At 72.9% G+C, this 56,269-nt stretch carries 52 protein-coding genes, 1 tRNA gene and 2 pseudogenes (1 of these 55 cut by a window edge); 21 read left to right on the top strand and 34 right to left on the bottom strand.

Features of this window, described 5'->3' with window-relative positions; genetic code table 11:
* The first annotated feature begins 127 nt into the window (after positions 1–127).
* Positions 128–1,372 carry a WxL protein peptidoglycan domain-containing protein gene (locus ACTYVM_RS17100; RefSeq protein WP_445526709.1) on the top strand — a complete coding sequence of 415 codons (1,245 nt, stop codon included), beginning with the start codon at positions 128–130 and terminating at the stop codon, positions 1,370–1,372.
* A gap of 55 nt (positions 1,373–1,427) precedes the next feature.
* Here the strand turns inward: ACTYVM_RS17100 and ACTYVM_RS17105 are convergent, their stop codons facing one another.
* The 3 genes from ACTYVM_RS17105 to ACTYVM_RS17115 all read right to left on the bottom strand — a co-directional run bounded on the left by ACTYVM_RS17105 (position 1,428) and on the right by ACTYVM_RS17115 (position 3,353).
* The gene (locus ACTYVM_RS17105; RefSeq protein WP_445526710.1) at positions 1,428–2,381 is read right to left on the bottom strand and encodes a BN159_2729 family protein; all 954 of its coding nucleotides are present in this window, start codon (positions 2,379–2,381) and stop codon (positions 1,428–1,430) included.
* Positions 2,378–2,974, bottom strand: coding sequence for a sigma-70 family RNA polymerase sigma factor (locus ACTYVM_RS17110; RefSeq protein ID WP_445526711.1), 597 nt, complete (start codon positions 2,972–2,974; stop codon positions 2,378–2,380). Before ACTYVM_RS17110 ends, ACTYVM_RS17105 begins: the two co-directional genes overlap by 4 nt.
* Before the next feature lie 94 nt (positions 2,975–3,068).
* Positions 3,069–3,353, bottom strand: a complete 285-nt coding sequence (locus ACTYVM_RS17115; protein WP_445526712.1) for a helix-turn-helix domain-containing protein — start codon at positions 3,351–3,353, stop codon at positions 3,069–3,071.
* Positions 3,354–3,573: 220 nt separating this feature from the next.
* Here ACTYVM_RS17115 and ACTYVM_RS17120 point away from each other — a divergent pair, with 220 nt between their 5' ends.
* Together ACTYVM_RS17120 and ACTYVM_RS17125 are read left to right on the top strand one after the other, a co-directional pair.
* Positions 3,574–4,050: a transcriptional regulator gene (locus ACTYVM_RS17120; RefSeq protein WP_445526713.1), complete on the top strand. Its 477-nt coding sequence runs from the start codon at positions 3,574–3,576 to the stop codon at positions 4,048–4,050.
* Positions 4,051–4,141: 91 nt separating this feature from the next.
* Entirely contained in the window at positions 4,142–4,381 is a 240-nt protein-coding gene (locus ACTYVM_RS17125) for a hypothetical protein (RefSeq protein WP_400032602.1), read from the top strand.
* 116 nt (positions 4,382–4,497) lie between these two features.
* Here the strand turns inward: ACTYVM_RS17125 and ACTYVM_RS17130 are convergent, their stop codons facing one another.
* Positions 4,498–4,812: a hypothetical protein gene (locus tag ACTYVM_RS17130; RefSeq protein WP_445526714.1), complete on the bottom strand. Its 315-nt coding sequence runs from the start codon at positions 4,810–4,812 to the stop codon at positions 4,498–4,500.
* A gap of 724 nt (positions 4,813–5,536) precedes the next feature.
* On the opposite strand from ACTYVM_RS17130, the gene ACTYVM_RS17135 reads away from it, so the two are divergent.
* The 5 genes from ACTYVM_RS17135 to ACTYVM_RS17155 all read left to right on the top strand — a co-directional run bounded on the left by ACTYVM_RS17135 (position 5,537) and on the right by ACTYVM_RS17155 (position 9,676).
* Positions 5,537–5,749: a hypothetical protein gene (locus ACTYVM_RS17135; protein WP_400032604.1), complete on the top strand. Its 213-nt coding sequence runs from the start codon at positions 5,537–5,539 to the stop codon at positions 5,747–5,749.
* A gap of 140 nt (positions 5,750–5,889) precedes the next feature.
* Entirely contained in the window at positions 5,890–7,770 is a 1,881-nt protein-coding gene (locus ACTYVM_RS17140) for a zinc metalloprotease (protein WP_445526715.1), read from the top strand.
* A gap of 33 nt (positions 7,771–7,803) precedes the next feature.
* Positions 7,804–8,490: a hypothetical protein gene (locus ACTYVM_RS17145; RefSeq protein WP_445526716.1), complete on the top strand. Its 687-nt coding sequence runs from the start codon at positions 7,804–7,806 to the stop codon at positions 8,488–8,490.
* Positions 8,491–8,711: 221 nt separating this feature from the next.
* Positions 8,712–9,464, top strand: a complete 753-nt coding sequence (locus tag ACTYVM_RS17150) for an IS3 family transposase (RefSeq protein ID WP_445526717.1) — start codon at positions 8,712–8,714, stop codon at positions 9,462–9,464.
* Entirely contained in the window at positions 9,425–9,676 is a 252-nt protein-coding gene (locus ACTYVM_RS17155; RefSeq protein ID WP_445526718.1) for a hypothetical protein, read from the top strand. The genes ACTYVM_RS17150 and ACTYVM_RS17155 overlap by 40 nt, the downstream gene beginning before the upstream one ends.
* A gap of 1 nt (position 9,677) precedes the next feature.
* On the opposite strand, the gene ACTYVM_RS17160 is transcribed toward ACTYVM_RS17155, so the two are convergent.
* Positions 9,678–10,055 carry a helix-turn-helix domain-containing protein gene (locus tag ACTYVM_RS17160; RefSeq protein WP_445526719.1) on the bottom strand — a complete coding sequence of 126 codons (378 nt, stop codon included), beginning with the start codon at positions 10,053–10,055 and terminating at the stop codon, positions 9,678–9,680.
* 174 nt (positions 10,056–10,229) lie between these two features.
* Between ACTYVM_RS17160 and ACTYVM_RS17165 the strand changes: the two genes are divergently transcribed.
* Complete coding sequence (locus ACTYVM_RS17165; RefSeq protein ID WP_445526720.1) at positions 10,230–10,895, top strand: pyridoxine/pyridoxamine 5'-phosphate oxidase; 666 nt, start codon at positions 10,230–10,232, stop codon at positions 10,893–10,895.
* A 19-nt stretch (positions 10,896–10,914) separates the two neighbouring features.
* Here ACTYVM_RS17165 and ACTYVM_RS17170 read toward each other — a convergent pair whose 3' ends face one another.
* Together ACTYVM_RS17170 and ACTYVM_RS17175 are read right to left on the bottom strand one after the other, a co-directional pair.
* On the bottom strand, positions 10,915–11,802 hold the full coding sequence (locus tag ACTYVM_RS17170; RefSeq protein WP_445526721.1) for a GNAT family N-acetyltransferase: 888 nt from the start codon (positions 11,800–11,802) through the stop codon (positions 10,915–10,917).
* Between the two features lie 40 nt (positions 11,803–11,842).
* On the bottom strand, positions 11,843–12,445 hold the full coding sequence (locus ACTYVM_RS17175; protein WP_445526722.1) for a GNAT family N-acetyltransferase: 603 nt from the start codon (positions 12,443–12,445) through the stop codon (positions 11,843–11,845).
* A gap of 121 nt (positions 12,446–12,566) precedes the next feature.
* Between ACTYVM_RS17175 and ACTYVM_RS17180 the strand changes: the two genes are divergently transcribed.
* Entirely contained in the window at positions 12,567–13,781 is a 1,215-nt protein-coding gene (locus tag ACTYVM_RS17180) for a flavin-containing monooxygenase (protein WP_445526723.1), read from the top strand.
* Positions 13,782–13,830: 49 nt separating this feature from the next.
* Here ACTYVM_RS17180 and ACTYVM_RS17185 read toward each other — a convergent pair whose 3' ends face one another.
* A complete protein-coding gene (locus tag ACTYVM_RS17185; protein WP_445526724.1) occupies positions 13,831–15,144 on the bottom strand; it encodes an MFS transporter in 1,314 nt (437 codons plus the stop codon).
* 72 nt (positions 15,145–15,216) lie between these two features.
* Here ACTYVM_RS17185 and ACTYVM_RS17190 point away from each other — a divergent pair, with 72 nt between their 5' ends.
* On the top strand, positions 15,217–16,311 hold the full coding sequence (locus tag ACTYVM_RS17190) for a GlxA family transcriptional regulator (RefSeq protein WP_445526725.1): 1,095 nt from the start codon (positions 15,217–15,219) through the stop codon (positions 16,309–16,311).
* 350 nt (positions 16,312–16,661) lie between these two features.
* Here the strand turns inward: ACTYVM_RS17190 and ACTYVM_RS17195 are convergent, their stop codons facing one another.
* Both ACTYVM_RS17195 and ACTYVM_RS17200 read right to left on the bottom strand, forming a co-directional pair.
* Positions 16,662–17,189 carry an ATP-binding protein gene (locus tag ACTYVM_RS17195; protein WP_445526726.1) on the bottom strand — a complete coding sequence of 176 codons (528 nt, stop codon included), beginning with the start codon at positions 17,187–17,189 and terminating at the stop codon, positions 16,662–16,664.
* A 557-nt stretch (positions 17,190–17,746) separates the two neighbouring features.
* A complete protein-coding gene (locus tag ACTYVM_RS17200; protein WP_400032627.1) occupies positions 17,747–18,115 on the bottom strand; it encodes an STAS domain-containing protein in 369 nt (122 codons plus the stop codon).
* 380 nt (positions 18,116–18,495) lie between these two features.
* Here ACTYVM_RS17200 and ACTYVM_RS17205 point away from each other — a divergent pair, with 380 nt between their 5' ends.
* Together ACTYVM_RS17205 and ACTYVM_RS17210 are read left to right on the top strand one after the other, a co-directional pair.
* A complete protein-coding gene (locus ACTYVM_RS17205) occupies positions 18,496–19,077 on the top strand; it encodes an RNA polymerase sigma factor (RefSeq protein WP_400032629.1) in 582 nt (193 codons plus the stop codon).
* On the top strand, positions 19,074–20,300 hold the full coding sequence (locus ACTYVM_RS17210) for a zf-HC2 domain-containing protein (RefSeq protein WP_445526727.1): 1,227 nt from the start codon (positions 19,074–19,076) through the stop codon (positions 20,298–20,300). The genes ACTYVM_RS17205 and ACTYVM_RS17210 overlap by 4 nt, the downstream gene beginning before the upstream one ends.
* A 48-nt stretch (positions 20,301–20,348) precedes the next feature.
* On the opposite strand, the gene purU is transcribed toward ACTYVM_RS17210, so the two are convergent.
* Entirely contained in the window at positions 20,349–21,233 is an 885-nt protein-coding gene (gene purU / locus ACTYVM_RS17215; RefSeq protein WP_445526728.1) for a formyltetrahydrofolate deformylase, read from the bottom strand.
* Positions 21,234–21,279: 46 nt separating this feature from the next.
* A complete protein-coding gene (locus ACTYVM_RS17220; protein WP_445526729.1) occupies positions 21,280–21,780 on the bottom strand; it encodes an SCO4402 family protein in 501 nt (166 codons plus the stop codon).
* Positions 21,781–21,897: 117 nt separating this feature from the next.
* Here ACTYVM_RS17220 and ACTYVM_RS17225 point away from each other — a divergent pair, with 117 nt between their 5' ends.
* Complete coding sequence (locus ACTYVM_RS17225; protein ID WP_445526730.1) at positions 21,898–23,208, top strand: ABC transporter substrate-binding protein; 1,311 nt, start codon at positions 21,898–21,900, stop codon at positions 23,206–23,208.
* Between the two features lie 43 nt (positions 23,209–23,251).
* Here the strand turns inward: ACTYVM_RS17225 and ACTYVM_RS17230 are convergent, their stop codons facing one another.
* Together ACTYVM_RS17230 and ACTYVM_RS17235 are read right to left on the bottom strand one after the other, a co-directional pair.
* Positions 23,252–24,871: a hypothetical protein gene (locus tag ACTYVM_RS17230; protein ID WP_445526731.1), complete on the bottom strand. Its 1,620-nt coding sequence runs from the start codon at positions 24,869–24,871 to the stop codon at positions 23,252–23,254.
* A gap of 192 nt (positions 24,872–25,063) precedes the next feature.
* Positions 25,064–26,449 (bottom strand): NsdA family TPR-like regulatory protein, encoded by a 1,386-nt coding sequence (locus ACTYVM_RS17235; RefSeq protein WP_445526732.1) that lies wholly within the window; start codon positions 26,447–26,449, stop codon positions 25,064–25,066.
* Positions 26,450–26,776: 327 nt separating this feature from the next.
* Between ACTYVM_RS17235 and ACTYVM_RS17240 the strand changes: the two genes are divergently transcribed.
* The 3 genes from ACTYVM_RS17240 to ACTYVM_RS17250 all read left to right on the top strand — a co-directional run bounded on the left by ACTYVM_RS17240 (position 26,777) and on the right by ACTYVM_RS17250 (position 29,928).
* Positions 26,777–27,451 (top strand): bifunctional DNA primase/polymerase, encoded by a 675-nt coding sequence (locus ACTYVM_RS17240; protein WP_445526733.1) that lies wholly within the window; start codon positions 26,777–26,779, stop codon positions 27,449–27,451.
* A 72-nt stretch (positions 27,452–27,523) separates the two neighbouring features.
* The gene (locus ACTYVM_RS17245; protein ID WP_400032645.1) at positions 27,524–28,321 is read left to right on the top strand and encodes an ABC transporter ATP-binding protein; all 798 of its coding nucleotides are present in this window, start codon (positions 27,524–27,526) and stop codon (positions 28,319–28,321) included.
* Positions 28,318–29,928, top strand: coding sequence for a transporter (locus ACTYVM_RS17250; protein ID WP_445526734.1), 1,611 nt, complete (start codon positions 28,318–28,320; stop codon positions 29,926–29,928). Before ACTYVM_RS17245 ends, ACTYVM_RS17250 begins: the two co-directional genes overlap by 4 nt.
* 13 nt (positions 29,929–29,941) lie before the next feature.
* Here ACTYVM_RS17250 and ACTYVM_RS17255 read toward each other — a convergent pair whose 3' ends face one another.
* The 6 genes from ACTYVM_RS17255 to pdxH all read right to left on the bottom strand — a co-directional run bounded on the left by ACTYVM_RS17255 (position 29,942) and on the right by pdxH (position 35,733).
* Positions 29,942–30,118, bottom strand: a complete 177-nt coding sequence (locus ACTYVM_RS17255; protein WP_445526735.1) for a hypothetical protein — start codon at positions 30,116–30,118, stop codon at positions 29,942–29,944.
* On the bottom strand, positions 30,115–31,017 hold the full coding sequence (locus ACTYVM_RS17260; protein ID WP_445526736.1) for an alpha/beta fold hydrolase: 903 nt from the start codon (positions 31,015–31,017) through the stop codon (positions 30,115–30,117). The genes ACTYVM_RS17255 and ACTYVM_RS17260 overlap by 4 nt, the downstream gene beginning before the upstream one ends.
* A gap of 470 nt (positions 31,018–31,487) precedes the next feature.
* Positions 31,488–32,180: an iron-dependent transcriptional repressor DtxR gene (locus ACTYVM_RS17265; RefSeq protein ID WP_400032651.1), complete on the bottom strand. Its 693-nt coding sequence runs from the start codon at positions 32,178–32,180 to the stop codon at positions 31,488–31,490.
* A 419-nt stretch (positions 32,181–32,599) separates the two neighbouring features.
* On the bottom strand, positions 32,600–34,027 hold the full coding sequence (locus ACTYVM_RS17270; protein WP_445526737.1) for a PAS domain-containing protein: 1,428 nt from the start codon (positions 34,025–34,027) through the stop codon (positions 32,600–32,602).
* Positions 34,028–34,202: 175 nt separating this feature from the next.
* A complete protein-coding gene (locus ACTYVM_RS17275; protein ID WP_445526738.1) occupies positions 34,203–34,958 on the bottom strand; it encodes an SIS domain-containing protein in 756 nt (251 codons plus the stop codon).
* Between the two features lie 97 nt (positions 34,959–35,055).
* Positions 35,056–35,733, bottom strand: a complete 678-nt coding sequence (gene pdxH / locus ACTYVM_RS17280) for a pyridoxamine 5'-phosphate oxidase (protein ID WP_445526739.1) — start codon at positions 35,731–35,733, stop codon at positions 35,056–35,058.
* A 408-nt stretch (positions 35,734–36,141) separates the two neighbouring features.
* Here pdxH and ACTYVM_RS17285 point away from each other — a divergent pair, with 408 nt between their 5' ends.
* Positions 36,142–37,242, top strand: coding sequence for a citrate synthase 2 (locus tag ACTYVM_RS17285; protein WP_445526740.1), 1,101 nt, complete (start codon positions 36,142–36,144; stop codon positions 37,240–37,242).
* 37 nt (positions 37,243–37,279) lie between these two features.
* On the opposite strand, the gene ACTYVM_RS17290 is transcribed toward ACTYVM_RS17285, so the two are convergent.
* From ACTYVM_RS17290 to ACTYVM_RS17340, 11 genes and pseudogenes are all read right to left on the bottom strand, one after another.
* The gene (locus ACTYVM_RS17290) at positions 37,280–38,308 is read right to left on the bottom strand and encodes an isopenicillin N synthase family dioxygenase (protein ID WP_445526741.1); all 1,029 of its coding nucleotides are present in this window, start codon (positions 38,306–38,308) and stop codon (positions 37,280–37,282) included.
* Positions 38,309–38,565: 257 nt separating this feature from the next.
* Positions 38,566–39,195 (bottom strand): TetR/AcrR family transcriptional regulator, encoded by a 630-nt coding sequence (locus ACTYVM_RS17295; RefSeq protein ID WP_445526742.1) that lies wholly within the window; start codon positions 39,193–39,195, stop codon positions 38,566–38,568.
* Positions 39,183–39,917, bottom strand: coding sequence for an enoyl-CoA hydratase family protein (locus ACTYVM_RS17300; RefSeq protein WP_445526743.1), 735 nt, complete (start codon positions 39,915–39,917; stop codon positions 39,183–39,185). The genes ACTYVM_RS17295 and ACTYVM_RS17300 overlap by 13 nt, the downstream gene beginning before the upstream one ends.
* A 50-nt stretch (positions 39,918–39,967) precedes the next feature.
* Positions 39,968–40,549: pseudogene (locus ACTYVM_RS17305) on the bottom strand (AMP-binding protein); the annotation flags it as partial.
* Positions 40,550–40,576: 27 nt separating this feature from the next.
* Positions 40,577–41,740: an acyl-CoA dehydrogenase family protein gene (locus tag ACTYVM_RS17310; protein ID WP_445526744.1), complete on the bottom strand. Its 1,164-nt coding sequence runs from the start codon at positions 41,738–41,740 to the stop codon at positions 40,577–40,579.
* The gene (locus tag ACTYVM_RS17315; protein ID WP_445526745.1) at positions 41,737–43,602 is read right to left on the bottom strand and encodes an acetyl/propionyl/methylcrotonyl-CoA carboxylase subunit alpha; all 1,866 of its coding nucleotides are present in this window, start codon (positions 43,600–43,602) and stop codon (positions 41,737–41,739) included. Before ACTYVM_RS17315 ends, ACTYVM_RS17310 begins: the two co-directional genes overlap by 4 nt.
* 8 nt (positions 43,603–43,610) lie before the next feature.
* Positions 43,611–45,209 carry an acyl-CoA carboxylase subunit beta gene (locus tag ACTYVM_RS17320; RefSeq protein WP_445526746.1) on the bottom strand — a complete coding sequence of 533 codons (1,599 nt, stop codon included), beginning with the start codon at positions 45,207–45,209 and terminating at the stop codon, positions 43,611–43,613.
* A complete protein-coding gene (locus ACTYVM_RS17325; protein ID WP_445526747.1) occupies positions 45,206–46,927 on the bottom strand; it encodes an acyclic terpene utilization AtuA family protein in 1,722 nt (573 codons plus the stop codon). Before ACTYVM_RS17325 ends, ACTYVM_RS17320 begins: the two co-directional genes overlap by 4 nt.
* Positions 46,924–47,718 (bottom strand): TIGR03084 family metal-binding protein, encoded by a 795-nt coding sequence (locus tag ACTYVM_RS17330; RefSeq protein ID WP_445526748.1) that lies wholly within the window; start codon positions 47,716–47,718, stop codon positions 46,924–46,926. Before ACTYVM_RS17330 ends, ACTYVM_RS17325 begins: the two co-directional genes overlap by 4 nt.
* A gap of 89 nt (positions 47,719–47,807) precedes the next feature.
* A complete protein-coding gene (locus ACTYVM_RS17335) occupies positions 47,808–48,773 on the bottom strand; it encodes an EamA family transporter (RefSeq protein ID WP_445526916.1) in 966 nt (321 codons plus the stop codon).
* Positions 48,774–49,017: 244 nt separating this feature from the next.
* Positions 49,018–51,927 (bottom strand): FAD-binding and (Fe-S)-binding domain-containing protein, encoded by a 2,910-nt coding sequence (locus tag ACTYVM_RS17340; protein WP_445526749.1) that lies wholly within the window; start codon positions 51,925–51,927, stop codon positions 49,018–49,020.
* Between the two features lie 91 nt (positions 51,928–52,018).
* Between ACTYVM_RS17340 and serC the strand changes: the two genes are divergently transcribed.
* On the top strand, positions 52,019–53,137 hold the full coding sequence (gene serC / locus ACTYVM_RS17345) for a phosphoserine transaminase (RefSeq protein WP_445526750.1): 1,119 nt from the start codon (positions 52,019–52,021) through the stop codon (positions 53,135–53,137).
* A gap of 137 nt (positions 53,138–53,274) precedes the next feature.
* Here the strand turns inward: serC and ACTYVM_RS17350 are convergent.
* Positions 53,275–53,367 (bottom strand): annotated as a pseudogene (locus ACTYVM_RS17350) (DUF397 domain-containing protein); the annotation flags it as partial.
* A gap of 588 nt (positions 53,368–53,955) precedes the next feature.
* Between ACTYVM_RS17350 and ACTYVM_RS17355 the strand changes: the two are divergent.
* Together ACTYVM_RS17355 and ACTYVM_RS17360 are read left to right on the top strand one after the other, a co-directional pair.
* On the top strand, positions 53,956–54,564 hold the full coding sequence (locus ACTYVM_RS17355; protein ID WP_445526751.1) for a hypothetical protein: 609 nt from the start codon (positions 53,956–53,958) through the stop codon (positions 54,562–54,564).
* Between the two features lie 213 nt (positions 54,565–54,777).
* Positions 54,778–54,850 (top strand) — tRNA-OTHER (locus tag ACTYVM_RS17360).
* A gap of 79 nt (positions 54,851–54,929) precedes the next feature.
* Here the strand turns inward: ACTYVM_RS17360 and ACTYVM_RS17365 are convergent.
* The gene (locus ACTYVM_RS17365) at positions 54,930–55,835 is read right to left on the bottom strand and encodes an endonuclease/exonuclease/phosphatase family protein (protein ID WP_445526752.1); all 906 of its coding nucleotides are present in this window, start codon (positions 55,833–55,835) and stop codon (positions 54,930–54,932) included.
* 357 nt (positions 55,836–56,192) lie between these two features.
* Positions 56,193–56,269 carry the 3' end of a cellulase family glycosylhydrolase gene (locus tag ACTYVM_RS17370; RefSeq protein WP_445526753.1) on the bottom strand. Its footprint extends 1,465 nt past the window's final position, so 77 of the gene's 1,542 nt are visible here — the last part of the coding sequence; its start codon lies beyond the right edge, outside the window; the stop codon is at positions 56,193–56,195.

Here is a 56,269-nt window from a genome sequence, read left to right on the forward strand (position 1 = left end):
CGGTCACTGCGCGGAGAGGCTGACCGGAACTGCTGGACTTGGGGGGGGGGCACTTTCTGTTCCCCACCCCCCCTCCGCTCGCCCCAGACCCGCACCAGACCGCACCAGACCGCCCGAGGACCCCGAGATGCCCCTGCCCGCAACGAGCCGGAAGACCACGGTCACCGCCCTCGCCCGCACCGCCGCCCTGGCCCTGCTGATGGCCTTCGCCCTCACCGGGTTGCGGGCCACTCCGGCCGCGGCGGAGGGCGGCGACGTCACCTGGACGGTCAGGACGGCGCCGAACAGCTACGGTGCCGACCGGTCCAGCTTCAGCTACACCGTGAACCCCGGTGGCCGCGTCGAGGACGCCATGGTCGTCGCCAACCGCGGCAAGGCCCCGCTCACCCTGGCCGTCTACGCCGCCGACGGATTCACGACCGACACCGGCCAACTCGACCTGCTCACCAAGGACAAGAAGTCCGTCGGCGTCGGCGCCTGGGTCCACGCCGACCGCAAGAGCGTCGTACTCCGGCCCGGCAAGTCCGTCCAGGTCCCCTTCACGGTCACCGTGCCCGACAACGCCACGCCCGGCGACTACGTGGGCGGCGTCCTGACCTCGCTGCGGCAGTCCGACGAGGCCGAGGGCATCAACGTGGACCGGCGCCTGGGCATCCGGGTCAAGCTGCGGGTCGGCGGCGACCTCAGGCCGACCCTGGCGGTCGAGAACCTGCACGTGGACTACTCCGGCTCGGCCAACCCGTTCGCCGCGGGCGACGCCACCGTCACGTACACGATCCACAACACCGGCAACGCCGTGCTCTCGGCCCGGCAGTCGGTGGCGGTCGCGGGACCGTTCGGATGGCTGCGGACCGATGCGGGCCGGATCCCCGCGCCGCCGGAGCTGCTCCCGAGCGAGAGCTGGAAGGTCACCGTGCCCGTGCGCGGCGTGAAGCCCGGCGTCGTCCTGACCGCGACCGCCACCCTCACCCCCGTGCTCACCGACGCCTCGGGCTCCACCACCGCGCTCGATCCGACGCGGGCCACCGCGCACGGCTGGGCCGTCCCGTGGACGCTGCTGCTGATCCTCGTCCTGCTGATCGCCCTCACCGCGGGCGCGGTCGTCCGCACCCGTCGCGGCCGGGCCCGGCGCAAGCTGCGCGAGGACGCCCGCGTGCGGGACGCGGTCGCCCAGGCCCTTCGTGAGAAGGGGACGACCGAGGAGGCGGCGAAGACGCCGGAGCCGGAGAAGACGCCGGAGACACCGAAGACGCCAGAGGCGACCGAGACGCCGGAAACGCCCGAGGCGGCAAAGACGCCCGAGGCGCAGAAGGCGCCGGAGACGCCGGAGCCGGAAAAGACGCCGGAGCCGGAAAACGCGCCGAAGAGCTGACGGTCCCCCTGCGGCGTCGAGTCGGCGGCCGACTCACCGCGCTCGGCGCCGGGGCTCACTGGATCGTGTCGGACGAGCCCGCGGAGGTCTGCGTCTCGGCGACGGACAGCGGACCGTTGACCGTGACGATCGAGGTGAGCGGGTAGAGAGGGCCGCTGGTTCCGCCGAGCGCCAGCAGCGGCACGCCGTCGTCCTGGCGTTGGCCGAGGTAGCGCCACAGCTGGCCGTGGCGGTCGAGCTGGCCGCGGGCGAGGTCGTAGACGCGCCCTCCCAGACGGAAGGGTTCCCCGGCGGCCTCCGCGGCCTGGTCGAGGAGGCGGGGCACCTCGTCCGCGGTGAGCTGCACCTCGACACCGTCAACCTGTCCGTGCACGATCTGGGCCCATCCGGTGCGGTGGGACGGAGCGTCGAGCGGAGCGCCGATCGCGGTCAGCCAGTAGTCCCAGTCGCCGAGTGACAGCGCGTGGATGTGGACGGTGACCCGCTCGTGGTTCGAGGTGATGTGCCTGATCTCGAGCCGGCCCGCGTTCTCGGCCCGCAGCCTGGCCACCACCGCGGCCGTCCTGGCCTGCGCCGGATCCCAGTGGACCGGGCTCTGCTCCTCGGTGCCCGGGGTCCGGGCGGCGGCGGGCCTGACCGTGGGGATCTGCTCGGCGACGGGCACGACGGCCGGCAGCGGCACATGTGCCGCTGCATCGGGCACGACGAGCGCGCCAAGACCGTTGCCCGGCAGGGAGATCGCGTCGCGGGGCGCCACGATGCGCGGTGTCGAGCCGACGACCGCCTCCGCATCGGCTTCGGCGGTGACGACGGCCCGGTCCGCCTCGGCCAGGCCTCGCTGGGCCTCGCCCTGCTCCCGCAACCGTTGGAGGGCCTCGGCGCCGCCGGTTTCCACCAGGCGCCCCTGCGTCTGGAGGTCGGCGATGAACCTCCGGGCCAGCTGTGCCAGTTGCTCGATCAGTTCCCGCTCGACCTCGGCGTCGTCCCGGCTTTCGGGGGTGCTCGTCATGCTTCCGCCTTCACATAGACCCTGCGGAGCGAGTCGAGCGCACGCCACTGGAGGGTCTTGACGGCGGCGTCGGTGGTGCCCATGGTGCGGGCCGTCTCGCTGACGGACAGTTCACTCAGGAACCGCAGCCTGATGACGGCCTGTTGGCGCGGGGTGATGCCGGAGAGCGCATCGTGCAGGTCCGCGGCGGCAAGGGTGGACAGGACCGTGTCCTCGGCGGTGCTCACCGGGGTCGCCCACACGTCCCCCACGTTGGTGATCTGGTCGACAAAGGTCAGGCGCCGTGTCGCGGCGACCTTGAAGTGGTCGGCGACCACGTTGCGCGCGATCGTGCACAGCCAGGCACGGATCGACGTACCGGTCCACCGGAAGGTGCCGATCTTCGCCCACGCCTTCGTGAAGACGTCGGCGGTGAGGTCCTCGACCAGGGGCGGGTTCGATCTGGCACGGATGCTGATGAACGCGGCGACGGCGTCGTGGTACATCCGGTACAGCTCGCCGAACGCCTCGGGATCGCCCTGCTGGGCGCGGGTGATGAGGGCCGGTTCCCTCGCCGAGTGGCCGCCGTACAGGGCCGGAGCATGAGAAATCACGTCCTGCTTCCAATCGTGAAGTGAGCGACGGTGGTGGGTTGGTGACGAGGAGGGACCGCTCGGGGCCCGGCCTCGGGCCGAAGCTCCGCGGACGTCAGCCGGATCCGCGCCGGCGCCCGACCGGATCGGGCGCCGGACGCCTGCGTGGAACGGCGGCGCCCCGCGTGGTCTCCGGGTCGTCGTAGACGAGGGTGTCCAGACCGACCCCGTAGGCGTCGCGCAGTGTCCAGAGCGTGGCGAGGCTCGGTTCCTTCGAACCGGCCGCGAGCCGGTGCAGCGTCGACCTGCTGATACCGGTGCGCTGCGCCACGTCGGCAACGCTCTCGTCACCAAGCTCCTTGGCCTTCGTCAGGAGCTCGGCCATCTGGAGACGGAGCATGGTCGCAGGACCTCCTCAAGAACTTGCATCCGTGCGCCTAACCCACACGCACGGACGTATGGAAGTTGCCAGGACGAAGTGACGCAAGGTTATTTATATTCGTATATAGGTACGACATTGAGGAGTTGGCCTGCGAGAATGCCGATCTAGGACCTGACCTGCGAAGGTGCACGCGTGCAACTAACGTGAAAGTACATGTATGCGCGCTACCCTCCGAAACATGCGGAGTACGGAAGATGCCCACCAAGGCGATCGGGCCATGCGGCAGGCGCAGGCACGACGTGTCGGCGCCTATCTCACCGCGGCCGCGACCGCGGCCGGGTACGACGTCCGCCGGCGCAAGGGCGGTCGCGCGCAACTCGCAAGCCTGACCGGGCTGAGCCTGACCACCATCAGCCGGACGCTGGACGGCAGAACCCTGCCGCTTCCCTCACAACTGGCGAAGTGGGCGACGGTCCTCAATCTCGACCACCGAACGATGGTGGTGGAAAGCGGCCTCATCCCCGAAGAACGACGCCCCGCGCCCGCGCGTCAGGAGGCGGTTTCGGCAGCGCTCTCCCCGGACGAGGCCATGAACGCGTGGGGGATCACCGATCCCATCATTCGCAGGACGCTCAACGGGAGCATCGTCCACGCGATCACGCTCCAGGAGGAAATCGACGCGACCTACGCCTGGGAGGCCGTTGCACGAGGGTGACCGTATACCCTCCTGCCGTGCCAGGATCGGCGGGCTGGAAATGGCGCGCCGGCGAGAGGGGTAGTAGGTGCTCGTCGTACGAGGAACTTCAATGACCGCTGTCGTCCGCGGCAGCACTGGTGAGCCGGTGATTTTACTCGCCGGTGACACGCGCCAGGAAGTGCCCGAGACAACGCTGACCGATCTGATCAAGGCCGCCACCGCGGTTCTCAGCGTGGCCGAACTCCAGGCCGTCAGCAGAGTCGTCCCCACACTGGGAACACTCCGGGTGGATTCCCGCGTCCCGCTCGACGGAAAGATCCTGACGGTCTACAGACTGGCCGTCGACTGAGCACCGGCCCCACAGCGAAATCCCTGCACCGTACAGGTTCCGGGTCGTGATCAAACGGCGCCGCCCGCCGTCGGAAGGTTCGACGGCGGGCGGCGCGGCCTTTCACCGCAGCGGCACTAACGGCGCCAGGAGGGGTAGCAGTCCCAGTAGTGCGACGAGGTGTGCCGGTCCCAAGCACAGTCGTCCCAGTCGCGGCCGCAGTTCCCGTACCGGTAGTTGCCATGGCCCCAGTAGCCACGGCCGTCGCCACGGTATCGCCACAGGTCAGCGTCGTGACGGTACCCGTGGGGGCCGTGGTGCCCGCCGTGGGCCGCCAAGGTCACGGAGGCCGGCACGTGGAGCGGTGCCGCGATCGCCTCTGCCGAGGCGGGCACCACGACGGCCCCGGCGGTCAGAAGTGCGACCGCCACCGATCTAACAATGGTCTTCACTGACTCTCCTTTCGAACAGCAGGAATTCCCTGTTTCCCTGCCGCTGCGACGACGCTACATCGAATTACCTGGCCCCTCACGGAAGTCGATGCGCGGCCGAACACACTCGGGGACAGCCGTCCGGGAATCAAACCCACAGCTCAGCGGCCTTTCCGAGCGCACGGAACCAGCAGTGTCCCGCTTATTCGAAGCACCCGTCCAGACGAATTGACGGGCGTGGCGAAATCAGCCACCCGACCGGCTCACGGAACAGCGCGAATTATCCCTTCCGGGCGAATTCCAACCCTTGAATGACCCGTGTTTCAAGGAGTTGCGAAACAGGGCGACACCCTCGCCATCTGTTATTTCGCGTTCCATGGCGCCGGATATCCGTCATTGATCTGCCCCGGCTTTTCCGGAGATCGTTCGGACCTCGGCCGGAGGGCCGGGCCGGCGCGACCCGCCCCGGCCCGGCGGCAGGGCGGAAGTGAACGATCGTGCGCTTTTGAACGCATGTCGCATATACGCGGTTTGCACTCCTCCTTCCGCTTCGGCTACTGTCCAGGCCCTCCGGACGACCTGTCCGGAGAGTCCGGACGGCGCCGATGGCGTGTGGCCGCTGGTTCCACCAGCGGTCCCGCCGCGCCCGGCTCCGCACCAGGGTCTTCCGCATGGCCCGGCCACGGAGAGCGGGGTTGCCGTCCGGATCCCCTCAACACCCCTTCAATGAATGAAAGGTGTCCTCATGAACATGGACCAGCTCGAGGCCGAGACCGCTGAACTGCTGCCCGGCCGGGAGGCGCTGGGGAAGTTCTCGTTCAACTTCACCAAGATGTCGAACATCACGAAGAAGGTCGCGCACGTGGACGCGCACAACGAGTCGTACGCGCTGAACCAGTGCTCGCCGTACGCCGTCGCCCAGTCCGAGGCCGCGCAGACCATCAGCATTCAGCAGTAACTCGCGCGGGCGCCGTGCAGGGCCAGGTCGGCGGACTTGGCCCTGCACGTTCTCCCCACCACGCATCCCCTACGGCACGCCTGCGGACCAGCGCTGTGACCGTACGCCACCACGCCGGACGCGCCTTGGAGAAGAGGAAGATGGCGGCCGAAGAACACGGCGGCTCCAGAACGCTGGACAGTCAGGTTCCGCACTACTGGGAGGCATGTCCCCCGCAGGAGGCGGCCGGCCTCCCCCTGACGTGGAGCGCCGCGCCGGTGCCCCGGCTGAGCAACGGCCTGCAGATCCTCGGGGAGTACCAGGGGTCGGGCTTCACCGACTCCAAGTACATCGTCCGCCGGGCCGACGGCCAGGTGATCCAGCTGTCGCGCCTGCTGTACCTCGTCGTGAGGTCGGTCGACGGCGTACGCGACGCCGAAACGATCTCCCACCGGGTGAGCGGGCGCTACGGGGCCGAGGTCAGCACGGAGAACGTCGTCTACCTGGTGGAGCGCAAGCTCACGCCCCTCGGTGTCACCGTTCCCTTCGGAGAGCAGCCGGAGGAGCTCCCCACCCCGCGCTCCGACCTGCTCCTCGCCCTCCGGGGCCACAAGGTGATCTTCCGTGAGGCCCAGGTGGCCCGCATCGCCGCCGCCCTGTCCTGGCTGCACCGGCCTCTGGTCGTGGTGTTGACACTCGCGGGCACCGCCGCCATGGACATCTGGCTCTTCGGTGTCCACGGAGCCATCACGCCCGTGCTGCAAGTACTCGAGCAGCCGGTGTGGATGCTCCTCCTCTTCGTGCTGACCGTCGCCTCCCTCGTCTTCCACGAGTTCGGACACGCGTCGGCCTGCCGGTACAGCGGCGGCGTACCCGGAAAGATCGGCTGCGGCATCTTCCTGATCTGGCCGTCCATGTACACGGACGTCACCGACGTGTACCGGATCGGGAGAGCCGGCCGGCTGCGCACCGGGCTGGGAGGCGTGTACTTCAACGTCATCTTCATGCTGGCCCTCACCGGGGGCTACCTGCTCACCGGCCAGACCTTCTTCCTGGCCGCCGTGTACCTCGCGCACTTCGAGGTCCTCGAGCAGCTGATGCCGGTGGTGCGGCTCGACGGCTACTACATCCTCGGCGACCTGGCCGGCGTTCCCGACCTGTACGGCAAGGTCAAACCCATCCTGTTGAGCATGGTGCCGGGACGCAGACGGGCCCTCCCGGACGTGGTCGGCCTCAAGCGCACCGCCCGGGTCGTCGTGACGGTGTGGGTCCTGACCGTGATCCCCCTGCTCGTGGCAGAGGCCGCGTACGCCCTGTGGAACCTTCCGCGCCTCCTGACCACCGCGGTGCGCAGCCTTTCGGCCCAATGCCTCGGCACCTACCTGGCGTTCGCCTCGGGGCACCTGGCGTCCGGGCTGGTCGGCGTCATCGGCACCCTCATGCTGCTGTGCCCGATGGCGGGAGGCGCCTATCTCTCGGGCCGGCTGGCGGTCCGCCTGGCCCGGGCCGCCACCAAGGCGACAGCGGGAAAGCCTGCCATGCGTCTCGCCCTGGCGGCCGCGGTCGTCGCCGGCTGCGCCGTCCTCACCACCGCCTGGGTGGAGGGACTCGCACCCAAGCCGCTTCCCGAGGCGGCCCCGGTCACCCCGGTCCTGCAACCCGGCGTGCCCACCGTTCGGGCCCCGCACCCCACTCCCTCGGCCTCCCGGACGGACCGCCCCACCGGCACCGCACCCGAGGAGAGGCGATCCACGCGGCACAGCGGCACCCCGTCCCCGGACGTCACGCGATCCGCCTCCGCGGCGACCCCGCCCGCCACCTCGGCGACCGCTTCGACGCCTCCCGCCGGCACCCCGGCCGCCCGCACGGCGGAGCCCGTACCCACCTCGTCTGCTCCGACGGGCAGCACCCCCACCACGCCGTCCGCGCGCCCGTCCGAGAGCCGGACGGCCTCCGCGTCCCCCACTCCCCCACCCTCGGAGTCCGTCACCGACTTCCCCTCACCCTCTGTCACCGCCCCGCCATGGGCCGGCTTTTCCTGACCCCGCACACCGCCTCATCCGCAGGAGAGAACCGTGAACCACCGCAAGCCGCGCACCAAGAAGTCCAGCAAGGCGGCGATCGGCTTCGGCATCGCCGCGACCGCCGGACTGGCCATGACGGCGAGCACCACCCCGGCGGGCGCCACCCCCGGCACGTCCCGCTTCCCCGCCGTCGCCATCGCCGTCGACATGGCACGCAGTCACGCAGACAGGGCCCACGTGAACCAGTTCGACGAATCCTTCAAGATCCACGAGTACGGTCCGTCCGTCGCCGTGGCGGCGAACAACCGGGCCACCGCTCAGTCGGTCGGCTGCTCCCTCGACGCCCCCTGCCGTTCGATCGCCCTCTCCTACCAGATCGTCACGACGGCCGGCCGGAACGCGCGCCTCGTCAACGCCTCCAACATCAGCAGCGCCGTCAACGAACACTGCCCGGCGTGCGAGACGTTCTCCGGGGCCTACCAGTTCATCGTGGCCACGCCCCGGGGGTTCGGCCTCAGCCGCGAAGCCCGTGCGGAACTCGCCTCGATCAACCGCCAGGTCGACGCCCTCAAGGCGTCTCGTCTGCCGATCTCCCGGATCACCCAGCAGGCCGACGAGTTCGCCCAGCGGGTGAAGGCGGTCCTCGACCGTGAGGCGGCCCGCGCGCCGAGGGGCAACGGCGGCGACCCCCTGGCCGACTTCGCCCCGACCGTGACCATGCACCGCCACGTCCGGTAGGCCGGACCCCCAGAACGCTCAGGGCTGTGGACTCCCCCCGCAGCCCTGAGTGCTGGAATTCCAGCCGGAGAGTGAGGTCCAGTGAGCAGCGCTCATCACGCGTCGCAGTCCGGGCTGAAGCGAGCGCAGGCCCGCATCGAGAAGCTGGAGGGCGAGCTCGCGGCATGCCGGCGCGTCATCGACCTCATGAGGGAAGTGGTACCCCCAAAAGAAGGTACGAAGTGATTTCCAGGATGGCGGAGGAGGGCTTCCCCGCGCGCGGAGTCATCGAGCTGCTCGGCGTCTCGGAGTCCGGTTACTACGCGTGGCGTGAACGGACTCCGTCGGCCCGTTCACTGCGGCACGCCTGGCTGACCCGGATCATTCTCGACATCCACCGCTCGTCCGGTTCGGCCTTCGGCTACCGCCGCGTCCAACAGGAACTCGGCCGCCGCTACGGCATCAGTGTCAGCCATGGCACGGTGGAACTCCTCATGACTCAGGCCGGCCTCCGGGGCAGGTCCGGAAGGGCGCCCGAGGACGCGCCGCCCGCCGTGTCCGAGGTGTCCACCCGGCGCTGGATCGTCGACGTGTTCACCCACGAGACGCCGACGGGCGCTCTGTCCGTCTCCGTCGTCCTCGACTCGGTCTCGCACCACCTGGTGGGCTGGAGTGTGGGCCCCGAGGAAAGCGCCCTGCTCATCGATCGCGCGCTCGCCGACGCGGTCGCTCACGCGGCCGCCGCGGAACCGCCCGCCGGCACCACGAAAGGGAGTCCTGCCGGGTGCCGCTTCACCAGGCGCGCGCTGGCCCTGAGGCGCGGGCGGAACTCCGGGACCGTCGGCGACTGGTGCGATCACGCGGTGGCCGAGGCGTTCTGGGCAGGGGTGCGCGGCGAACTCAGGGACCACCACGACGGGAAAGACCCGGGACGGCTCGAGGAAAAACTGGAGACATGGACGTCACACCACCCCTGCCCATCGCCGAAGAACTGAGGGTCGGGATGGATGCGGGAAGGCCTCTCTCGGCGACGCAGGCCCATCAGGTGCTGCTGTACTGCGCCCTGGACGCGGCATGCGTGCCGATGGGTTCCAGCGACCTGCGGGCCATCATCAGGATGGCGGAACTCGACTACGGGACAGTGCAGACACTGATCAACTGGATCAGAACGGCGGGCAGGGAGGGGTTCCGATGCACCGGATCCTGACTCACCCCGCCTGGGACTCCCCTGCCTGCAACAGGGACTCGACGAGCGCGGCCACATGCCGACGGTCCGTGGGGCTGAGCTTCTGCACGCTGGCGATGAGGATGTCCACCTCGGGATCCGTGTTCTTCGGCGCGTTCTCGAAATAGACCTGGATACCGGCGGCCTCGGCCGCGGCCCGCAGAACAGGCGCCGCGGGCACACCCAGACCTCTGGCCAAACCTTCGAGGGTGGTCTGCTGAGGCATCTGGGCCAGCTGCGCCGACGTCGCCAGATGGTGGACAGTCGAGCGAGAGATGCCGCCGCGGCGCGCTACATCGCTGTAGGACCAGCCTTTTTGATCCAGTTTTTTCTTGATCATTTCCTGCAGTGTGTTGGGCACCGCTGGTACTTCCTGTGTGGAGGGGGGTCGGTCGGCCGCTTGCCAATGAGTCTAACGGCGGTACCCTCCGGTCGTTCTGCACGTCTTCTCCGGCCACGGCCTTCGATGGCGGCGGCGACGGCCGGAAGACGGTCCACCGGTCGGCGGAGAGTGCCGCGCGGTGATACTCGGGGCATGGAACCGGATCTTCACGAGCTGCTGGCGTCCCTTCGCGTCTGGGACCCGGAGTGCACCGAGCTGCCCGCCCTCGATCCCGCGACGGCACCCGCCGCCCCGCTGCCCCTCTTCGCGCGGTGGCTGGCCCAGGCGGCGGCGGCCGGGCAGACGGAGCCGCACACGATGTCGCTGGCGACGACCGACGAGGAGGGCCGGCCGGACGTCCGTGTCGTGATGCTGCACGGCGCGGACGCCGCGGGCTGGTCCTTCGCCACCCACGCCGGCAGCCGCAAGGGCCGCCACCTGGCCGCGAGTCCGTACGCGGCCCTCGCCTTCTACTGGCCGGTCCTGGGCCGCCAGGTCCGGGTCCGGGGCCCGGTCGCGGTCGCCCCGCCCGAGGAGGCGCACGCGGACCTGCACGCCCGCTCGACGGGTGCCCTGGCCGCCGCGCTCACCGGCCACCAGAGCGAGGTCCTGGGCTCCCTGGACGAGCTGGCCCGGGCCTCGGAGTCGGCCTGGGAGCGGGCCGCCGGCGCCCCGGACACCGAGGTCCCCTCCTGGACCCTCTACCGCCTCCAGCCCACCGAGGCCGAGTTCTTCCAGGGCGACGCCCGGCGCCGCCACGTACGGCTCCGCTACCGCCGTACGCGGGACGGCTGGGCCCGCGAGCTGCTGTGGCCCTGACCCGGCGCCGTGCCGCGGCTCACCCGAAGTCGTACTTCGCGAAGTCGGACACCGGCCGGTAGCCGATGCGCTGGTACAGCCCGTTGCTGGTGGGATTGGCGAGGTCGGTGAAGAGCAGCACCTCCTCCGCACCCGAGGCGAGCGCGGCCCGGGTGACCTCGACCGTGACGGCTCCCGCGTATCCACGCCCCCTGAGGTGCGCCGGCGTGTAGACCCCGACCACCCGCACCTGTCCGGCGACCTTCACGGTCGCCCCGGCCATGGCGACGGCCGTCCCGTCCGGGTCCTGCCAGAACATGACGTCACCGCGCTCGACGCGCTCGTCCGCCCACTCCTGCGCGTCCCGCAGGAGCGGCTCACCCGCGTCCCGACAGAACTCCTCGAACCACTGGGCCAGTTGCTTCCGGTCGGCCTCGCCGGCCACTCGCGCACGCCCGGGCGGGACCGGCTGCGGGACGGTCAGCTCGTCCAGCCGGTACAGCCGCATCCGCTCCCGCAGGACCGCCTCGGCACCCGTGTGGCGCTGCCAGGCCGCGGCGAAGGCGGCGGCGGTGTCGCGGTCCGCAAAGACGCCGGGCAGCTCACGCCTTTGGCCCGCCAGCAGCGCCGCCAGCGCGTCGGCCTCGTCCTCGGTCAGGGGGGTGGGGTTGAGGGTGTGCGGCGGCGTACGGAAGAAGGCCGCCCGCACGCCGGTGTCAGCTGTCTCCCCCTCCCGTGCCCCTCCCTTTTCGGGCAGCACGCCGAACTCGGGGTCGGCGTCCCCGTAGATGTGGCTGCCGCTCGAGCGCAGGTTCTCCGTCACCGTCAGGTGCACGGTGTGGGGTGCGGGCCGAGAGCGCAGGAACTCCCCCGCACGCGCCAGGAATTCATCAACGTCGTCGATCAGGTACCAGTCGTCGGAAGGCATGCCCCATGGTCCTGCCAACGGCCGCCCGGCGTCTTCGGATTTACGGGGCGTCCGGCTCCGGATCCGTCGCCAGACGCGCGTGCAGGTGCGCGTCCCTGAAGGCGTCCCTGCGCTCCGCCTCGAAGATCGCCCCGCGCAGGGTCCCCTCGTGCCGGAATCCGCAGCGCTCGGCGACGCGGCAGGACGCCCCGTGCCCGACGGCGTGGTCCAGTTCCAGCCGGTGCAGGCGCAGTTCGCCGAACGCCCAGCCCGCCACCAGCGTCAGCGCCCGGGTGGCGACCCCGCGTCCGCGGGCCTCGGGCAGGACCCAGTAGCCGATCCTCGCGGCCCCGAGCGGCGGGCGGATGTCGTTGACGCCGATGTGCCCGAGCGTCGTGGCGCTCTCGGCGTCCGCGATCCGGAAGGACGCGACCGAGCCCTCCGCCGCGCGCACGGCCCGGGCCCGCAGCGAGTCACGGGCGCCGCTGAGGTCCGTGATGGGCACGAGCGGTGTGTTCCAGCGGCGGAACTCCGGGTCGGTGAAGCCGCGCAGCCACGCCCGTACGTCGGCGTCGGACTCCGGGTCCCACGGGCCCAGCAGCAGCCCGTGCCCCGAGGCCCGTACCGTCGCGAGGTTCCCTGGGTCACGGAGTTCGGCGGTCACCGGCCCATTAGACACCGCCGCGCACCCGGACCGCACACTCGTGCGGTTGTGATCAATCCGCAACCGGTTACGGCGTTGACGGCGGCCCATCACACCAGGCGGGCGATCTACTCTCGCGCTCATGACCGACTCGACCACCGCCTCCGCAGCGCGGCACGCCGACCGTCCCGTCTACGTCATCGGCGGCGGTCCGGGCGGGCTGGCCGCCGCCCAGGCACTGCGCGCGCGGGGCATACGCGCGGTCGTCCTGGAGAAGTCCGACCGGGTCGGGGCGTCCTGGCGGCGGCACTACGACCGGCTGCGCCTGCACACGACCCGGCGCCTGTCCGCGCTGCCCGGGCTGCCGATGCCGCGCCGGTTCGGCAGATGGGTCGCGCGCGCGAACGTGGTGCGGTACCTGGAGAAGTACGCCGAGCACCACCGGCTGGAGATCGTGACCGGCGTCGAGGTCTCCCGCGTCGAGCCCGCGCCGGACGGCACCGGCTGGCTGCTGCGCGCCTCCGGCGGACGGGAGCTGACCGGCGGCGCGGTGGTCGTCGCCACCGGCCACAACCACACGCCCCGTGTGCCGGACTGGACCGGCCGGGAGACGTACCAGGGCGGGCCGGGTGAGCTCGTGCACGCCTGCGAGTACCGCGACGCCGGGCCGTACGCCGGGCGTGACGTGCTGGTCGTCGGCGCCGGCAACACCGGCGCGGAGATAGCCGTGGACCTGGCGGAGGGCGGGGCCGCACGCGTACGGCTGTCGGTGCGCACCACCCCGCACATCGTGCGCCGCTCGACCGCCGGGTGGGCCGCCCAGTACACGGGGGTGCTGGTGCGGCGGCTGCCGGTCCGGCTCGTCGACCTGCTGGCCAGACCGGTGGCGGCACTGTGCGTGCCGGACCTGTCGGCGCACGGCCTGCCCCGTCCCCGCGCCGGCCTGTACTCGCGGGTCGGGCAGGGCGCGATCCCGGTCCAGGACGTCGGTCTCGTCGACGCGGTCCGCAAGGGCAAAGTCGAGGTGGTGGCCGCCGTGGAGGGCTTCGAGAGCGGCAAGGTCCTCCTCGCCGACGGCACCCGTATCCAGCCGGACGCCGTCATCGCCGCCACCGGCTACGTCCGCGCCCTGGAAGGCCTGGTCGGCCATCTGGACGTGCTCGACTCCCGGGGCAGGCCGGTCGTCCGCGGCCGCCGCACGCCCAGGAACGCGCCCGGCCTGTACTTCACCGGCTTCACCAACCCCATCAGCGGCATGCTCCGCGAACTGGCGCTCGACGCCGAGCGGATCGCCAAGGCCGTCGCGAAGGAGAACGCCCGCAAGGGCGGCCGCCGGGTCTCCCGGTTGCCGGCCTGACCGGCACGCCGTCACCGACGCCCGCCCGCTTCGGCGGCCGCCGGAGGCCTCACGCGACCGCGGGGATCGGGACCGCCGGCCGCCTCCGGATCACCAGCGCCATCAGCGCCGCCGCGGCGCACAGCGCGCCCGAGGCGTACCAGACCACGTCGTAGGAGCCGAAGACGTCCCGCGCGAGGCCGCCGAGGTAGGCGACCAGGGCCGCGCCGACCTGGTGGGAGGCGAGCACCCAGCCGAAGACGATCGCGCTGTCCTCGCCGTAGTGCTCCCGGCACAGGGCGAGGGTGGGCGGCACGGTGGCGACCCAGTCGAGACCGTAGAAGACGATGAAGAAGACCATCGGCGGGTGCACGCTCGGCGCCAGCAGCATCGGCAGGAACAGCAGCGAGACACCGCGCAGCGCGTAGTACACGGCGAGCAGGCGGCGCGGTTCGAAGCGGTCGGTGAACCAGCCGGAGGCGATCGTGCCCGCCACGTCGAACACGCCGATGACCGCGAGCAGCGAGGCGGCCGCCGTGATGGGCATGCCGTGGTCGTGGGCGGCGGGCACGAAGTGGGTCTGGATCAGGCCGTTGGTGGAGGCGCCGCAGATGGCGAAGGTGCCCGCCAGCAGCCAGAAGGGGCCGGTGCGCACCGCCGAGGACAGGACGGCCAGGGTGCGGCGGGCGGCCCCGGGCGTGGGCTCCGGCTTCGGTACGAACGCGTCGGCGCCGTACGGCTTCACGCCCACGTCCGCCGGGTGGTCGCGCAGCAGCAGCCAGACGAAGGGGACGACGGCGAGGGCCGCCAGCGACACCGTCACGGCGGCCGGGCGCCAGCCGTGGGCCTGGACGGTCCAGGACAGGACCGGCAGGAAGATCAGCTGGCCGGAGGCGGAGGCGGCGGTGAGGATGCCGGTGACCAGGCCGCGCCGCGCGGTGAACCAGCGGTTGGTGACCGTCGCCGCGAAGGCCAGCGCCATCGAGCCGCTGCCGAGGCCGACCAGCAGGCCCCAGCACAGCCACAGTTGCCAGGCGGCGGTCATCCACACGGTCAGTCCGGAGCCAGCGGCGATCACCACGAGCGCGGCGGCGACCACCCGGCGGATGCCGAAGCGGTCCATGAGCGCGGCGGCGAAGGGCGCGGTGAGCCCGTACAGCGCGAGGTTGATCGAGACCGCGGCGCCGATGGTGCCCCGCGACCAGCCGAACTCCTGGTGCAGGGGATCGATGAGCAGTCCGGGCAGTGAGCGGAAGGCCGCGGCTCCGGTGATCGTGACGAAGGTGACGGCGGCGACGAACCACGCCCGGTGGACGCGGGCCGCGCGACGGGCGGACGGCGTTCGAGCCTCGGTGGCGGACGCGGCTTCGGGTGTCTGGGTCACGCCATAGAGCTTCCGGTATCCGGCCCGGCCGACTCCACTGGCCCGAAGGACAGCATTCGCTAGGATCGGGCCATGGACAGGACCACGGACAGGACCATGGACAGGACCACGGACTTCCGCCCGCACCGCGTCGCCGTCCTCGCCCTCGACGGGCTGCTGCCCTTCGAGCTGGGCATCCCGCACCGGATCTTCGGACGGCCCGTGGACACCGCCGGACGGCCGCTGTACGAGGTCGTCACCTGCTCCGTCCGGCCGCCCGGACCGGTGGAGACGGACTCCGACTTCTCGATCCACGTGCGGCACGGGCCGGAGCTCTTGGCCACCGCCGACACCGTGATCGTCCCGGCCTCGTACGAACTCGGCCCGGTCTACGAGCAGGGGGTGCTGACCGGGGAACTGGCCGCCGCCCTGGCGCACATCCGGCCCGGCACCCGCCTCGCCTCCATCTGCACGGGCGTGTACGTGCTGGCAGCGGCGGGCCGCCTGGACGGGCGGCGCGCCACGACGCACTGGGCCGACGCCGACCACTTCCAACGGGTCTTCCCGCAGGTCGAGGTGGACGCGGACGTGCTGTTCATCGACGACGGCGACGTGCTGACCTCGGCGGGCGTCGCGGCCGGGATCGACCTGTGCCTGCACATGGTGCGCCGCGACCACGGCACGGCGGTCGCCAACGAGGTGGCCCGGCGCACCGTCGTACCGCCGCACCGCGACGGCGGCCAGGCACAGTACATCCACCGGCCGGTGCCCGACCCGCAGTTGGCCACCACGACCACCGCGCGGGCGTGGGCGCTGGGCCGCCTGCACGAGCCCATCCGGTTGCAGGACATGGCCGCGCGGGAGGCGATGTCGGTACGGACCTTCACCCGGCGCTTCCGTGAGGAGGCCGGGGTCAGTCCGGGGCAGTGGCTCACCCAGCAGCGCGTCGAACGGGCCCGGCACCTGCTGGAGTCCACGGACCTGTCCATGGACCAGGCGGCCCGGGACGCCGGCTTCGGCACGGCCCAGTCGATGCGGCAGCACCTCCAGACGGCGCTCGGGGTGACACCGACGGCCTACCGGCGGACCTTCCGGGTGAACGGCTCCCCCCGAACCGGAGCGGAGGTCCGAAGCCCGGCAGATTGTCCACAGCCTGTGGACAAGCGCCCGATGTTCGGGCATCCCTGAGACGGGGCAGGCCCGGCCGGCGACGCGCCCCTGCCCGCCCCGAACACGGCAGCGCGCCGCCACCCGATCCCGGCGCACCGGCCCCACCCCCTCGGACCCCGAAGGGACCGGTCGGCGCCGGCATCACGACCCACACTCGCCGAGGACTTCCGGTGCCCCGGCCCTCGGCGTCCCCTCACGGCGAATCGCTGACCACCAGCGTGATCAGACGAACACGGGGCGTCAACACCACCCTGCCGGTTTACCCGTTATGCCCCATCGCAACGGGGCGCGCACAGAAGCATCTCCCGGCGCACGACCTCGCCGCGGGTACGGCAGGACACCGGAGCACCGGTACCGCGGGCCCGGACCTACACCGCCCCGTACGCCACGCCCCCGAAAGCCCCGTAGGCCCCCTGGGCCAGACCCTCGTACGCCGGGGCCGAACGCCCGCAGCCCGTCGACGCCACCGTCTCCGCCGTTTCCACGGCCGTGGCGCAGCGGTCGAGTTCGCACCAGATGCGCTTGCCCACGCCCTCCGGGCACCAGCCCCACCGGTCGGCGAGGCCGTCGACGAGGGCGAGGCCGCGGCCGCTGGTCGACTCGTCGCCCGAGCAGCGGGGCACGGGGGCCCGGGTGCTGACGTCGGCCACCTCCAGGCGCACGGTGGTGGCCGCCCCGGCCGGTCCCCCGGACAGGAGCAGCCGCAGCACGGCCGGACAGCCGGTGTGCACCACGGCGTTGGTGACCAGTTCGGAGACGAGCAGGACCAGGGTCTCGGCGAGCGGCTCGTCCGCCGCTATCCCCGACCCGGCGAGCCGGGACCGGGCCCACCGCCGGGCTCGACCCACCTCCGCGGGGTCGGGCCGGATCTCCAGCTGCACTTGAAGCACCTGCACCGCTCACACCATCCGAACCGGCGGACACACAGCCTCGCGCCTCACGAGGCCACGATCGTAGCCATTTTCTGCATGGCCAGAACAACAGCCAGAGCAAGGGTCACGGAACGTGACTCCCTTGGGAGACAGCATGGTTGACGTACCGTCACCGCAACAAGCGCTTCGGGCATATTCCCGCGCGAAGGAGTACCCGTGCGCCATACTGTGCGACGCTCGTCATGGGACGGCTCAGGCTCGGAAGCACTCGCATCCCACACAAGGTACCCGAGCACGACGGCGGCTCCGGGACGTGACGAGTCGCGCCCGGGACACCACCCGACATCAACGCTCCGTGACGCCCCAGCGCCACGATCGGCGACATTCTCGTCCGGCGACCCGCGTCGCGGCATCCCGCGCGGCCCGGAAGGTACCCGCGGGCGCTCCGAACTGCTCGTGCGCCCGGGCGTGTTGCGTGGCTCGGCACCCGCCCGCACGCACGGCGGCCACCTCCGTGGGGCGAGACGCCACGGAGGGAGCTCAAGTACGTACTGGGCGAAGGGGGTTCGGCGGCCGGCCGGTCAGGCGGACAGCGGCTCGTCGTCCACCGCCGCCGCCAGGTCCGGGTAGACGTCGAAGAGGCGCCGGACGCCGAGCGCGCCGAGGACGCGGTTCACGTGGGATCCGTCGACCGCGCCGCGGGCCGGGAGGATCAGGCGCAGCCGACCCCGGCAGGAGCGGATCAGCCGGCGCGCCGCGATGAGGACGCCGACGCCGCTGGAGTCGCAGAAGAAGACCTCGGAGAGGTCCAGGACGAGGTCGTGGCGCCCCTCGGCCACCACCTCGTGCACTCTCTGGCGCAGCGTCGGCGAGGTCATCAGGTCCAGTTCGCCGGCGACCCGGAGCACGCTCCACTCGCCCTGTTCGTCGTCGGTCACCTTGAACGCCACGGCCCGCCCTCCGTCAGCCGGAACTTCCCCGGAACCGCTCGGAAACGGAACCAGTTCCTACGCTTCTCTCCGCGCGGCTGCCCAGCGGCCGTTCCCCCAAACGCAGGACAGCAAACCGGGACCGCTCCGCCAGCGGCTTGTTTCGGTCAGCTTCGGTCGGCTTCAGTCACGTTCGAAAGGGCAGAACACCCTTGCTCCCTCGCCACCAGCGGTTCTCAGGGGGGCGCACATTGTCATAAAGGGGCGTGTGCTGTCGGACATGCCGACTACATTCGAGAAGACCACGTCGGACACGCTGGACACGCACGCCGGACACACACGCCGGACGAGGAACGGGCCGGGACGCAGGGCGCGGCACGGCCGGGCGCGGAGGGGGCCGCATGGCGAAGACGGACGCACCGCCCCACTGGGACCGCAGAATGCGGCAGCGGCTGGTACGCGGAGAGGCGGCCGCCCTCGGTGAGCTCTACGACCGTTTCGCCTCGCTCGTGCACGGCCTGGCCCACCGGGTCCTCGGCGACGAGCAGGCCGCCGACCACATCACCCGCGAGGTGTTCGCACAGGTCTGGGAGCACCCCGACGCCTACGACCCCCGGCAGGGCCCGCTGCGCGCCTGGGTGGCCGGGCTGGCCCACCGCCTCGCCGTGCGGCGGCTGCGCACCACCGAGAGCGCCGCGCTGGCCGGCGGCGGACCGGGCTCCGCCGAGGAACTGGAGCACAGGGTGTGCCGTGCCTCCGCCGCCGCCCGCGCCGACTACATCGTCCACTCCATGCCGGCCCCGCTGCGCGCTGCCCTGGAACTCGCCCATTTCCAGCGCCGCGACTACCGGCAGACCGCCGCCGACCTCGGCGTCACCGAGGACGAGGCCCGCCGCCGCCTGCGCCTGGGCCTCCAGCTCCTCTCCACCGCCCATACCGTGGACGCCCCCGACACGCCCTCCGGACACGGAGGCGCCGCATGACCCCGGACGCCGCCCCGGAGCCGGCGAAGACCGAGGAAACCCCGGAGACCGTAGAGACCGCGGAGATCACAGAGGCCGCAAAGACCCCGGAGGCGATGGATCAGAGCGGGCCCGCGCACTCTCTGCTGAAGTCGCTGCTCGGGGCCTGGGCGCTGGCCGCATGCTCGCCGGAGGAGACGGCTGCCGTTCAGGAGCATCTCGGCGGGTGCGGCGACTGCGCGCAGGAGGCGCTGGCGCTGCGGGAGGCGGTCGGTCTGCTGCACCGGCCCGACACCCTCGACCCGGCCCCGGGGCTGCGCACACAGGTCCTGGAGGGCTGTCTCGAGCGGCGGCCGCCGCGGATCCCGGTGCCCGACTGGGCCGCGCCCTACGACGCCGAGACGGCGCGCCTGGACGCGCTGCTCCAGGACATGGACGACCGCGAGTGGCACGCCCCGGTGCGGCTGCGGTGGTTCGAGGGCGAGGACGCCACCAGCCGGCGCACCACCGCCGCCGGGGTCATCGCGCATCTGATGAGCGTCGACGGACTGGTCGCGGTGGCCCTCGGCCTGGACGACCCGCTGGGCGACGCGACCGGCGCCGCCGACGGGCCCACCCCCGCGGCACGCACCGAGGCCTGCTGGCGGGCCGCGCACCGCCCGCCGACCCGTTCGGTGCGGGCGCCGTGGCGGGAGCAGACGCACGCCCTGGTGCGGACGGTCTCCTTCGCCGCGAACGGTGTGCGCAGGCCGCCGGTGCCGTACGGCGCCTTCGAACTGCCGCTGCCCGACGCGATGCTCGACCGCGCCTTCGAGTGCTGGGTGCACGCCGAGGACATCGCGGAGGCCGTGGACTACCCGTACGAGCCGCCGGCCCCGCGCCACCTGCACCGGATGATCGACCTCGCCGCCCGGATGCTGCCGGGTGTGCTGGCCGGACGGCGGCGGGCCGGACTGGCCTCACCCGCCCGCGCCCGGCGCCTGGTGACCGCGGGCGCCCCCGGGCGCAGTCTGCGGCTGGAGATCGAGGGACTGGGCGGCGGCCAGTGGCTGATCCCGCTCGACTCGCCCGCGGCGGTGGGCTCCGCGGACCACGAGGTGGCCCATGTGGCGCTGGACGGCGTGGAGTTCTGCCGGCTGGCGGCCGGACACGTGGCCCCTCGGGAGGCGGCGGCCGGCCATGTCGGCGACCGTGAGGCGATCCGGGACGTGCTGTGCGCGGCGGCGTCCCTCAGCCGCATGTGAGCCCGCCGACGGCGGCGACCGAGGACGGCCGCCCCCAGGGCCCGCGCGCTACGCGAAGACCACCGTCCGGCGCCCGTTCAGCAGGATCCGGCGCTCCGCGTGCCACTTGACCGCGCGCGCCAGCGCCTGGCACTCCACGTCCCGGCCGATCGCGACCAGCTGGTCCGGGGTGACGTCGTGGCCCACCCGCTCGACCTCCTGCTCGATGATCGGGCCCTCGTCGAGGTCGGCGGTCACATAGTGCGCCGTCGCGCCGATCAGCTTCACGCCCCGGGCGTGCGCCTGGTGGTACGGCTTGGCGCCCTTGAAGCTCGGCAGGAAGGAGTGGTGGATGTTGATGATCCGGCCGCTGAGCTGCTTGCACAGGTCGTCGGAGAGGACCTGCATGTAACGGGCGAGGACGACCAGTTCGACCTTCTCCTCGCGCACGATCTCGAGCAGCCGCTCCTCGGCCTCGGACTTGGTGTCCTTGGTCACCGGGATGTGACGGAAGGGGATGCCGTACGACCCCACCAGCTCGGCGAAGTCGGTGTGGTTGGACACCACCGCCGCGATCTCCACCGGCAGCGCGCCGATCCGGGCGCGGAAGAGCAGGTCGTTCAGGCAGTGCCCGAACCTGCTGACCATGAGCACGACGCGCATCTTCTCGTCGGCCCGGTGGATCTGCCAGTCCATCCCGAAGGAGTCGCCGATCGCCGCGAAACTGGCGCGCAGCTTGTCCACCGTCACCGGCGCCTCGGCCGAGAAGTGGACCCGCATGAAGAACAGTCCCGTGTCGTGGTCGCCGAACTGCTGGCTGTCCTCGATGTTGCAGCCCGTCATGAACAGGTAGCTGGACACCGCGTGCACGATGCCCTGCTTGTCCGGGCACGACAGGATGAGGATGTACTGGTCGGCCTGCGCCGCGGCGGCTCGGGAGGACTGCTCGCTCATGCGGGACAGCGTCTCACGTCCGGCCCCGCGCGTGGTTGCTCGTCCGCTACGCGGAACGGGTCAGGATCCTCAGCACCTCGAGGCTGCGGGGCGGCGCGTCCGGGTCCTCGCCGTCGCTCGCCGCCAGGCGCACGTGCGCGTCACGGGCCGCCCGCACCGCCTCCGGCCAGCCGTGGTGGTCGAGGTAGGCGGACACCGGCGCGTCGGGGCCGACCTGGTGCATGATGCGCAACACCCGTAGGACCGCGGTGTCGACGAGCGCCGCCTCCTGGGAGTCCCGGAAGATCGTGCCGACGTACTTCTCGGCGGACCAGTTGTCCAGCCAGGTGTCCTCGACCAGGCGGTAGACGGCGTCGGTCACGTCGCCGTACCCTTCGACGCCTGCGAGCCAGACGTCCCGCTGGAACACCGGGTCGGAGAGCATGTGCAGCGCGGAACGCACATTGCTGCGCCAGCGCCACCACGGCATGTCGTTGAGTGGCATGCCGCCCATGGTGGAGGAGCGACGGCCGCGACGGGAAGAGTTCTCCGAACCTTGCACGGTCATCGATCGTACGTTCCCCGCCCCAGGGGTCCCACCTGCCCCCGCAATTCACGTATACGTCACCACTCGTTGACCGAGAGTCATCAACAGGTTGGCGATGTGGCGGAATCGTGCGTGAGCATGACCGGCAGGCGAAGCTCCCGTGGCACATTCCTCTTCCCCCTCACTCGCCTCACCCGGTCCGCGAGAAGAGCCCTGCTGCCGGCGGGGGCTCTGCTGGCGTGTGCCTCGCTCGCCGCCGGCTGCGGAATCGTCCCCGGTGCCACGGGGGGCTCCGGGGGCGGTTCCGTGACCGTGATGACGTGGGCGCCTCAGAACACGCGGGCGACCAACAAGCCCGGCATGCCCGCGATGGCCCTCGCCTACGCCCGCTGGGTCAACTCCCACGGCGGCATCGCCGGCCGCAGGCTCAACGTGCTGACCTGCAACGAGGGCAACGAGAGCGTGGCCGCGGCGAAGTGCGCGCGGCGCGCCGTCAAGGAGAACGCGGTCGCCGTCGTGGGCTCCTACAGCCAGTACAGCGACTCCTTCTTCCCGCCCCTCGAGGGGGCCGGAATCCCGTTCATCGGCGGCTACGGCGTCACCACCACCGAGTTCACCCGCGCCCTGTCCTACCCCGTCAACGGCGGCCAGCCCGCCCTGCTGGCCGGTCTGGGCAAGGAGCTCGCCGAGCAGTGCGGCCCGGTCACCCTGATCCGGCCCGACACCATCGCGGGCGACGAGCTGCCCGGGCTGCTCGACGCGGGGCTGCGGGCCGGCGGACACGAACCGGCCGACGACCAGCGGGCCGCCGAGGACGCCACCGAATACTCCGACCAGGCCGATCTGGCGCTGCGGCAGGCGAGCGCCGACCCGGGCCGGCCGGGCTGCGTGATCCCCGCCCTCGGGGAGCGCACGAACATCTTCATGGACTCCTTCCGCCGCGCGCGCGACTCCTATCCCGAGGTGCGCACCGCCGCCGTGCTCGGCAGCGTCGACCAGACCGTGATCGACGCCAGTGGCGGGCGGTCCGGCCCGTACGAGGGGGCGCACCTCACCGGCTGGTACCCGGTGGCGAGCGACGCGCGCTGGGACGGGATGAAGAAGGTGATCAACGAGGCGGCCTTCGGCGACAACCGCATCGACCCCGAGGACGCCGGGGTGCAGACCACGTGGATCGCCTACACCGTGCTCCGGGCCGTCATCGAGCAGATCGGCGACGGGGAGGTGAGCGCCTCCACCGTGCGGCGCGCCCTCGACGGCGGGCTCGAGGTCCGCACCGGCGGGCTGACCCCGCCGCTGCGGTGGCGCCTGTCCGACCTGCTCGCCTCCACCGGCTTGGCCCGCCTCACCAACGCCGACGTGTCCCTTCAGACGGTGCGCCGGGGCCGGCTGGTGCCGGCCGCGAAGGGCTTCGTCAACGTGGCGAAGACGCTGGAGGAGGCCGACTGAGCCGGCCGGCTCCGGCGAGGGAGCCTGGTGCGGTGACCGGGCCTCACAGCTGGGTCGGCTGGCGCTGGGTGAGGCCGTACGTCTTCGCGATCGAGTTCCACAGCTGGGCGGCCCTGGCCTTCTGGCCGCTGGCGACGTTGCTCTCGCGGTCGCCCGCATGCCTCTCGCCGGTGGGACGGGCCTGGCCCCTCTTGCAGCCCTTCTTGCCGTGGGCCTGGTCGGCCCAGGCCGCGTAGTGCAGGTCCGCCGACTCCGAGGCCTTCCAGGCCTTGTCGAGGGCCGCCGTCAGCTCGGCGTGGGCGGGGAGCTGGTCGACGGACAGCTGTCCCAGGCGGTTGACCAAGCCCTTGCGCTGCTCGGCCGCGGCGCGCAGGTCGGAGGCCGCCTGGTCGAGGTTGGAGCAGTTCGTGACGTCGGCCACCGCCTTGATCACGGAGGCGCGGCTGCTGCCGCTGTCGGCCAGCAGCTTGTCCAGCTCGACCGCCTGCTCCCGGGCCGGGTCGGCGGCGGGCGAGGCGGAGGCGCCGTCGGTGGCGGGCGCGGTGGCCGCGACGTTGGTGTTCTTGTCGCCGCTGTCGCTGTCGCCGTCGCCGCCGCTGAGCAGTGCCCCGGCGCCGATGCCGAGGACGGCGATCCCGACGCCCACGGCCGCGATCACCGGCACCCGCGAGCCGGTGCGCCGGCCTCCGCGGCCGCCGCCGCCGTCGTACCCGGCGGGCGGGGTGGGCTCGGTCCTGGCGTGGAACTGGTCGGCCTGGCCCTGCGGGAGGTGGGGCAGCTGCTGGGTCGCCGGGCCCGCGCCGCCGGAGTCGTGGCGGAAGAGGTTGTCGAACTCGGCCGGCGTCTGCCGCCCGTCCGCCTGGGCGTCCACGGGCGCGATGAACTGCGTCGCCTCGGCGTCGGGGTGACCGGGTGCGGCGCCCTGGGGCATCCCGCCCGGGAACGGGGCCGGACCGCCGCCCGCCGCCGGCGGCATGGCTCCCGGCCCCACCGGCGGAATGTACTGCGTCGCCCCCTCGTCCATCGCCGCGCCTCCCATGGGCGGCAGGAACTGGGTGGCCCCTTCGTCCGCGGGCCCACCGGGGACCGGCGGGATGTACTGCGTCGCTCCCTCGTCGGCGCCCGGCATCACCTGCGCGGGGGCGCCGTGCCCGGCCGCGTACGGGTCCGCCCCGGGGGACGGCAGCCCGTGCGCGCCCGGCGGTATGGAGTGGCCGGGGGCACCGTAGGGGTCGGCACCGGCGGGCGGCAGCCCGTGCGCGGGGGCGCCGTAGGGGTCGGCGCCCGGCTGCTGGTACGGCGGGGCGCCGTGGGACGGGGCGTTCTCCGGGGGCAGGGGGCCCGCGCCAGGATGCCGGGGCGCCTGGCCCTGCGCGTCCCACTGGCCCTGCTGGTACGGCTCCGGAGAGCCCCACGCCTGCTGCCAGCCCTGATCCTGCTGCGGCTGCTGCTGCTGCAGGTCGGGGCCCCACGGCTGGCCCCAGGCCTGTCCGCCGGCCGGGGTCGCCCCCGGGGCCCGACCGGCCGGCTGCCCGGCACCCGGGTGGCCACCCGGTCCGCCGGGCATGCCCGGCAGCAGGGGCTCACCACCGTCGGAGGGCAGCACGATGCCTTCGTGCGCGGGCCGCGCCGAGGGCTCCTCGCCCTGTCCACTCTGCGTCACCGGGACTCCTACGAATGGGGGACCTTCGGAATCGTCGGCTCACGCTACCGGGTCCCCGGAGCCCCGTGCCACGCAGCACAGGGCCAGACCTCCTTCCCTGTGACGGCAGTAACAAAACCCACGCCCTGCACGCTGCTTTATGTCCCGGGTCTCACAACGGACATGAGCGGCCCGAGGAACCCGGAAACACGCTCACGCCGCCACCCGCGTCTGAAGCCGTGCCCCGAACTCCCGCACCACCGGCTCGTCCCGGAACGGCTCCAGGCGCTGCTGGAAGTCCTCCAGGTACTCCGCGCCCCGGTCGGAGCGCAGCGTGCGCAGCAGCTCGACCGCTTTCAGCGCGGTGCTGCAGGCCTGTTCGACCTCGCGCTGCTGCACCTGCGCGGTGGCGAGCAGCAGATGGCCGATGGCCCGCCGCCGCGCCCGCGACGCGGGGTGCCCGGCCAGCGACTCCCGGGCCGCCCGCGCCGCCGCCTCCGCCTGCCCCAGGTCCCGGTGGCAGTGCGCCAACTCGTCGGCGAGATAGGCCTCGTCGAAGTGCGCGATCCACGCCGGATCGTCCCCGGTGTGCGGCTGAGCGGCCTCCAGCGCGCTCACCGCCCGCCCGGCGGAGAGCTGGGCCGCCCGCGCGTCGCCCATGAGGGCGTGCCCGCGCGCCTCGGCCGCGTGGAACATCGCCTCCACGCGCGGTGTCACACGGCCGCGCGCGCCCTCCTGCGCCGCGCGCGCCAACTGCGCGATCTCCCGCGGGTTTCCGAGCTGTGCGGCGAGGTGGCTCATGGAGGCGGCCAGCACATAGCCGCCGTAGCCGCGGTCGCCGGCCGCCTGGGCGAGCCGGAGCGCCTGGATGTAGTACCGCTGGGCCAGGCCCGGTTGGCCGGTGTCGACGGCCATGTACCCGGCGAGTTCGGTGAGTCGGGCGACCTCGGCGAACAGGTCGCGGCCCACCGCCTCCCGGTAGGAGCCGGCGAGCAGCCCGGAGACGACGCTGTTGAGGTAGTGCACGACCACCGGGCGCACATGCCCGCTGCCGTGGCTGTGGTCCAGGTCGACCAGCGCCTGCGTCATGGCCCGTACGGCGGCGACGTCGGACTGACCCACCCGCGACCCGGCCGCCCGCGCCACCTGCGGATCCGGCGCGGAGATCAGCCAGTCACGGCTCGGCTCGACCAGCGCGGAGGCGGCGACGGCGGAGCCGGACAGGAAGTCCCGGCGGCCCACGTCGCTGCGCCACAGCTCGCAGACCTGCTCGATGGCCCCGAGCACCGTCGGCGAGAACTGAAGGCCCACGCCGGAGGCGAGGTTCTTGCCGTTGGCCATGCCGATCTCGTCGATCGTGACCGTACGGCCGAGCTTGCGGCCGATCGCCTCGGCGATGATCGCCGGGGCCCGGCCGCGCGGCTGCTGTCCACGCAGCCAGCGCGCCACGGACGTCTTGTCGTAGCGCAGGTCGAGGCCGTGCTCGGCGCCGCACATGTTGACCCGGCGGGCCAGCCCGGCGTTCGAGCAGCCCGCTTCCTGGATGAGCGCCTGCAACCGTTCGTTCGGCTGCCGCGCGACGAGAGGCCTGGCGGCCATGGCGTTAACCCCCTGAGGCTGCGGTGCCTGCCCACGCACCGGGTTGACGGCTCTTGCGCGGCCGGACGCGATCCGCGCCCCGGCGGAAACTCCGGCCGTGGAGATCGATGCCCCGTGGGCATACCGACAATGCGGGACATGTGAGGATTGCCGGGGTGAAGGTGGGTGCCGCCCCCCACGGATCTACCCGGTGTCCGGCGGCGATCCTCCCGCGCGCCCCCGCCCGTGCACCCGTGCGCCCCGGGCACCGAGGGGGTGCTCCACCCCGGCGCGTCCACCCACGCGACCCGCCCGTAACTCCAGGTGGGCGCGGCAGTTGAGTGGGGCGTGAAAGAGACGATCGCGGGCGCGCAGGCCGCACAGAGCGCCGACCGGGTGGCCGGTCACGTTCCCCAGCAGCGCGGGGAGTCGCTGCTGGACACAGCCGTTCGCTACACCGAGGAACGCCACTGGGACGTGTTCCCCGGCACCTGGCTGGTGGCGGTCGGCGGGATGCAGCGCTGCTCCTGCGCGGACCCCGGGTGCGCCGCGCCCGGCGCGCACCCGGCGCGCGGGGACTGGGCGTCCCTGGCGACCGGCAGCGCGAGCACGGTGCGCCGGATGTGGCAGCACCGGCCGACGGCGTCGATCCTGCTGCCCACGGGCCGTACGTTCGACGCGGTCTCCGTGCCGGAGACGGCCGGGTTCCTCGCGCTGGCCCGGCTGGAGCGGATGCGGTCGGCACTGGGGCCGGTGATCCTGACCCCCGGGCGGCGGATGCAGTTCTTCGTGCTGCCGGGCACGTCCGTGAAACTGCCGTACCTGGTACGGAAGCTGGGCTGGTCGCCGGCCTCCCTCGACCTGGTCGCCCTCGGCGAGGGGGCGTACGTGGCGGCGCCGCCCACACGGTGCGGGTCCCGGGCCGTGCAGTGGGCCTGCCGGCCGACGCCGGCCAACCGGTGGCTGCCGGACGTCGAGGAGCTGGTCCCGCCGCTGGCGTACGCGTGCGGAAGGGACCGGTAGGCCACCCGCGCAGGGCGGAACCCCGGATCAGCTCGGTCCCGCGCCCCTCGGGCGGGGAGCCCCGTAGGGTTCATGCCGACGGAGGGAGCAGTCGTAGTGGGTACAAACGCCGTACGCGTGCAAGGGCTCTGGAAGCGGTTCGGGGAGCAGGTCGCCGTCGCGGGGATCGATCTCGAGCTGCCCGCGGGGAAGTTCATCGGTCTGGTCGGGCCGAACGGGGCCGGGAAGACCACCACGCTCTCCATGGTGACCGGGCTGCTGCGGCCCGACCAGGGCACCGTGGAGGTCGTCGGGCACGACGTGTGGCGGGACCCGGTGGCGGTGAAGGCGCGGATCGGCGTGCTGCCCGAGGGGCTGCGGCTCTTCGAGCGGCTGTCGGGCCGGGAACTGCTGTCGTACTCCGGGCGGTTGCGCGGGCTGCCCGGTGACGAGGTGGACCGGCGGGCCACGCAGCTGTTGGACGTGCTGGACCTCGCCGGCGCCCAGCACAAGCTCGTCGTCGACTACTCGACCGGCATGCGCAAGAAGATAGGACTCGCCTCCGCGCTCCTGCACAACCCGGAGGTCCTCTTCCTCGACGAGCCCTTCGAAGGCGTCGACCCGGTGTCCGCGCAGACCATCCGGGGTGTCCTGGAGCGGTACACCGCCTCCGGCGCCACCGTCGTCTTCTCCTCGCACGTCATGGAACTGGTCGAGTCCCTGTGCGACTGGGTGGCCGTGATGGCCGCCGGCCGCATCCGCGCCCAGGGCACGCTCGCCGAGGTGCGCGGCGAGGCTCCCACCCTTCAGCAGGCGTTCCTCGAACTCGTCGGCGCGCAGGGCCGGGACGCCGGATCCCACCTTGACTGGCTGGGCGGCGGTTCCCGATGAGCACCGGCACCGGGGCCCCTTCGGTCACGCCCGTCGTCGTACGGCTGAAGCTCTCGCTGCTGCGCAACGGGCTCAGGCAGTCCGGCGGGCGGCGTGCCGCGTTCATCGCGTCGGCCGTCGTCGCGCTGCTGTTCGCCGCGCTCCAGATGACCGCGCTGATCGCGCTGCGCGGCCACGCGCACATCGACGCCGTGGCCGTGCTGGGCGTGGCCGTGCTGGCGCTGGGCTGGGCCGTGATGCCGCTGTTCTTCCCCAGCGGCGACGAGACCCTCGACCCGACCCGGCTGGTGATGCTGCCGCTGCGGCCGCGACCGCTGGTCGGCGCCCTGCTGGCGGCGTCCCTGGTGGGCATCGGACCGCTGTTCACGGTGCTGCTGCTGGTGGGCTGTGTGATCTCGGTGGCGCAGGGGGCGGCGGCGTCCGTCGTCGCGGTCCTCGCCCTCGCGCTCACGCTGCTGGTGTGCGTGGCCCTCGCGCGGGCCGTGGCCGCCGCCAACGTCCGGCTGCTGACCAGCCGCAAGGGACGGGACCTGGCGGTGCTCAGCGGGCTGGTCATCGCGATCGGGGCGCAGGTCGTCAACTTCGGCATGCAGCGCCTGGGGACGGCGGGCCTGGGCCAGCTCGACCCGGTCGCGGACGTGCTGCGGTGGCTGCCGCCCGCGTCGGCGGTGGGCGCGGTGGACTCGGTGAGCAGGGGCTCCTACGGCGTGGCGACGGCCCAGCTCGCGCTGACCGCGGCCGCCCTGGCCGCCCTGCTGGTGGTGTGGTCGCGCAGCCTGACCCGGCTGATGACCTCGCCCGACTCCTCGACGCTCCAGTCCGCCGACGCTCCCGCGCGCGAGCGGGCCCGCGAGGGCGGCGGCCTGGCGCGGTGGCTGCCGGCCGGCCGCACCGGCACCGTCATGGAGCGCAGCCTGCGCTACGTCTGGCGCGACCCGAAGACCAAGGCGGCCTGGGTGACCTCGCTCGCCATCGGACTGATCGTCCCGGTGTTCAACGCGGTCCGGGACAACGGGACGCCGTACTTCGCCTGCTTCGCCGCGGGCATGCTCGGCATCCAGATGTACAATCAGTTCGGCCAGGACACCTCGGCGTTCTGGCTGGTCGCGCTGACGATCTCGGCCCCGCGGGACGCCTACGTCGAGCTGCGCGCGCGGGCGCTGGCCCTGCTGCTGATCACCCTGCCGTACGCCACCCTGGTCACGGTGCTGACGGCGGGCCTGCTCGGCGAGTGGCGCCGGCTGCCGGAGGTGCTCGGCCTGTCCTTCGCCCTGCTCGGCGCGTTGCTGGGGACCGGGGCGTGGACGTCGGCCCGCTTCCCGTACTCCATCCCGCAGGAGGGCCACAAGAACGTGGCCGCCGGTCAGGCCGGTCTCGCCTTCGCCTCCATCTTCGGCGGCATGGTCGCGGCGGCCCTGCTGTGCTCGCCGTTCATCGCCCTCCTCATCTGGTCGAACGTCAGCGCCTCCGGCGGCAGCTGGAGCTGGCTGCTGCTGCCGGTGGGCGCGACGTACGGGGCGGCGCTCATCCTGCTGGGCCTGCGTCTGGCGGCGCCACGCACGGCGGCCCGGCTGCCGGAGATCCTGACGGCGGTGAGCAAGGGCTGAGGCGGGGGCCCGGTCAGCGCAGGCGCGTGGTGACCACGTGGACGCCGAAGCCACACGGAACCCGCCCGTCCGGCGAGCGCCCGGCGCGGAAGGCGTCCGCGGTGACCGCCGGGCGCTCGGCGTGGAAGGCCTTCAGGAATGCCTCCTGGACGGCCGTCGGCACGGTGGGGGACGTGGCGGTGGGGCTCATCCGGTGAGCACCGCCTCCAGGAAGGGTTCGATGGCCATCCGCCAGGCCTCCGGCTGGTCGTAGTGGACGAGGTGACCGGCGTCGGCCACCTCCGCGTACTCTCCGCGCGGCAGGACGCGGACCATCTCCTGGGCCTCGGCCCGGCCGAGTTCGCCGTCCAGGCCGCGGAGCACGAGGGCCGGGCAGCGGACCTGGGCCAGCTCCTCCCAGTGGGCGTCGTACACCCAGGCCTCGCGGGAGGCCAGCATCTGCCGCGGATCGAAGACGGGACGCCAGCCGTCCGCGCTCTCGTGCATGACCTCGGCGTAGAACTCGCCGCGTGCCGGGTTGGGGCGCTCCACCCAGGGGTCGTCCTCGCCGAACCACTTCCGTACGTCGGCGAGGGCGGCGAAGGGAACCGGCCAGGCCCGGAACCAGTCCTCCCACTCCCGCTGGGAGGCGGCGCCGAGCGCGGAGGCCCGCATGTCGCAGATGACGACGGCGCGCACCAGGTCGGGGCGGCGGGCGGCCAGCTGCCAGGCGGTCAGCGCGCCCATCGCGTGCCCGATGACGACGGCCGGGCCGAGGCCGAGCTGTTCGAGGGCGGCCTCGGCGTCCTCCACGTAGGCCTCACGGGTGTAGACGGCCTGCGGCGACTTCTCGCTCTGGCCGTGCCCGCGCTGGTCGAGGGCGACGGCGCGGTGCCGCCCGGAGAGCCAGCGGGCGGTGGTGGCCCAGTGCGAGGCACGGCCCATGAGTCCGTGCAGTAACAGCACGCCGTCGGTCCGCCCGGGTCCCGCGTCGGACCGCTCCGGCGTCCGCTCCCTCACCTGCCCCGGCACGGCCTTCGGGGGCTCGGCGAACTCCCAGGCGGCGAGCCGTACACCGCCCGACCCGGTCACGTCGATGCGCCGCACCATTGGTCCTGGCACCCCCCTGGAACCGTGTTCCGCTTCTGTAGGCCGTCGTGCACATTCCTGTAGCGCGGGCCGCGGGCCCTCCCACGCGGGCACTCAGATTATCGAATACCTATTCGAAAATTCGGGCACCGCCGCCAACACCCCTCGTTCGAGTGACGCCTGGCCAGGATTGATCGCCGCCCCCCTGGGGAGATCTTCAACGGGAGGCGGACCACTCGGGGAAAAGGGGTCCGCGGGGGACGACCCTGAGAGCTCGGGGCTCCGGGTCGCTGAAGGGGAGGCAGGGCCCCGGCGCCGCACGGCGCCGGGGCCTTCCCCACATCTGCGGCACATCTCCCCCACCCCTCCTTCACACCCCACGCCTTTCGCGACAGCCTCGCACGCCCGGCGGCCGCGCGCTGCGCTTCGACGCGCTGAGCCACGGACGGGGGATCACGGCGAGCCGGACCGGCGGCCCGGCGGCGGCCCGCTCAGCGCTTGGCGACGAAGACGTGAGAGGCGATCTCCGTGTCCAGCTCCGCCGCCTCGCCGCCGCTGCCGACCAGCACCCCGCCCGCCGACTCCGTCACGCTGACCACCGAGCCGGGCTGCACGCCCGCGCGGCGCAGCGTGTACATCAGCTGCGCGTCCGTCTGGATCGGCTCGCCGATCCGGCGGACGACCACCGTCTTGCCGTCGGCCCCCGGGTCGAGGTCGGACAGCGACACCATCCCCTCGTCCAGGAAGGGGTCGGCGCCGTCCTTCTCGCCCAGCTCCTCCAGGCCCGGGATCGGGTTGCCGTAGGGCGACTCGGTCGGGTGCCGCAGCAGTTCCAGCACCCTGCGCTCCACGGCCTCGCTCATCACGTGCTCCCAGCGGCAGGCCTCGGCGTGCACCTGCTCCCACTCCAGGCCGATCACGTCGACCAGCAGGCACTCGGCGAGCCGGTGCTTGCGCATCACGCGCGTGGCCAGCCGGCGGCCCTCGTCCGTGAGCTCCAGATGCCGGTCCGGGGCCACCGAGACCAGGCCGTCGCGCTCCATCCGCGCGACCGTCTGGCTCACCGTCGGCCCGCTCTGGTCCAGTCGCTCCGCGATCCGGGCGCGCATGGGGACGACGCCTTCCTCCTCCAGCTCGAGGATGGTGCGGAGATACATCTCCGTGGTGTCGATCAGTCCGGACATACGTGCCCCTCGATTACCTCGGCCGGAAGCCCGGCGGCTCCCCGGCGCGTGCGCTGGCCCTGGAGTCAATTCTGACGCATCCCACTGACAACCGGGCAGGCCTCGCGAAACGCAGACGACCCGCGAGCTGGGTCCCTCCGCCTCGGCGGAGGAGCCGGCCGGACGTACCGGCAGCTCGCGGGTCGGGTGACTGCTTGGAATGGGGCCGGCCGCACGTGTCCTCACGCGCCGGTCCGGCACCGCACAGGGTGGGGTGACGGGCCGCTAGCCCGCAGCCACCTCACGCGTCCGGGTCTCACTCATCTACCGGATCACCTCCCTTCGTGTGTGCACAACACCCTAGGAAACGGACCGGCGATACTCAACAGGTTTTTTTCACGCCGGCCGGTGCGCCGGCGCGGCAAGGCACTCTCGTGCGGTCAGGCGCGGGCGTCCTTCGCCAGGAGGGCGAGGTCCAGGACCGCCGCGATGCGTGCGGCCACGTCCTCGGCGTAGGCCGCGTCGGCACGCTCGAAGGGGGCTCGGCCGGAGCCGCGCAGGAAGGTCACGACGCCGAGGGTGCGTCCACGGCTGCGCAGCACCGCGCACAGGGCGTGCACGGTGTCCGACGGCCACTGCCGGGCCTCGGCCCACTCACGCGCCCGGTCGGCCGGTACGGACCCGACGGAGGCCCGCACGGAGCCGACCCGCTCGACGCACTGGAGGGCGGGGTGTCCCGTTCCGTAGCGGACGGGCAGCCCGGCCTGCCCGGTGAGCAGGCTGGGCCCGGGGCCGCCGGAGGGGGTGGCCGCGACGCGGACCAGCCGGACCGGGGCCGCCGTCTCGGAGTCGGCCGGGGCCACGCCCGCCACCCGGTCGATCAGGGCGTGGTCGGCGAAGCCGGCGAGGGCGAAGTCGAGGTGGACGGTGGCGGCCTCGGCCGGGTCCTCGCACTCGGCGGCGGCACGGGCGGCCCGGTGCAGCTGGTTGCCGCGGAACCGCAGCAGCGCGGCCTCCTGCTCGCCCTGCTTGGCCTCGGTGACGTCGGCGAAGAGCCAGGCGACGCCGAGCGGTACCGGTTCCTCGGCGAGCGGTGAGGCGAGCCGGACGAACCCGCTGCGCCAGCAGCGCCGCCGGTCGCCCTCCGCGGTGCGTACGCCCACCCAGAGCTCCGCGGGGGCGGGCGGGGCGCCCTCGGCCAGCACGTGGGTGAGCGCGCTCTCCAGTTCCTCCGCGCCCTGGGCGAGCAGTTCGCCGAGCGGCCGGCCCAGGGCCGCCGTGCGGCCGATGCCGAGGGCCTGGGCCGCGTAGGGGTTGACGACGGCGGGCCGCAGGTCGGCGTCGACGAGGACGACTCCCCAGAAGGCGTCCTCGAACAGGGCCTCGCTGAGCGCGATGGACCGCTCCAGGTCGATCTGCGCGTGCACCTCGCTGAAGGCGCAGTACAGGCCGGCGGGCTTGCCGTCGGGCCCGTGCACGACCGCGGACTGGGTCCGCACCAGGACGCGGCCGCCGTCCTTGGTGAGCAGCGCGAACTCGTGCACCTGGCGTCCGGGGGCGTGCATGGCGGACATCAGCCGCCCCTCGACCTCCTCGGCGTCCGCGCTGCGCACGGCCCAGCCGGCGAAGCCGTGCCGTCCGACGGCCTCGGCGGCGGTCCAGCCCAGGATGCGCTCGGCCTCACGGTTCCAGTGCGTGACGACCCCGTCGGCGTCGAAGGCGCACAGGGCCGCGTCCATCCCGTCGAGGAGGGCGGCCAGCAGGTCGGAGCCGTCGTGGGCGTCGGGCCCCTGCGAGCCGTCCCGCTCGGGCTCGGGCTCGTCCGGCCCCAGCTCGTCGGTGGCCCCTCTACGCCGGGAAGCACTCACCTGGACCCCCTGCAGGCTGCGTCCGCACGTACGGCGCGTCGTTTCGCTCACTGCCCATCATTCAACTGGAACGTGACCCAGCACACACCGGGTTCCCAGAACATGGAAGGAATTGCCGTCCGGGGAAATTCCCGTGCGCGGGGACCGACGCCGTGCGCGAGCGCGTGCGGTCCGGTCAGTGCCGGTAGAAGATCCGGTCGGCGTACCGGTCGAAGACCTGGGCGTTCCACTCGTGGCCGCCGTCGACGTTGCCGGAACGCAGCAGCGGCGGTTCGATGCCGCGGTCGGCGAGGACGCCGGCGGTGGTGGCCATGACCGCCTGGAGGAGGGCGGAGGTGACGACGGTGGAGGCGGGCGCGAAGGGGGCCGCGACGGTGTCGAGGGTGAGTTCGGCGTCCCCGACCGCGATCTTGGAGTCGAGGACGATGTCGCAGTGGTCCTTCAGGAACGTCCCCGAGGCGTTCCGGGAGGTGGTCTCGGTCGCGTAGGCCACCGAGGTCACGCCGACGACCCGCACGCCGAGGGCGCGGGCACGCATGGCCATCTCCACCGGCAGGGCGTTGCGCCCGGACAGCGAGACGACGACCAGGGCGTCGCCGGAGCGGAGGGGGGAGCTGTCCAGGACCGCGGTGGCGAGGCCGTCGACGCGTTCCAGGGCGGAGCCGAGGGTGGCGGGCACGACGTCGACGCCGACGGTGCCGGGAACGGCGAGCAGGTTCATCAGGGCCAGCCCGCCGGCGCGGTAGACGAGGTCCTGGGCGGCGAGGGAGGAGTGGCCGGCACCGAAGGCGAACAGGCGGCCGCCGGCGGCCACGGTGTCGGCGAGCAGCGTCCCGGCCGCGGCGATCTGCTCGGCCTCCTCGTCCCGGACCCGCTGGAGCAGGCCGATGGCGGCGTCGAGGAACTGCCCGGCCGGCGTGCGGTCGCTCATGCGTGGTCCGTCCCTTCGGGGGCGACTGTGTGTCGCGGATCACGGTGAGGTCTGGACCAGAGCCGTGTCAATACGGCATCCACGCCCCGGGGTCGCCTCAGGGGCTCAGCCGCTCCACGCGCCAGCCGCCGTCCGGCTCGGCGACGTACCGCAGGCGGTCGTGCAGGCGGTTCTCGCGGCCCTGCCAGAACTCCACCGACCGCGGGGCGACCCGGAAGCCGCCCCAGTGCGGCGGGACGGGCACCTGCTCGCCCTCGGGGTAGCGGGCGGCCAGGTCGGCGTAGGAGGCGTCGAGCTCCGCGCGGCCGGCGACCACCGTGGACTGGGCGCTGGCCCAGGCGCCGAGCTGGGAACCGTGCGGGCGGGTGCGGAAGTAGGCGGCGGTCTCGTCGCGGCCGGTGCGGCGGGCCACGCCCTGGACGATGACCTGGCGGGCCATGGGGTGCCAGGGGAAGAGCAGGGAGACGTACGGGTTCCCGGCCAGGTCGCGGCCCTTGCGGGAGTCGTAGTTGGTGTAGAAGACGAAGCCCTGCTCGTCGAAGGACTTGAGCAGCACCGTGCGGGAGCTGGGCCGGCCGTCGGCGTCCGCGGTGGAGACGACCATGGCGTTGGGCTCGAACAGCCGGCCCTCGGTCGCGGCCTGCTGGAACCAGCGCGCGAACTGGGCGACGGGGGTGGCGGCCAGGTCGGCCTCGGCCAGCCCCTCGGCCCGGTAGTGCATGCGCATGGAGGCGAGGTCGAAGGGGGCGGTCTCCCCGGCTTCTCGGTCGGTCACGCGATCATCTTGCCGTATCCGCCGGGCGCTCCCGCGGGGCACCCACGCCCTTCGCCACGAACCCCGGGTGGCACTGAGTGCCGCCTCCACTCCCTTTTTGTGGCACTCGGGGTTATGGTGCTGCTGTCGTTCCGGTTGGGCGGCAGCCGGTCGCACGGGGCATCACAGGGATGCCCGCAAGGATGCCCGCCAAGGACCGCGAGTCACGGGACGCGACCGTGGATCCGCCGGTGGACGGCCCACCACCCGACGTCCCGCACCAGGCCGCCGTCCCAGTCGCACCAGCAGCACCAGTCGCACCACTGGCACCACTCGCAGTCGCACCAGTTGCAGTCGCACCAGCAGGTAACCACCACCCCAGCAGCACCCCTCGCATCCTCTGCCGCACAGACCACAAGGAGCCGCCCGATGTCCGACTTCGTACCCGGTCTCGAAGGAGTCATCGCGTTCGAGACGGAGATCGCCGAACCGGACAAGGAGGGCGGCGCCCTTCGGTACCGGGGCGTCGACATCGAGGAACTCGTCGGTCAGGTCTCCTTCGGCAACGTCTGGGGACTGCTGGTCGACGGCGCCTTCGATCCGGGCCTGCCGCCCGCCGAGCCGTTCCCGATCCCCGTGCACTCCGGGGACATCCGCGTGGACGTCCAGTCGGCGCTGGCGATGCTCGCCCCGGTGTGGGGCCTGAAACCGCTCCTCGACATCGACGTGGAGCAGGCGCGCGACGACCTGGCGCGGGCCGCCGTCACGGCGCTGTCGTACGTCGCCCAGTCGGCACGCGGGCAGGGCGTGCCGATGGTGCCGCAGCGGGAGATCGACAAGGCCCGCTCCATCACCGAGCGGTTCATGATCCGCTGGCAGGGCGAGCCCGACCCCAAGCACGTGGCGGCCGTCGACGCGTACTGGACGTCCGCCGCCGAGCACGGCATGAACGCCTCCACGTTCACCGCCCGCGTCATCGCCTCCACCGGCGCCGACGTGGCGGCCGCCCTGTCGGGCGCGGTGGGCGCCATGTCCGGCCCGCTGCACGGCGGCGCGCCCTCCCGGGTCCTGGGCATGATCGAGGAGATCGAGCGGACCGGGGACGCGGAGGGCTACGTCAAGCAGGCCCTGGACCGCGGTGAGCGGCTGATGGGCTTCGGTCACCGGGTGTACCGGGCCGAGGACCCACGCGCGCGCGTGCTGCGCCGTACCGCCCGGGAGCTCGGCGCCCCGCGGTACGAGGTCGCCGAGGCCCTGGAGAAGGCCGCCCTGGAGGAGCTGCACAACCGCCGGCCGGACCGGGTGCTGGCCACGAACGTCGAGTTCTGGGCGGCGATCATGCTGGACTTCGCCAAGGTGCCGGCGCACATGTTCACGTCGATGTTCACGTGCGCGCGTACGGCGGGCTGGTCGGCGCACATCCTGGAGCAGAAGCGCACCGGCCGGCTGGTGCGCCCCTCCGCCCGTTACGTCGGTCCCGGTCCGCGCGGCCTGCGGGAGATCGCGGGCTACGCCGACATCACGCGCTGACCGGGCACTTGACCGCGCCCGGTCGGCACACGCGGCGTCACGCGGGGCTCAGCAGCTCCGCGTGATGCCGCTGGGCGACCAGCGGGTGGGCGCGCATCTTCCCCTTCAGCTCGTTCAGACCGTAGTCCGCGAACAGCGGGTTGCCCGGGTCGTCGGTGACGCCGGGCGCGACGGTGGCGTGCGGGAAGGGCAGCGGGGCGACACGGGCGTCCAGGCGCGGGTTGTAGAAGAAGGGCACCGAGAACCGCTCGGTCGCGCCGGGCGGGGAGACCACCCGGTGGTTGGTGGCCACGAGGTAGCCGTTGGTGGCGACCTCCAGCAGCTCACCGAGGTTGACCACGAACGCGCCCTCGATCGGCGGCACGTCGTGGAAGAGCCCGTCCGCGCGCTGCACCTGGAGCCCGCCGATCCCGTCCTGGAGCAGCAGGGTGAGGAAGCCGTAGTCCTTGTGGGCGCCGACGCCCTGGTCGGTGCCGTCGCCGGCGCTGCCCGGGTAGCGGACGAGCTTGAGGTGCGGGTGGGCGTACTCGCCGAAGACCGGGTCGTAGAAGTCGGCGGGCGCGCCGATGGCGGTGAGCAGTTCGTGCAGCAGCCTGCGGGCGACGGCGCCGAGCCGGTCGATCCAGGCGAGTGCGGCGGTGCGCAGCTCGGGCAGGGCGGCCGGCCACTGGTTGGGGCCCTGGAGCCACCAGTACGCGGGCTCGCCGGGACCGGGGACGCGGGCGGGCCGCTCGGCGCCTATGTCGAGCTGGTCGCGCCAGTCGCGGGCGCCGCCGGTGCGCTCGTCCCCGGTGCGCGTGTAGCCGCGGAAGTGGGGCGAGTTGATGTTGTCCAGGGCGAGGCGGTCGGCCTCGGGGAGCCGGAAGAAGGCGTGCATGGCGTCGAGCAGCGCGTCGGTCTCGGCCCGGGTGACGCCGTGCCCGACGAGCTGGAAGAAACCCACGTCGTGGGCGGCGGCGTGCAACTGCTCGTGCAGCAGCGCCCGTTCCCGGGGACCGCGGTCGGCCGCGGCGAGGTCGATGAGGGGGAGCTGGTCGTACGACGGGGTCGTCGCGGTGTTCGTCATGGGTCACGTCCGCAGGGTGTACGGGTCCCGGGCAGCGGCCATGGGTGGGCGCGCGGCACGGGTGCCGGATGAGAGAAACCGGGTGAGGGATGCGGGCGATCGGGTCGCCGCGGAGAGGGCCGGGTCAGGCAGAGCGCCGACAGCCCATGCTCGTGACGCGCACGTAGTCCACGTGGCGGCGTCGCACGAGCAGCACAGACATGCGCACAGAGTACTGCCGGACACGCGATACGGGTGTGGCCCGGTTCACTCCCGGTTCACGCGGAGGCCGGGCCGCGACCCAGCGCGTCCTCCAGCAGGACCGCCCACTGGGCGACCACGCGTTCGCGGCGGGCGGTGTCGTCGGTGAGGAGGTTGGCGAGGCCGAGGCCGCGGGCCATGTCGAGGAAGCCCTGGACGGTTTCGCGGGTGCCGGGGCGGGACTCGTCCGCGCCCAGCAGCTCGACCGCTATCCGGTGGGTCTCACGGCCCACGCGCGCCTCCAGTTCGGTGACACGGGGGCGCAGTTGGGCCTCGTCGGAGGCGGCCACCCACAGGTGGAGGGCGGCCCGGAAGAGGGGCCCGGTGTAGAGGTCGACGAGGGCGGCGACCACGGCCCGCCGGTCGCCGCCCGCGCCCGCGGGGAACAGGGCGCGCAGGGCGGTGGAGCGTTCCTCGGCCACGTACTCGACGGCGGCGGTGAACAGGTCCTCGCGGGTGGGGAAGTGGTGCTGGGCGGCGCCGCGGGAGACGCCGGCGCGTTCGGCGACCACCGAGACCGTGGACCCGGCCCAGCCGTGTTCGGCGAGGCAGGCCACGGCGGCCTGGAGGAGCCGCTGCCGGGTGGCCCGGCTGCGGTCCTGCTTGGGGGCGCGTTCCGCGCGGTCGTGTGTGATCACACCACCCATTCCGGATCCCGTCGTTCGAGGAAGGCCGCCATGCCCTCGCGCGCCTGCGCGGAGGAGAAAAGCCGGGCCGAGAGCGCGGTCAGGCCGGCCGCGTCCCGGTCGAAGGCTTCCAGCACCCTAGCCGTGAGCAGCCGTTTCGTCTCGGCCAGCGCCTGCGGGGAGGAGCGGCGCAGACCGTCGAGGATCGGCTCCAGCACGGCGTCGGCGTCGTCACCGGCCGCCGTCACCACGCCGGTCCTGGCCGCCTCGGCCGCGTCGAACCGTTCCCCGGTGAGGCAGTGGCGGGCCAGCGCGCGCGGGTCGGCGCGGGGCAGCAGGGGCAGCGAGATGAGCGCGGGGGCCACCCCGACGCGCACCTCGGTGAACGCGAAGGTGGCCCGGTGCGAGGCGACGGCGATGTCGCAGGCCGCGAGCAGGCCGAGACCGCCGGCGCGGACGTGCCCGGTGACGCGGGCGACGACCGGCTTGGGCAGCGCGACGATCTGCCGCAGCAGGGCGGCCATCGCCTCGGGGCGTGGCGGGTCGTGAAGGTCGGCGCCCGCGCTGAAGGCGCTGCCGGTGTGGGTGAGGACGACGGCGCGCACGGCGGGGTCCTCGGCGCAGTCGGTGAGCGCGGCAGCGAGTTCCGCGACGAGCGGCGCCGACAGGGCGTTGCGGCGGTCGGGCGAGTCGAGGCTGAGGGTTTCCACGGCACGCGCGCGCGTGCGTCCGATCGCCGTCACGGCCGCTCCCCCGCTTCCCGCAGCCGCCGCCGGATCTTGCCGGAGGCGAGCCGGTGGGTGAGCATCACGCCCTTGGGGGTGCCGGTCATCCCCGAGGAGTACGGCAGCGCCGCGACGTCCTCGGCCGGGTCGATGGGCACGGCCGGCTCGGGTGCGGCGCCCGCGACCAGGTCGAGGAACGAACGGTGCCCGGGAGCGCGGTCGCAGACGAATATCTCCTCCACCCCGCCCGCCAGTTCGGCCGCCCGCCGGGCCGCCGGGAGCAGCGGGGAGACGGTGACGATCCAGCGGGCCACGGAGTCCCTCAGCTGCGTGGCGAACTCCTCCGGCGTGGCGAGCGGGTGCGCGGTGGTGACCGAGGCACCCGCGCGCGTGGCGGCGTAGAAGGCCACGGGGAACAGGACCGTGCTCGGACTGTGCAGGGCGAGGACGTCGCCCTTGCGCACGCCAGCCTCGGCGAACGCGGCGGCGATACGCCGGTGGAAGGGGTTCACCTGTTCGTACGTGAGGGTGGTGCCGTCCGTGCCGTCGATCAGGGCGGGCGCCCGGCCGAACCGGGACGCGTGGCCCAGGACGGCCTCGTGGATGGGCAGTTCTACGGCCGGGACGTCTGCGTACTCGCTGCGGAACACGGTTCCTCCTCGCACACGGCGGGCGGGTCAGTACGACTTGGGCAGACCCAGGGTCTGGTGGGAGACGTAGTTGAGAATCATCTCCCGGCTCACCGGTGCGATACGGGCCACGCGTGCGGCCGTTATCAGCGAGGCGAGCCCGAACTCGCGGGTGAGGCCGTTGCCGCCGAGGGTGTGCACGGCCTGGTCGACGGCCCGTACGCAGGCCTCACCGGCCGCGTACTTGGCCATGTTGGCGGCCTCGCCCGCGCCCACGTCGTCGCCCGCGTCGTACAGGTGGGCCGCCTTCCCCGTCATCAGGCGGGCGAGTTCGAGGTCGATGTGGGCCTGGGCGAGCGGGTGGGCGATGGCCTGGTGGGAGCCGATGGGGGCCTTCCAGACGGTGCGTTCGCGCGCGTACTCCACGGCCCGGCCGAGCGCGTGGCGCCCCATGCCGATGGCGAAGGCGGCGGTCATGATGCGCTCGGGGTTGAGCCCGGCGAACAGTTGCAGCAGGCCCGCGTCCTCTGCCCCACCGACGAGCGCGTCGGCGGGCAGCCGTACCTCGTCCATGACCAGCTCGAACTGCTTCTCGGCGGCGGTGAGTTCCATGTCGATGGGCCGCCGCTGGAAACCGTCCGCGTCCCTCGGGACGATGAACAGGCAGGGCTTGAGGCGACCGGTGCGCGCGTCCTCGGTGCGGCCGACGACCAGGACGGCGTCGGCGATGTCGACACCGGAGATGAACACCTTGCGGCCGCTGAGCACCCAGTCGGCGCCGTCGCGGCGGGCGGTGGTGGTGATGCGGTGGGAGTTGGAGCCGGCGTCGGGTTCGGTGATACCGAAGGCCATGGTGCGGGTGCCGTTCGCCAGTGACGGCAGCCAGGCGCTCTTCTGCTCCTCGGTGCCGAACCGGGCGATGACGGTGCCGCAGATGGCGGGCGAGACGACCATCATCAGCAGGGGGCAGCCGGCCGCGCCCAGTTCCTCCAGCACGATGGAGAGTTCGGTGACGCCGGCGCCTCCCCCGCCGTATGCCTCCGGCAGGTTGACGCCCAGGTAACCGAGCTTGCCCGCCTCGGACCAGAGTTCGGTGGGAGGACGTCCCTCGGCGACGGTGCGGGTGAGGTAGGCGCGGCCGTAGCGTTTGCCGAGGGCCGCCACGGCGGCGCGCAGGTCCTTGTGTTCATCGGTTTCCAGCGTGACGCTCACTGATCCTCCCGGGTGGCCTCTACGACGGCGAGCAGGGCACCGACCTCGACCTGGCGGCCGGGTGCGGCGTGCAGGGCGCTGAGCGTGCCCGTGACGGGCGCGGAGATCTTGTGCTCCATCTTCATCGCCTCCAGCCACAGCAGCGGCTGTCCGGCCCGTACGGCGTCGCCCACGGCCAGTTCGTCGGCGACGCGCACGACGGTGCCGGGCATGGGCGCCAGCAGTGAGCCGGGGAGACGCTGGACGACGGGGTCGGGGAAGCGGGGCAGGGCGGTGAGCGCGGTCGGCCCCGCGTGCACCCGGTCGCCGTAGCGGGCGATCTCGTACCGGCGACGGACGCCGCCGACCTCGAGGACGACCAGGCGCGCGTCCGCGTGCACCACCCGCACCCCCAAGGCGTCGGGCACCGGCCCCGTGCGGCTGTGCCGGTAGCGCACCTCGTGCTCCTCGCCCGCCATCAGGTACCGCTTGACCTGCGGTTGCGAGGGCACGTTGCGCCAGCCTCCGAAGCGGGAGCGACCGTGCGCGTCGGCGAGCGCGGCGGCCAGGGGCGCGTACGGGTCGGGGGCGGGGGCGGTCAGTTCGGCGAGGTGGCGGTCGTAGAAGCCGGTGTCCATCCGGCCGGTGGCGAACTCCTCGTGCCGCAGGGACCGCACCAGCAGGTCCCGGTTGGTGACCGGGCCGTGGACGACGGCCCGCTCCAGCGCGCCGGCGAGCTTGCGCAGCGCCTCCGCGCGCGTGGGGGCGTGGGCGACGGCCTTGGCGAGCAGCGGGTCGTAGTGGACGCCGACCGTGTCCCCGTCGCCGTAGCCGGTGTCCAGGCGAACTCCGGGGACGGACAGGCGGTGCAGGGTGCCGGTCTGCGGGGCCCAGTCGCGGGCCGGGTCCTCGGCGTACAGGCGGGCCTCGACCGCGTGCCCGCGCGCGGGGGGCGGTTCGGCGTCCAGGGCGTGGCCCTCGGCGACACGGATCTGGAGGGCGACCAGGTCCACGCCGAACACGGCCTCCGTGACCGGGTGTTCCACCTGGAGGCGGGTGTTCATCTCCAGGAAGTGCGCACGGCCGCCGGCCACCAGGAACTCGACGGTCCCCGCACCGGTGTAGTCGACGGCCCGCGCGGCCCGTACGGCCGACTCGCGCACCTCCCGCTCGGTGTCCGCGGGGAGTCCGGGCGCCGGGGCCTCCTCGACGACCTTCTGGTGGCGCCGCTGGAGGGAGCAGTCCCGTGTGCCCAGCGTCCACACGGTGCCGTGGGTGTCGGCGAGGACCTGCACCTCCACGTGCCGCCCGCCCGCCTCGCCCCCGAGGTACGGCTCGACGAACACCTCGCCGTCGCCGAAGGCGCTCAGCGCCTCCGCGCGCGCGGCGGCCAGTTCGGCGTCCAGGTCCTCGAGCCGCCGTACGATCCGCATCCCGCGCCCGCCGCCGCCCGCGGCGGCCTTCACGAGGACCGGCAGGTCGGCCTCGGTGACGTCGTGCAGGGGCCGGACGCCCATCAGCTCCTTGGCGCGGGTCTTGGACGCCATCGCCTCGACGGCCCGCGGGGGCGGCCCGATCCAGACCAGGCCCGCGTCCAGGACGGCCCGTGCGAAGCCGGCGTTCTCGGCGAGGAATCCGTAGCCGGGGTGCACGGCGTCCGCGCCGGCCGCCACCGCCGCGCGCACGATCAGGTCGCCGCGCAGGTACGTCTCGGCGGGCGTCGCACCCGGCAGGCGTACGGCGGTGTCGGCCACGCGCGTGTGCAGCGCGTGCTCGTCGGCGTCCGAGTGCACGGCGACCGTCCGGATGCCCAGCTCGGCGCAGGTGCGGAAGACACGGCAGGCGATCTCGCCGCGGTTGGCGACGAGCAGGGAAGAAATCAAGGGATCCCTCATATCCGGAAGACGCCGAAGCCGCCGCGCACGCCCTCGAAGGGCGCGGTGTGGACGGCCGACAGGCACAGGCCGAGGACGGTGCGGGTGTCGCGCGGGTCGATGACGCCGTCGTCGTACAGCCGCCCGGACAGGAACATCGGCAGCGACTCGGACTCGATCTGCCGCTCCACCATCGCCCGCAGCGCGGCGTCCGCCTCGTCGTCGTACGGCTGCCCCTTGGCCGCCGCCGACTGCCGGGCCACGATCGACAGCACGCCCGCGAGCTGCTGCGGTCCCATGACGGCGGACTTGGCGCTGGGCCAGGCGAACAGGAAGCGGGGGTCGTAGGCCCGTCCGCACATGCCGTAGTGCCCGGCGCCGTAGGACGCCCCCATGAGGACGGACAGGTGCGGGACGCGTGAGTTGGCCACCGCGTTGATCATCATCGCGCCGTGCTTGATGATGCCGCCCTGCTCGTACTCCCGGCCGACCATGTAGCCGGTGGTGTTGTGCAGGAACAGCAGCGGTACGTCCCGCTGGTTGGCGAGCTGGATGAACTGGGCCGCCTTCTGCGACTCCTCGCTGAACAGCACGCCCTGGGCGTTGGCGAGGATGCCGACGGGATGGCCGTGCAGGGTGGCCCAGCCGGTGGCCAGGCTCGTTCCGTACAGCGGTTTGAACTCGTCGAAGTCGGAGGCGTCGACGATCCGGGCGACGACCTCGCGCGGGTCGAAGGGGATCCGCAGATCGCCGGGAACGATCCCCAGCAGTTCCTCCTCGTCGTACAGGGGCGGCGGCGCGGCGGGCGGATCGGGGTGGGCCTTGCGGTGGTTGAGCCGGGCGACGACCCGGCGGGCCTGCCGCAGGGCGTCCGGCTCGTCGACGGCGAAGTGGTCGGCGAGACCGGACACGCGCGCGTGCATCTCGGCGCCGCCCAGGGACTCGTCGTCGCTCTCCTCGCCGGTGGCCATCCTCACCAGGGGCGGACCGCCGAGGAACACCTTGGCCCGCTCCTTGACCATGATCACGTGGTCGGACAGGCCGGGGACGTAGGCGCCCCCGGCTGTGGAGTTGCCGAAGACGACGGCGACGGTCGGGATGCCGGCCGCCGACAGCCGGGTCAGGTCACGGAAGACGGCGCCGCCGGGGATGAAGATCTCCTTCTGGGACGGAAGGTCGGCGCCCCCGGACTCGACGAGGCTGATACAGGGCAGCCGGTTGGCGAGCGCGATGTCGTTGGCCCGCAGCACCTTCCGCAGGCTCCACGGATTGCTGGCGCCGCCGCGCACGGTCGGGTCGTTGGCGGTGATCAGGCATTCCACGCCCTCCACGACCCCGATCCCGGTGACCAGCGAGGCGCCCACGGTGTGGTCGCTGCCCCACCCGGCCAGCGGCGACAGCTCCAGGAAGGGCGTGTCGGGGTCGAGGAGCAGCTCGATCCGCTCACGGGCGAGCAGTTTGCCGCGCCGCCGGTGCCGCTCGACGTACTTCGCGCCGCCGCCCGCGAGCGCCTTGGCGTGCTCGGCGTCGAGTGCGGCGAGCTTGCCGAGCATGGCCTCGCGGTGCGCCTCGTACTCGGCGGAGCCGGTGTCCAGGGCGGAGGAAAGGACCGTCAAAGGAGGGCCTCCGGTATGTCCAGGTGGCGGGAGCGCAGCCATTCGCCCAGGGCCTTGGCCTGCGGGTCGAACCGGTGCCGGGTGGCGGCGCCCTCGCCGAGGATCCCCTCGACGACGAAGTTGAGGGCGCGCAGATGGGGCAGGACGTGCCGTTCCACGGTCAGCGTCCGGCTTTCGGGGACGAGTAGCCGGAACGTCTCGGTGGTCAGCGCGTGCGCGAGCCAGCGCCAGCCCTGCTCCGAGCGCGCCCACACGCCGACGTTGGCGTCGCCGCCCTTGTCGCCGCTGCGCGCCCCGGCGACGCGTCCGAGCGGGGCGCGCCGGGTCGGGCCGTCCGGCAGGGGCTCCGGCAGCGGCGGCCGCGCCACGTCCTCGAGTGCGCGCGTCTGTCGGGGTGGTGCCACGGCGACACGGCGGCCGTCGTCGAGGACGGCCACCTGCTCGACGGCGTCCTGGGGGACGTACACGGCCTCGAAGACGCCGTAGGGCGCGCCCTTCCCGGGAGGCGCCGGCATGTGGAAGCCGGGGTATCCGGCGAGCGCCAGTTCCACGGCGGCCCCGCTGAACGCCCGTCCCACCGCCTGCGGGTCCCGGTCCCGTACGACCAGCCGGAGCAGGGCGCTCGCCGTCTCCTCGGTGCCGGCGTCGGGCCGGTCGGTCCGCACGAGGTCCCAGCGCACCTCACCGGGGGGCGACCCGGCGGCCCCGAGGGCGTCCCGCATCTGCCGCCGCACCAGTTCGGCCTTGCGCTCGATGTCGAGGCCGGTGAGGACGAAGGTGACCTCGTTGCGGAAGCCGCCGAGGCGGTTGAGCCCGACCTTGAGAACGGGCGGCGGGGCCTCCCCGCGCACCCCCTCGACGCGCACCCGGTCGGGCCCGTCCTGGCTGAGCCGCACGGTGTCCAGCCGGGCCGTGACATCGGGCCCCGCGTACCGGGCGCCGCCCGTCTCGTACAGCAGCTGGGCGGTCACCGTGCCGATGTCCACCACCCCGCCCGTGCCGGGATGCTTGGTGATCACGCAGCTGCCGTCCTCGTGGAGCTCGGCGAGCGGAAAACCGGGGCGGCGCAGCCGGTCGAGGGCGTGGTCGGCGAAGAAGGCGTAGTTGCCGCCGGTGGCCTGGGCGCCGCACTCCAGCACGTGCCCGGCGACGACGGCGCCCGCCAGCCGGTCGTACTCCTGCGGCTGCCAGCCGAAGTGGGCGGCGGCGGGCCCGGTGACCAGGGCGGCGTCCGTCACCCGCCCGGTGACCACGACGTCGGCGCCCTCGCGCAGACAGGCCGCGATCCCGAAGCCGCCGAGGTAGGCGTGGGCGGCGAGAGGGGTGTCCCCCGCGGAGGCGGCGGAGCCGAGGACCCGGGGGAGGCCGGCGGTGAGGTCGTCGCCCTCGACATGGGCGACGCGCACCGGGATCCCGAGGCGCCCGGCCAACTCCCGCACCCGCTCGGCGAGCCCGGCGGGATGGAGCCCGCCCGCGTTGGTCACGATCTTCACCGACCGCTCGTGGGCGAGTCCGAGGCACTCCTCCAACTGCCGCAGAAAGGTACGGGCATAGCCGGCCGCCGGATCCTTGAACCGGTCCCGGGCCAGGATGAGCATGGTCAGCTCGGCGAGGTAGTCGCCGGTGAGGACGTCCAGTTCGCCGCCGGTGAGCATCTCGCGCATGGCGTCGAACCGGTCGCCGTAAAAGCCGGAGGCGTTGCCGACGCGCAGGGTCATCCGGCCGCCCCCTCGGGCGCCCGGCCGGCACCGGGCGGGCCGGCGAAGGCCTGGGCGATGTCCAGCCAGCGGTCGGCGTCCGGCCCCTCGGCGCGTACCGCGAGGTCGGCGCGGTGGGCGCGCTGGGTGACCAGGAGGCAGAAGTCGAGGGCGGGCCCGGTGACACGCTGCCGGGCGTCCTCGGGGCCGTACGTCCACAGCTCCCCGGAGGGACCGCGGACCTCCACGCGGAACTCCTCCTCGGGCACGGGCAGCCCGTGCGCCCCGAAGGCGAAGTCCCGCGCCCTCACCCCGATGCGCACCACATGCCTGAGCCGGTCGGTGGGTGTGCGCACCACACCGAGAGCGTCGGCCACGTCCTGCCCGTGCGCCCAGGTCTCCATCAGCCGCCCGGTCGCCATGGAGGCGGCCGACATGGGCGGCCCGTACCAGGGGAAACGGGACCCGGGCGGCGCCGCTCGCAACGCCCGGTCGAGAGCGGCCCGCCCCTGCCGCCAGCGCGCCGACAACTCACCCGGCGGCAGCCGGACACCCTCCTCCGCTCCCCGGTCGACGAACGTCCCCGGGTCGGCGAGCGCCTCCTCGGCCAGCGCCTGGAAGCCCTCCGGGTCGGTGACGGCGAGCAGGGCGGACCGGTCGGTCCAGGCGAGGTGGGCGATCTGATGGGCGACGCTCCATCCGGGCGCCGGAGTCGGCCGCCCCCACTGCCCGGGACTCAACCCGGCGACAAGCCGATCGAGTTCGTCACTCTCAGCACGCAGATCGTCGAACACCAGCGTCGGGTCGGACATGCGTGGAGCATGGCAGCGGACCCTGAAACAATCAAGCACGCTTGCATGAATTCATGGTCCCGCCGCGCGGCGCCGAAAACCGGCACCGGTTACGGGTGCGCCTCCGGAAGCGGCGCCTTGCTCCGCGCCACCTGGGTCCGTACCGCCCCCATGCTCGCCGCGATGACCAGGACGATCGCCATGGCCTGGAGGGCAGTGAGGGCCTGGCCGAGGATGAGGAAGCCGGCCGTGGCGGCGAGGGCCGGTTCCAGGCTCATGAGGACGGCGAAGGTGGAGGCGGGCAGCCGGCGCAGGGCGAGCAGTTCGAGGGTGTACGGCAGGACGGAGGACAGCAGCGCCACCCCCGCGCCCAGGGCGAACGTCGTCGGGACGACCAGCTTCGAGCCGGACTCGACGATCCCCAGCGGCAGGAACAGCAGCGCGCCGACCGCCATCGCCAGCGCCAGCCCGTCGGCCTGCGGGAAGCGCCGGCCGGTCCGGGCGCTGAAGACGATGTACGCCGCCCACATCACGCCCGCGCTCAGCGCGAAGGCGACACCGACGGGGTCGAGACTGTCGAAGCTCCCGCCGCCGAGCAGGAAGACGCCGGCCAGGGCCAGGGCGGCCCAGACGAAGTTGATCGCGCGGCGCGAGGCCAGCACCGACAGGGCGAGCGGGCCGAGCACTTCGAGGGTGACGGCGGGGCCGAGCGGGATGCGGGCGGCGGCCTGGTAGAAGAGGCCGTTCATCCCGGCCATCGCGACACCGAAGACGACGACCGTGCCCCAGTCGGCGCGCGAGTGCCCGCGCAGCCGGGGCCGGCAGACCACCAGCAGCACGATCGCGGCCACCAGCAGGCGCAGGGTCACCACGCCGAGCGCGCCCGCCCGCGGCATCAGCGTCACGGCCAGCGCGGCGCCGAACTGCACCGAGACGCCCCCGGCCAGCACCAGCCCGACCGGGCCGAGCGAGCCGAAACGGCCCGGGGATCCGGGCGCGGGCGCGGTGGCCGGCGCGGAGCTGACCGGAGACGGGGAGGAAGAGGTGGCGGGGGTGGCGGCGCTGGGCGTGGTCACGGGGCGGTCCAGGTACTGGGCTAGGGGCTTGTGCATCGCGATGTACTGCTGGGTCCAGGGTAGTGGACGCAGTCAGGGGCGTGCCGCCGTACACCCCTGTCCATGTCCCCCCGCCACCCCACAGCGCACAACGCGCCACACCCCGCCGGACTCCACGGTCCACTACCCAGCGCACCCCTCCGGCCCGCGACCGCACCCGGCCCCCGACCGCACCCCATGCCCCTCGGCCTCGCGGCGGCCACGGTCACGAGCCGCCCAGCCCCGCCGGCCCCTCCAGCCCTTCCGCCAGTACCTCCGCCAGATGGCGCCCCCGCACTCCGGCCAGCTGGTCCAGTTGGGTGCGACAGGAGAAGCCGTCCGCGAGGACCACCGCGCCGTCCGGGGCCCGTCGTACCGACGGCAGGAGCTGTTCCTCGGCGCAGGCGGCCGACACCTCGAAGTGGCCCTTCTCGAAACCGAAGTTCCCGGCCAGTCCGCAGCAGCCGCCGGACAGCTCACCGGTCAGACCCGCCGCCGCCCGCAGGCGCCGGTCGGCCGCGTCGCCGAGCACGGCGTGCTGGTGGCAGTGGGTCTGACCGGCGACCGGGCGGTCCAGCCGGGGCGGGGTCCAGCCGGGGGCGTGGCGCTGGAGGGCCTCGGCGAAGGTCAGGACGCGCTCGGCCAGACGGCGGGCCCGCGGGTCACCGGGCAGCAGCTCCGGCAGGTCGGTGCGCAGGGCGGCGGCACAGCTCGGTTCCAGGACGACGACGGGCGCCTCGGTCTCCAGCACCGGTTCCATCAGGTCCAGGGTGCGACGCAGCACCGCGCGGGCACGGTCCAGCTGTCCGGTGGAGACGTACGTCAGGCCGCAGCAGACACGGCCCCGGCCGCGCAGGACGGACACAGGGTTCAGCAGCGTCGCGCCCGCGCCACCCACCGGAGGGCGGCGCAGGCGCAGCGTCGGCGGGAGCGCCACCCGCAGTCCGGCCGCCTCCAGCACGCGGACGGCCGCCCGGCCCACGGACGGCGACAGGTGCTCGGTGAAGGTGTCCGGCCACAGGACGACCAGATCGCCCGCCCCCTCCCCGCGGTCCGCGGCCGCCCGCGTGCGCCACCATCGGGTGAACGACTCGCGCGCCAGGCGCGGGATCCCTCGTTCGGGTGTGATTCCACCGAGCCGTTTCACCGCCGACGCGAGCGGTGGCAGGGCGGCGAGCGCGTTCAGCAGCGGCCCGGTGCGCGTGCGGGCCGCCCAGCGCAGCCACACCGGGAGCCACCCCATGGCGTAGTGGGCGGCCGGGCGGCGCCGTCCGGCGTAGTGGTGGTGCAGGAACTCCGCCTTGTACGTGGCCATGTCGACCCCGACCGGGCAGTCGGACCGGCACCCCTTGCACGACAGGCACAGGTCGAGCGCGTCGTGGACCTCGGCCGACCGCCAGCCGTCGGTCACCAGCTCGCCGGCGAGCATCTCGTGCAGCAGCCGGGCACGCCCGCGCGTGGAGTGCTCCTCCTCGCCCGTGACCCGGAAGGAGGGGCACATCACCGCGGCGCCCGACACCTCGGTCGTACGGCACTTCGCGACGCCGACGCACCGGCGCACCGCCGCCGAGAAGTCCCCGCCGTCGGCCGCGTAGCCGAAGGCCACGTCGACCGGGCGGCGCGGCAGCACGGCGAAACGCAGGTTCGCGTCCAGGGGCGCCGGACGGACCAGCATCCCGGGGTTGAGCAGGTCGTCGGGGTCCCACAGTCCCTTGACCCGCTCGAAGAGGGCCACCGTCCGCGCGCCGTACATCGTCGGCAGCAGCTCGGCGCGGGCCTGCCCGTCCCCGTGCTCCCCGGACAGCGAACCGCCGTGCGCCACCACCAGCTCGGCCAGCTCCTGCGAGAACCGCCGGAACCGGCCGATCCCGGCCGGGGTCAGCAGGTCGAAGTCGATACGGACGTGGATGCAGCCGTCCCCGAAGTGCCCGTACGGGGCGCCCCGCAGCCCGTGGGCGGCCAGCAGCTCCCGGAACCGCCGCAGATACGCGCCCAGCCGCGCGGGCGGCACCGCGCAGTCCTCCCACCCCGGCCACGCCTCCGTGCCGTCCGGCATCCGGGTCGCCGTACCGCTCGCGTCCTCCCGGACCCGCCACAGCACGCGCTGCGCCGCCGGATCCTCGACGATCACGGTGTCCGTGGCGTCGGCGGCCCGCGCGATCGCCTCCGCACGCGCGCGTGCCTGCCCCGCCGTCTGCCCGCCCGTCTCCACGAACAGCCAGGCGTCTCCGCGCGGCAGATCGGCCGCCGCGGCCGGCACCAGGTCCCGCGCCATCCCCTCCACCGTCAGCGGCCGGTACTCCAGCAGTCCGGCCGCGGCGTCGGCGGCGGCGCCCTCGTCGGCGTACCCCAGCACGGCCAGCACGCGCGCGGGAGGTGTCTCGACGAGCCGTACGACCGCTTCCGTCAGCACGCCGAGGGTGCCCTCCGAGCCGCAGAAGGAGCGCGCCACGTCCGCGCCGTTCTCGGGCAGCAGGGCGTCCAGGGCGTATCCGGAGATACGGCGGGGCAGTCGCGGGAAGCCGGTGCGCAGCCGGGCGAGTTCGCTCTCCACCAGCTCCCGCAGCCCGTCCGGCGCCCCGGCCCACTCGCGCCCCAGCCGCAGTCGCCGCCCCCGCGCGGTGAGCACCGCCAGCTCCCGCACGCTGTCCGCGGTCGTCCCCCAGGCCACCGAGTGGGAGCCGCACGAGTTGTTGCCGATCATCCCGCCCAGCGTGCACCGGCCGTGCGTGGACGGGTCCGGCCCGAACCGCAGCCCCTGCGGCGCGGCGGCCTCCTGGAGCCGGTCCAGGACCACCCCCGGCTGGACGACGGCGGTCCGCTCCCCGGGGTCGAGCGCCAGCACCCGGTTCATGTGCCGGGTGAAGTCCAGCACCACGCCCGTCCCGGTCGCCTGGCCCGCGATCGAGGTGCCGCCGCCCCGCGCCACCACCGGCACTCCGCGCGCCCGGCAGACCTCGAGGACCGCCGCCACGTCGTCGGCGTCCCACGGAGCCACCACCCCCAGCGGGACCCGCCGGTAGTTGGAGGCGTCCATGGTGACCAGCGCCCGGGAGGTGACGTCGAACGCCACCTCCCCGCGCACGGCCCGGCGCAGCTGTGCCGCAAGCCCCGAGAGATCCGCGAGATCGGTCATGCGTCCAGCATGCACACGATCGATTCACCGGCCGTCTCACCCGGCGGAATGCGTTTCACCCGGATTTCTCCGACCCGCTACTCTCCCGTTCGTGGCTGAGATCCGGATTCCCTCTGACATCAAGCCCGCGGACGGACGTTTCGGCGCGGGTCCCTCCAAGGTGCGGACGGAGGCGCTGGACGCCCTCGCCGCCACCGGCGCATCCCTCATGGGCACCTCCCACCGTCAGGCCCCGGTCAAGAACCTGGTCGGCCAGGTGCGCGAGGGCATCCGCGAGCTGTTCCGGCTCCCCGACGGCTACGAGGTCGTGCTCGGCAACGGCGGCTCCACGGCGTTCTGGGACATCGCGACCCACGGTCTGATCGAGAACAAGTCGCAGCACCTCACCTTCGGCGAGTTCAGCTCGAAGTTCGCCAAGGCCGCCAAGCTCGCCCCCTGGCTCGCCGAGCCCACCGTCGTCTCCTCCGACCCGGGCACGCACCCGGAGGCCCGGGCCGAGGCCGGCGTCGACGTCTACGCCTTCACCCACAACGAGACCTCCACCGGTGTCGCCATGCCCATCAGGCGCGTGGCCGGCGCGGACGAGGGCGCCCTGGTCCTGGTCGACGCCACCTCCGGCGCGGGCGGCCTCCCGGTCGACATCGCCGAGACCGACGTCTACTACTTCGCCCCGCAGAAGTCCTTCGCCTCCGACGGCGGCCTGTGGATCGCCGTGTTCTCCCCGGCCGCGCTCGAGCGCGCCGAGCGCGTCCACGCCTCCGGCCGCCACGTCCCGGAGTTCTTCTCGCTGCCCACGGCGATCGACAACTCGCGCAAGAACCAGACGTACAACACCCCGGCGCTGGCCACTCTCTTCCTCCTCAACCAGCAGCTGGAGTGGCTGAACGGCCAGGGCGGCCTCGCCTGGTCCACGGCCCGCACCAAGGACTCCTCGTCCCGCCTCTACTCCTGGGCGGAGGAGTCCAAGTACGCGACCCCGTTCGTCACCGACCCGGCCAAGCGCTCCCAGGTGATCGGCACGATCGACTTCTCCGACGAGATCGACGCCGCCGCCGTCGCCAAGGCCCTGCGCGCCAACGGCATCGTCGACACCGAGCCCTACCGCAAGCTCGGCCGCAACCAGCTGCGCATCGCGATGTTCCCGGCCATCGACCCGGCGGACGTCGAGTCCCTGACGAAGTGCGTCGACTATGTGATCGAGAGGCTGTAGCCGTCTCCTAGTGCCGCGGCGGGCGACGTTTGCCCGTCAAGGAGCGTCGCGACGGGGCAAACGTTGCCTGTCGCGGCACTAGGTCCGTGAAGGGCGCCCGGCGGTGATCCGCCGGGCGCCCTTCGCGTGTGCGATGCCTACGAGAACCGGCGAAGGAATGCCTGCCAGGTCTCGTGGGAGACGGTGAGCAGGGGGCCGTCCTGCCGCTTGCCGTCGCAGACGGCGCAGCCACCGGGAGCCGTGTCAGCGACCTCGACGCAGGCGTTCTCCCTGCCCCGAGTACGACGACTTCCAGAAGGGGCTTACGACCTCGGTCACGGTGCGTCTTCCTTCAGGCTCCGGAGTATGCCCCGGATGAGCTTCGCGCTCGCGTCCGGCGCCCATGCCGACGATCGGAGTCGGTCGTACGCGACTTCCGGTTCGCGCTCCACCCAGATGTTGCCGGCGGGGGGTCTGCGTTGTTGCGTTGTCGGACCATCCGGCTTGTTTCCGCTGCGCTCTTCGAGATGCACGACGAATGGATCGCCTTACCTCGCCGCCACCTCCCCGAAGGGGATATGGGTGATATCTACCGTAAACTCTCTTTTGGTTCCTCCGCGCCACCCAACGCACCGAAATGCAACCGCCAGTTGATGCCCAACACCATGACGAGGGACACCGCCTGGCGGATGCGTGTTCCCGACCGAGTGGCACTCGCTTCGGTGTCCTCCCGCGCAGGCCATTGGAGGCCATCTACCCCAAGCTTACTGGGCAGTTGACCTCGGGGTTTCGTGGTAACGTCCTTGTTCGGAGGGACAGTGCAACCTGAAAGGGAAATCGTGAACACGGAGAAGATCGCCGCTCGCCGCCTCTCACTGGAAGAGGTGACGAAGCTCGGCGTGAAGGACAGGCTCTTCGTTTCCGCCGACACGGCAGAACTCAAGCTTCCCGACTGCTATGTCCCTGCTTTTCTGACCAAGTCCGGTGAGGATTTCGAGGGCGGCTCGATCACGGCGAGAACCGTATTCCAGGAAGAGGTCTCCTGCCTTCCCGACGACGAGAATGAAGCCGGAATCTACGTGGCCGACGAGAACGGCTCGGTGACCATCGAGGTCCTCCAGTCCGCCGGTGTCGTGCTGGACCTGGCACTTTTCGTCCCCGGTGGGGACAAGGGGGCCCTCACGGCCCTTTACGCTGCGGCCCGGCAGGCGTTCGGCGCCGACATCGTGCAGATCTGGCGCCAGGGCCTCAAGGAGGTTCCCGACGTGAAGGTCGACATCTTCGAGGAGCAGATTCCCCGGGGGCGCAAGGGGGGCGACAGCCCCAAGCGTGACCGTCGCGCGATCGACACCTACCCCACCCGTGCGGACTTCATCGAGTTCTCCGCGGGGTGGAAGCCGGTCGTTGAGATTCACAGGCCGATTGTTGACGACACCCCGAAAATCTGAGGCAGCGTTACCTCTCGTTCTCGGCCTGGGAGAACACCGAGAACGCATGCGCCGGACCACGGACACGATCCGTGCCGCCCGGACGCGGAGCGAAAGCGGGCGACCTGGGGGTCCCCCGGCGAAGCTGGGGGAGTGCCCACAACCGTTCGGAGCACACGACTGAGCACGAGTCCTGGCACCAGGACTCACTCCCGCTCAGTTCCCAGGAACGGTCGTAGCACAGAGGTAGTGCGCCCAAAAGCACGTCGGAGGGCGTCGGTTCGAATCCGGCCGCCCCGCCCCTCCAGCGCGTCATCCGCCGATGTGAGGGCCAAGGCGCGGACAACGGGACCGGTGAATCCGACTCGGACACCGAGTCCGTCGCTTCAGCCCAGTTCGACCCTGGCGGCGACCGGCAGATGGTCGCTGCCGGTGGCGGGCAGGGTGCGGATCTCGGCGACGGATGCCGAGCGGGCCATGACCTGGTCGATCCGGGCCAGCGGGAAGGCCGCGGGGAAGCTGAGCGCGAGACCCCGTTCCGCCACGTTCAGCCGCGAGGTCAGCGGGGCAAGCCCGCGGTCCTCGACCGTGCTGTTGAGGTCGCCCAGCAGGATCACCGCCCTCACCTCCTCGGCGGCGATGGCCTCACCCAGCAGCAGGGCGCTCTCGTCGCGCCGGCCGGACGTGAGGCCGCTCGCCCGGACGCGGAGGGAGGGCAGGTGGGCCACGTACGCCGCGACCGGGCCGTGCGGCGTATGCGCCACGGTCCGCAGCCCTCGGCTCCAGGCCTCCGTGATCCCCCCGGGTTTGATGTCCAGCGCCCGCGTACCGGTCAGCGGATGCCTCGACCAGATTCCGACGGTGCCCCGGACCTCGTGGTACCGGTAGGCGGCGGCCAGGGTCCGCTCGTAGACCGCCAGCGCCGGGGGCACCAGTTCCTCCAGCGCGATGAGGTCGGGCCCGGCGTCGGCCAGGGCGCGGGCCGTGCCCGCCGGATCGGCGTTCTCGTCGCTGACGTTGTGCTGCACCACGACCAGATGGCGGGCGCCGGGTGCCGTCCCGGGCAGGAGCAGCCCGCCGAACAGGTACGTCCAGGCCGCCACGGGCAGCAGCAGAGCCACCAGCGCCACGGCCGAACGGCGCAGCAGCGCGAGAGCGAACAGCACCACGACCACCAGGCCGAGCCACGGCAGGAACGCCTCCAGCAGACTGCCCACGCGGCCCACGGAGTTGGGCACGGCCCGGTGGAACGCCAGCAGCCCGGCCGTCAGCACCGCGAACGCGGCGAGCACCCGTCCCCGCCGCCACGGCGACCGGCGCCCCGCACCGGCCGACTCCCCCTGGCCCGGGGCCCGCCCAACCTCCTGGCCCGGATCCCTCCGTGCCTCCCGGCGTCGCGCCCACGGCGGCACCACCGCCCGCACCGCAGCCCTCACCGCAGCCGCACGGCTGCCCGCCCGCTCGTGGCCCACCCCGGCTTCCCCCTCCGCTCGGTCTCCGCTTGGCCTCACAGGCCAGGACGATCCTCCGAACGGATCAGTTTCCGCCCTCCGCGCGTGGGTGCCGGTGCCCGGCCGGACGCCGCCCGGTCCGGCGACGCGCCGCGGCCGCGAGGCGCCCGGCGTCGGCCGCCGGGCGCCTCGCGGGCGTCACGACGCCGTGCAGGTCACGCTCGGCACATCCCCGCCCCCGGGCGCGCCCCCGAAGCCGAAGGCGGTCGAACCAC

The sequence above is a fragment of the Streptomyces cyslabdanicus genome (assembly GCF_052663305.1).

Excerpts from the sequence above, each read along its gene's own strand:
- ACTYVM_RS17100 (WP_445526709.1), top strand. The coding sequence starts at position 128 with ATGCCCCTGCCCGCAACGAGCCGGAAGACCACGGTCACCGCCCTCGCC.
- ACTYVM_RS17105 (WP_445526710.1), bottom strand. The coding sequence starts at position 2,381 with ATGACGAGCACCCCCGAAAGCCGGGACGACGCCGAGGTCGAGCGGGAA.
- ACTYVM_RS17115 (WP_445526712.1), bottom strand. The coding sequence starts at position 3,353 with ATGCTCCGTCTCCAGATGGCCGAGCTCCTGACGAAGGCCAAGGAGCTT.
- ACTYVM_RS17120 (WP_445526713.1), top strand. The coding sequence starts at position 3,574 with ATGCGGAGTACGGAAGATGCCCACCAAGGCGATCGGGCCATGCGGCAG.
- ACTYVM_RS17125 (WP_400032602.1), top strand. The coding sequence starts at position 4,142 with ATGACCGCTGTCGTCCGCGGCAGCACTGGTGAGCCGGTGATTTTACTC.
- ACTYVM_RS17135 (WP_400032604.1), top strand. The coding sequence starts at position 5,537 with ATGAACATGGACCAGCTCGAGGCCGAGACCGCTGAACTGCTGCCCGGC.
- ACTYVM_RS17140 (WP_445526715.1), top strand. The coding sequence starts at position 5,890 with ATGGCGGCCGAAGAACACGGCGGCTCCAGAACGCTGGACAGTCAGGTT.
- ACTYVM_RS17155 (WP_445526718.1), top strand. The coding sequence starts at position 9,425 with ATGGACGTCACACCACCCCTGCCCATCGCCGAAGAACTGAGGGTCGGG.
- ACTYVM_RS17165 (WP_445526720.1), top strand. The coding sequence starts at position 10,230 with ATGGAACCGGATCTTCACGAGCTGCTGGCGTCCCTTCGCGTCTGGGAC.
- ACTYVM_RS17170 (WP_445526721.1), bottom strand. The coding sequence starts at position 11,802 with ATGCCTTCCGACGACTGGTACCTGATCGACGACGTTGATGAATTCCTG.
- ACTYVM_RS17180 (WP_445526723.1), top strand. The coding sequence starts at position 12,567 with ATGACCGACTCGACCACCGCCTCCGCAGCGCGGCACGCCGACCGTCCC.
- ACTYVM_RS17190 (WP_445526725.1), top strand. The coding sequence starts at position 15,217 with ATGGACAGGACCACGGACAGGACCATGGACAGGACCACGGACTTCCGC.
- ACTYVM_RS17205 (WP_400032629.1), top strand. The coding sequence starts at position 18,496 with ATGGCGAAGACGGACGCACCGCCCCACTGGGACCGCAGAATGCGGCAG.
- ACTYVM_RS17210 (WP_445526727.1), top strand. The coding sequence starts at position 19,074 with ATGACCCCGGACGCCGCCCCGGAGCCGGCGAAGACCGAGGAAACCCCG.
- purU (WP_445526728.1), bottom strand. The coding sequence starts at position 21,233 with ATGAGCGAGCAGTCCTCCCGAGCCGCCGCGGCGCAGGCCGACCAGTAC.
- ACTYVM_RS17220 (WP_445526729.1), bottom strand. The coding sequence starts at position 21,780 with ATGACCGTGCAAGGTTCGGAGAACTCTTCCCGTCGCGGCCGTCGCTCC.
- ACTYVM_RS17225 (WP_445526730.1), top strand. The coding sequence starts at position 21,898 with ATGACCGGCAGGCGAAGCTCCCGTGGCACATTCCTCTTCCCCCTCACT.
- ACTYVM_RS17235 (WP_445526732.1), bottom strand. The coding sequence starts at position 26,449 with ATGGCCGCCAGGCCTCTCGTCGCGCGGCAGCCGAACGAACGGTTGCAG.
- ACTYVM_RS17245 (WP_400032645.1), top strand. The coding sequence starts at position 27,524 with ATGCCGACGGAGGGAGCAGTCGTAGTGGGTACAAACGCCGTACGCGTG.
- ACTYVM_RS17250 (WP_445526734.1), top strand. The coding sequence starts at position 28,318 with ATGAGCACCGGCACCGGGGCCCCTTCGGTCACGCCCGTCGTCGTACGG.
- ACTYVM_RS17255 (WP_445526735.1), bottom strand. The coding sequence starts at position 30,118 with ATGAGCCCCACCGCCACGTCCCCCACCGTGCCGACGGCCGTCCAGGAG.
- ACTYVM_RS17260 (WP_445526736.1), bottom strand. The coding sequence starts at position 31,017 with ATGGTGCGGCGCATCGACGTGACCGGGTCGGGCGGTGTACGGCTCGCC.
- ACTYVM_RS17265 (WP_400032651.1), bottom strand. The coding sequence starts at position 32,180 with ATGTCCGGACTGATCGACACCACGGAGATGTATCTCCGCACCATCCTC.
- ACTYVM_RS17275 (WP_445526738.1), bottom strand. The coding sequence starts at position 34,958 with ATGAGCGACCGCACGCCGGCCGGGCAGTTCCTCGACGCCGCCATCGGC.
- ACTYVM_RS17285 (WP_445526740.1), top strand. The coding sequence starts at position 36,142 with ATGTCCGACTTCGTACCCGGTCTCGAAGGAGTCATCGCGTTCGAGACG.
- ACTYVM_RS17290 (WP_445526741.1), bottom strand. The coding sequence starts at position 38,308 with ATGACGAACACCGCGACGACCCCGTCGTACGACCAGCTCCCCCTCATC.
- ACTYVM_RS17295 (WP_445526742.1), bottom strand. The coding sequence starts at position 39,195 with ATGGGTGGTGTGATCACACACGACCGCGCGGAACGCGCCCCCAAGCAG.
- ACTYVM_RS17325 (WP_445526747.1), bottom strand. The coding sequence starts at position 46,927 with ATGACCCTGCGCGTCGGCAACGCCTCCGGCTTTTACGGCGACCGGTTC.
- ACTYVM_RS17330 (WP_445526748.1), bottom strand. The coding sequence starts at position 47,718 with ATGTCCGACCCGACGCTGGTGTTCGACGATCTGCGTGCTGAGAGTGAC.
- ACTYVM_RS17340 (WP_445526749.1), bottom strand. The coding sequence starts at position 51,927 with ATGACCGATCTCGCGGATCTCTCGGGGCTTGCGGCACAGCTGCGCCGG.